The sequence below is a fragment of the Streptomyces sp. NPDC002698 genome (genome assembly GCF_042888945.1).
Classification (GTDB): Bacteria; Actinomycetota; Actinomycetes; order Streptomycetales; family Streptomycetaceae; genus Streptomyces.
On sequence record NZ_JBIAQM010000014.1, the window covers coordinates 171,043 to 222,205 of the forward strand.

40 protein-coding genes (1 of these 40 cut by a window edge) are annotated in these 51,163 nt (G+C 72.3%); 14 read left to right on the forward strand and 26 right to left on the reverse strand.

The window, feature by feature from the left end; all coding sequences use genetic code 11:
- From ACFYW9_RS21500 to ACFYW9_RS21555, 12 genes are all read right to left on the reverse strand, one after another.
- Positions 1-230: the start of a glycosyltransferase gene (locus ACFYW9_RS21500; RefSeq protein ID WP_389152557.1), read on the reverse strand. 1,009 nt of this gene lie to the left of the window's left edge; the window shows 230 of its 1,239 coding nt (coding positions 1-230); the start codon lies at positions 228-230; its stop codon lies beyond the left edge, outside the window.
- 2 nt (positions 231-232) lie between these two features.
- A complete protein-coding gene (locus tag ACFYW9_RS21505; protein WP_389152659.1) occupies positions 233-1,465 on the reverse strand; it encodes an O-antigen ligase domain-containing protein in 1,233 nt (410 codons plus the stop codon).
- Between the two features lie 19 nt (positions 1,466-1,484).
- A complete protein-coding gene (locus tag ACFYW9_RS21510) occupies positions 1,485-3,005 on the reverse strand; it encodes a right-handed parallel beta-helix repeat-containing protein (protein ID WP_389152561.1) in 1,521 nt (506 codons plus the stop codon).
- A 14-nt stretch (positions 3,006-3,019) separates the two neighbouring features.
- Complete coding sequence (locus ACFYW9_RS21515; RefSeq protein ID WP_389152564.1) at positions 3,020-4,987, reverse strand: alginate lyase family protein; 1,968 nt, start codon at positions 4,985-4,987, stop codon at positions 3,020-3,022.
- Positions 4,984-7,191 carry a bi-domain-containing oxidoreductase gene (locus ACFYW9_RS21520; protein WP_389152567.1) on the reverse strand — a complete coding sequence of 736 codons (2,208 nt, stop codon included), beginning with the start codon at positions 7,189-7,191 and terminating at the stop codon, positions 4,984-4,986. Before ACFYW9_RS21520 ends, ACFYW9_RS21515 begins: the two co-directional genes overlap by 4 nt.
- 29 nt (positions 7,192-7,220) lie before the next feature.
- The gene (gene asnB, locus ACFYW9_RS21525; RefSeq protein ID WP_389152570.1) at positions 7,221-9,155 is read right to left on the reverse strand and encodes an asparagine synthase (glutamine-hydrolyzing); all 1,935 of its coding nucleotides are present in this window, start codon (positions 9,153-9,155) and stop codon (positions 7,221-7,223) included.
- A gap of 3 nt (positions 9,156-9,158) precedes the next feature.
- Positions 9,159-10,676, reverse strand: a complete 1,518-nt coding sequence (locus tag ACFYW9_RS21530; RefSeq protein ID WP_389152573.1) for a Wzz/FepE/Etk N-terminal domain-containing protein — start codon at positions 10,674-10,676, stop codon at positions 9,159-9,161.
- Positions 10,673-12,040, reverse strand: coding sequence for a Wzz/FepE/Etk N-terminal domain-containing protein (locus ACFYW9_RS21535; RefSeq protein WP_389152576.1), 1,368 nt, complete (start codon positions 12,038-12,040; stop codon positions 10,673-10,675). The genes ACFYW9_RS21530 and ACFYW9_RS21535 overlap by 4 nt, the downstream gene beginning before the upstream one ends.
- On the reverse strand, positions 12,030-13,304 hold the full coding sequence (locus ACFYW9_RS21540) for a glycosyltransferase family 4 protein (RefSeq protein WP_389152579.1): 1,275 nt from the start codon (positions 13,302-13,304) through the stop codon (positions 12,030-12,032). Before ACFYW9_RS21540 ends, ACFYW9_RS21535 begins: the two co-directional genes overlap by 11 nt.
- On the reverse strand, positions 13,294-14,610 hold the full coding sequence (locus ACFYW9_RS21545) for a nucleotide sugar dehydrogenase (RefSeq protein WP_351861135.1): 1,317 nt from the start codon (positions 14,608-14,610) through the stop codon (positions 13,294-13,296). Before ACFYW9_RS21545 ends, ACFYW9_RS21540 begins: the two co-directional genes overlap by 11 nt.
- A gap of 73 nt (positions 14,611-14,683) precedes the next feature.
- Positions 14,684-16,162, reverse strand: coding sequence for a sugar transferase (locus ACFYW9_RS21550; protein ID WP_351861133.1), 1,479 nt, complete (start codon positions 16,160-16,162; stop codon positions 14,684-14,686).
- A gap of 611 nt (positions 16,163-16,773) precedes the next feature.
- On the reverse strand, positions 16,774-16,944 hold the full coding sequence (locus ACFYW9_RS21555; RefSeq protein WP_389152584.1) for a hypothetical protein: 171 nt from the start codon (positions 16,942-16,944) through the stop codon (positions 16,774-16,776).
- A 127-nt stretch (positions 16,945-17,071) separates the two neighbouring features.
- Between ACFYW9_RS21555 and ACFYW9_RS21560 the strand changes: the two genes are divergently transcribed.
- Positions 17,072-20,575, forward strand: a complete 3,504-nt coding sequence (locus tag ACFYW9_RS21560) for an NB-ARC domain-containing protein (protein WP_389152587.1) — start codon at positions 17,072-17,074, stop codon at positions 20,573-20,575.
- Positions 20,576-20,705: 130 nt separating this feature from the next.
- On the opposite strand, the gene ACFYW9_RS21565 is transcribed toward ACFYW9_RS21560, so the two are convergent.
- The gene (locus tag ACFYW9_RS21565; RefSeq protein WP_389152590.1) at positions 20,706-21,956 is read right to left on the reverse strand and encodes a magnesium and cobalt transport protein CorA; all 1,251 of its coding nucleotides are present in this window, start codon (positions 21,954-21,956) and stop codon (positions 20,706-20,708) included.
- 192 nt (positions 21,957-22,148) lie between these two features.
- On the opposite strand from ACFYW9_RS21565, the gene ACFYW9_RS21570 reads away from it, so the two are divergent.
- Positions 22,149-23,255, forward strand: coding sequence for a winged helix DNA-binding domain-containing protein (locus ACFYW9_RS21570; protein ID WP_389152593.1), 1,107 nt, complete (start codon positions 22,149-22,151; stop codon positions 23,253-23,255).
- Between the two features lie 160 nt (positions 23,256-23,415).
- Here the strand turns inward: ACFYW9_RS21570 and ACFYW9_RS21575 are convergent, their stop codons facing one another.
- From ACFYW9_RS21575 to ACFYW9_RS21585, 3 genes are all read right to left on the reverse strand, one after another.
- Entirely contained in the window at positions 23,416-24,207 is a 792-nt protein-coding gene (locus ACFYW9_RS21575) for a S1 family peptidase (RefSeq protein WP_389152596.1), read from the reverse strand.
- A gap of 422 nt (positions 24,208-24,629) precedes the next feature.
- Positions 24,630-27,479, reverse strand: a complete 2,850-nt coding sequence (locus ACFYW9_RS21580; RefSeq protein WP_389152599.1) for an ATP-binding protein — start codon at positions 27,477-27,479, stop codon at positions 24,630-24,632.
- A 152-nt stretch (positions 27,480-27,631) separates the two neighbouring features.
- Positions 27,632-28,483, reverse strand: a complete 852-nt coding sequence (locus tag ACFYW9_RS21585) for a response regulator transcription factor (protein ID WP_389152603.1) — start codon at positions 28,481-28,483, stop codon at positions 27,632-27,634.
- 101 nt (positions 28,484-28,584) lie between these two features.
- Between ACFYW9_RS21585 and ACFYW9_RS21590 the strand changes: the two genes are divergently transcribed.
- Entirely contained in the window at positions 28,585-30,264 is a 1,680-nt protein-coding gene (locus ACFYW9_RS21590; protein ID WP_389152606.1) for an AMP-binding protein, read from the forward strand.
- Positions 30,261-31,868: an AMP-binding protein gene (locus ACFYW9_RS21595; protein ID WP_351861099.1), complete on the forward strand. Its 1,608-nt coding sequence runs from the start codon at positions 30,261-30,263 to the stop codon at positions 31,866-31,868. The genes ACFYW9_RS21590 and ACFYW9_RS21595 overlap by 4 nt, the downstream gene beginning before the upstream one ends.
- Before the next feature lie 23 nt (positions 31,869-31,891).
- On the opposite strand, the gene ACFYW9_RS21600 is transcribed toward ACFYW9_RS21595, so the two are convergent.
- On the reverse strand, positions 31,892-32,926 hold the full coding sequence (locus ACFYW9_RS21600; RefSeq protein WP_389152609.1) for a hypothetical protein: 1,035 nt from the start codon (positions 32,924-32,926) through the stop codon (positions 31,892-31,894).
- 244 nt (positions 32,927-33,170) lie between these two features.
- On the opposite strand from ACFYW9_RS21600, the gene gcl reads away from it, so the two are divergent.
- Complete coding sequence (gene gcl / locus ACFYW9_RS21605) at positions 33,171-34,955, forward strand: glyoxylate carboligase (RefSeq protein ID WP_389152612.1); 1,785 nt, start codon at positions 33,171-33,173, stop codon at positions 34,953-34,955.
- 250 nt (positions 34,956-35,205) lie between these two features.
- Positions 35,206-36,114: an alpha/beta fold hydrolase gene (locus ACFYW9_RS21610; RefSeq protein WP_389152615.1), complete on the forward strand. Its 909-nt coding sequence runs from the start codon at positions 35,206-35,208 to the stop codon at positions 36,112-36,114.
- Between the two features lie 368 nt (positions 36,115-36,482).
- Here the strand turns inward: ACFYW9_RS21610 and ACFYW9_RS21615 are convergent, their stop codons facing one another.
- The 3 genes from ACFYW9_RS21615 to ACFYW9_RS21625 form a co-directional block, all read right to left on the reverse strand.
- A complete protein-coding gene (locus tag ACFYW9_RS21615; RefSeq protein WP_351861092.1) occupies positions 36,483-36,740 on the reverse strand; it encodes a hypothetical protein in 258 nt (85 codons plus the stop codon).
- Between the two features lie 495 nt (positions 36,741-37,235).
- A complete protein-coding gene (locus tag ACFYW9_RS21620) occupies positions 37,236-38,129 on the reverse strand; it encodes a 2-hydroxy-3-oxopropionate reductase (protein ID WP_389152618.1) in 894 nt (297 codons plus the stop codon).
- Between the two features lie 44 nt (positions 38,130-38,173).
- Positions 38,174-39,013 (reverse strand): TIM barrel protein, encoded by an 840-nt coding sequence (locus ACFYW9_RS21625; RefSeq protein WP_389152621.1) that lies wholly within the window; start codon positions 39,011-39,013, stop codon positions 38,174-38,176.
- Between the two features lie 245 nt (positions 39,014-39,258).
- On the opposite strand from ACFYW9_RS21625, the gene ACFYW9_RS21630 reads away from it, so the two are divergent.
- From ACFYW9_RS21630 to ACFYW9_RS21655, 6 genes are all read left to right on the forward strand, one after another.
- The gene (locus ACFYW9_RS21630) at positions 39,259-39,519 is read left to right on the forward strand and encodes a hypothetical protein (protein ID WP_326784753.1); all 261 of its coding nucleotides are present in this window, start codon (positions 39,259-39,261) and stop codon (positions 39,517-39,519) included.
- Positions 39,516-39,884, forward strand: coding sequence for a helix-turn-helix domain-containing protein (locus ACFYW9_RS21635; protein WP_326784752.1), 369 nt, complete (start codon positions 39,516-39,518; stop codon positions 39,882-39,884). Before ACFYW9_RS21630 ends, ACFYW9_RS21635 begins: the two co-directional genes overlap by 4 nt.
- 182 nt (positions 39,885-40,066) lie before the next feature.
- Positions 40,067-40,648, forward strand: a complete 582-nt coding sequence (gene uraD, locus ACFYW9_RS21640; RefSeq protein WP_389152626.1) for a 2-oxo-4-hydroxy-4-carboxy-5-ureidoimidazoline decarboxylase — start codon at positions 40,067-40,069, stop codon at positions 40,646-40,648.
- A complete protein-coding gene (gene uraH, locus ACFYW9_RS21645; protein ID WP_388776881.1) occupies positions 40,645-41,052 on the forward strand; it encodes a hydroxyisourate hydrolase in 408 nt (135 codons plus the stop codon). Before uraD ends, uraH begins: the two co-directional genes overlap by 4 nt.
- A gap of 5 nt (positions 41,053-41,057) precedes the next feature.
- Entirely contained in the window at positions 41,058-42,005 is a 948-nt protein-coding gene (gene pucL, locus ACFYW9_RS21650; RefSeq protein WP_389152631.1) for a factor-independent urate hydroxylase, read from the forward strand.
- A gap of 78 nt (positions 42,006-42,083) precedes the next feature.
- On the forward strand, positions 42,084-43,460 hold the full coding sequence (locus ACFYW9_RS21655) for an 8-oxoguanine deaminase (RefSeq protein WP_389152634.1): 1,377 nt from the start codon (positions 42,084-42,086) through the stop codon (positions 43,458-43,460).
- A 212-nt stretch (positions 43,461-43,672) separates the two neighbouring features.
- On the opposite strand, the gene ACFYW9_RS21660 is transcribed toward ACFYW9_RS21655, so the two are convergent.
- Positions 43,673-44,440 (reverse strand): chitosanase, encoded by a 768-nt coding sequence (locus tag ACFYW9_RS21660; RefSeq protein ID WP_389152662.1) that lies wholly within the window; start codon positions 44,438-44,440, stop codon positions 43,673-43,675.
- A gap of 404 nt (positions 44,441-44,844) precedes the next feature.
- Positions 44,845-46,344, reverse strand: a complete 1,500-nt coding sequence (locus ACFYW9_RS21665; RefSeq protein ID WP_389152665.1) for an MFS transporter — start codon at positions 46,342-46,344, stop codon at positions 44,845-44,847.
- A gap of 211 nt (positions 46,345-46,555) precedes the next feature.
- Here ACFYW9_RS21665 and ACFYW9_RS21670 point away from each other — a divergent pair, with 211 nt between their 5' ends.
- The gene (locus ACFYW9_RS21670) at positions 46,556-46,957 is read left to right on the forward strand and encodes a helix-turn-helix domain-containing protein (RefSeq protein WP_326784745.1); all 402 of its coding nucleotides are present in this window, start codon (positions 46,556-46,558) and stop codon (positions 46,955-46,957) included.
- A gap of 119 nt (positions 46,958-47,076) precedes the next feature.
- Here the strand turns inward: ACFYW9_RS21670 and ACFYW9_RS21675 are convergent, their stop codons facing one another.
- The 4 genes from ACFYW9_RS21675 to ACFYW9_RS21690 form a co-directional block, all read right to left on the reverse strand.
- Complete coding sequence (locus tag ACFYW9_RS21675) at positions 47,077-47,499, reverse strand: acyl-CoA thioesterase (protein WP_351861073.1); 423 nt, start codon at positions 47,497-47,499, stop codon at positions 47,077-47,079.
- A gap of 86 nt (positions 47,500-47,585) precedes the next feature.
- A complete protein-coding gene (locus ACFYW9_RS21680; RefSeq protein WP_389152638.1) occupies positions 47,586-48,221 on the reverse strand; it encodes a hypothetical protein in 636 nt (211 codons plus the stop codon).
- Positions 48,222-48,275: 54 nt separating this feature from the next.
- Positions 48,276-48,926 carry a histidine phosphatase family protein gene (locus tag ACFYW9_RS21685; protein ID WP_389152641.1) on the reverse strand — a complete coding sequence of 217 codons (651 nt, stop codon included), beginning with the start codon at positions 48,924-48,926 and terminating at the stop codon, positions 48,276-48,278.
- A 103-nt stretch (positions 48,927-49,029) separates the two neighbouring features.
- Positions 49,030-50,247 carry a pyridoxal phosphate-dependent aminotransferase gene (locus ACFYW9_RS21690; RefSeq protein WP_351861067.1) on the reverse strand — a complete coding sequence of 406 codons (1,218 nt, stop codon included), beginning with the start codon at positions 50,245-50,247 and terminating at the stop codon, positions 49,030-49,032.
- Positions 50,248-50,331: 84 nt separating this feature from the next.
- On the opposite strand from ACFYW9_RS21690, the gene ACFYW9_RS21695 reads away from it, so the two are divergent.
- The gene (locus ACFYW9_RS21695; protein ID WP_389152645.1) at positions 50,332-50,970 is read left to right on the forward strand and encodes a winged helix-turn-helix transcriptional regulator; all 639 of its coding nucleotides are present in this window, start codon (positions 50,332-50,334) and stop codon (positions 50,968-50,970) included.
- Positions 50,971-51,163: the final 193 nt, after the last annotated feature.

Sequence of the window (51,163 nt, forward strand, 5' to 3'; positions counted from 1 at the left end):
GCGCGCAGCCTGGCGGCGAGCTCCGAGCGGACCGCCGGGTTCCACGGCACCAGCAGCGGTACCGCCACCTTGCCCGGCAGCGACCGGGCGGCGATGTCGTCGCTGCGCCGCTCGAACAGCTCGACCTGGTGGCCGGCCTCGCGCAGCAGCGCCACCTCCTGGTCGACGACCTTGTTCTCCCCGCTCGGCTGCGCCGAGGCGTAGCGGTTGTGCACCACGAGGACGTGCATGCTCAGATCACCTCCGATCTCTGGGCCCATCGAGGGACGTGTCGCCGGGGGACCCGGGGCGTGGGGAGGGGAGTGGCCGGGGCGGGCGTCGCCAGCAGCGAGGCGGCCACGGCCAGGTGCAGCAGATACGGGGAGGCGTCGCCCAGCCCGGCCTCGGTGTACGACGCGATCGCGCAGTAGCTGATCAGGAAGATCGCGCAGGCCCGCTGGAGCGACGGCGGCCGCAGCAACGCCACACCGCCCAGCACGATGACGACCGCCGCCACCAGGACGACGCCGATCACGCCCTGCTCGTTGAAGACGGCCAGCCAGCTGTTGTCGATCGGCAGCCCGCCGAACGACTTGTCGCCCAGGCCCGCGCCGAACACGTACTCCGTGGTCGTCCGGGGGGCCGCCAGCAGCGCGTGCCAGACCTTGGCGCGACCGGTGAGGCTGGAGAAGTTCTCCTGGCTCTGCCCGCGCAGGAACCAGGTCTGGAGCGCGGAGGCGAATCCCACCGCGGCCACCGTGGCACTCAGCACCGCCCAGGCGAAGAACCGCCGGGCGGCGCCGCTGTTCAGGACGAGCGAGCCGATCGCCAGCGACAGTCCGATGAGCAGGCCGAGCGTGGCCGTGCGGGTGTGGGTCAGGGCGAGCAGGACGAGCGAGGGCACGATGACCACCACGGCGCTGGTCCGGTCGGTCCGGCGGCCCAGGACGAGCAGCACGGTGAGCCCGATGATCACCGCGGCGTACTGTCCGATCTGCGGCGGGGTGAGCGGCCACAACGCGCCGACCAGCCGCCCGCCGTAGAGGTCGGGCAGGGCCGCGCCCGGTGAGAGGACCGCGCCGGCGGCCACCGTCCCGAGCACCGCCAGGTACATCCGGATGTGATGCCGGACGAACGTCAGACCGCCGTCCCACCAGCGGCTGACCAGCCACAGCGTGCCGACGAAGAGGGCCAGCCGGGCGCAGCGGAACAGCGCGCCGAACCCGGACTCCAGATGCACGCTGGAGAACACGCTCGACACCAGCAGCAGGGTGAGCAGGAAGACGAAGGCGCTGGGCCGCACGCGCAGCCGGACATTGACCGCGAGCGCCAGGGCGAACGCGGCGACCAGGGCGCCCATGGTGACCATCTGGATGAGGGAGCGGGGCAGCGGGACGATGGTCTTCGCCCCGGCGGACCCGAGCGTGTTGAGGACCAGCAGCCCCCAGACGGTCCCGATGATCTTCGGTGTGTGGTCCCCGCTCATCGTGCGGTCCCCGCTCATCTCAACCACCGTCCTGGGTGCGGAAGCTGCTGCCCGCGTCCTGCCGGTACGGCGTGCCCTGCCACTGCGCGGAGTCGAGGACCCGGCTCGGGTCGTGGGCGACGAACTTCCACGGTCCGACGTAGGTGTTGTCGTACCAGCGGTTGTGCTGCTTGCCGGTGATCGCCTCCGCCACCCGGTCGCCCTGGTACGGCGACCAGTCCGGATAGGTGCCGTAGTTGGCCAGCACCGCCATGCGGTCGCACTTCACCGTGCAGCCGACGACGGACGTGTCCAGCACGAAGCGGTTGTTGTGGATGTCCACCCGCTGGGTCTTCCACCGGCAGTCGGCGTAGAGCGGTTCGGTGGCGATCGCCGGCTGGGCGCAGCGGTCGATGTCCTTCACCAGCAGCGTGCAGTCACCGGAGGAGGTGTTGGCCGGGCTGTTGCAGAACCGGTCGGCGTTCTCCCACAGGGTGATCCCGGACCAGTTGTCCTCCAGCAGGTTCCGGTAGACCTCGATTTTGTCCGTGCGGGCCCGGACCCGCGGTTCGCCGCCGGACTCGGACAAGTAGAGGGTCGCGAAGGGGAAGTTGTCCCCGCGGTCCGCGTACTTGCGGCCCTCGACCCAGTTGTTCCGCCGGATCGTGTTCTTCCGGATGACCGCGTTGTAGCTGGTCTCGTAGATCAGCGCGGCCCCGTCGTTGGCCTCGAGCACGTTGTCCTCGATGAGGAAGTCGTTGTTGTTGGTGTCCGCCCACAACCCGGTCCCGCGGTTGTCGTGCACCCAGTTGCCGCGTATGTCGGCGCCGTCGACGGCCCAGAACTTGACGCCTCCGGTGCAACCGCAGCCCGACCGCTTGCGCTCCCAGTCGTCCGTGTTGTTGCCCACGATCTCGTTGCCCTCGAGCACCAGGCCGATGATCCGGCCGTTGCCCTTGTACGCGTTCACGCCGTACTGGCCGTTGTCGCGCAGGCAGCTGGCGCGGACCTGCTGCCGTGCCCCGGCCATCAGCCCGGCGCCCGAGTTGCGCTGGATCGTGGCGTGCTCGATCACCCACCCGTCGGCCGAGTCGTGATTGACCACGCCCTCGTCGCGCGGGGCGACGAAACCCTGCACGGTCAGATAGCGGATGGAGACGTCGCGGGCGGTGCCACCGAACGCGTACTGGTTGGTCTTCCGGCCGTCGAGCACCGCGCCCGGCGCGCCGAGGTAGACGTCCCCCTTCTTGGGGATGACCTGGGCGAACCGGTTCGCCTCGAGCCTGTGCTTGCCCGGCTTGAGCCAGAACGTGGTGTTCGGGGGGCTGCTTTTGGTCTTCGCGGCCAGGTCACCGGCCTTCGAGGGGTCGACCGTCACCGCGCCCGCCGGCGCCTTCGCCGGTCCGGACGCGGGCTTGGCGCACACCCGGGCCACGGACGTGGACGGCCCGGCGGTCGGCTTCAGCCGCGCGTCGTGCGAGCTGTCGCAGCCGGTCGCCGCCGGCACGGCCAGCGCCAGCAGCGCAGCCGGAAGCGCCCAGTGCCGCCAGTTGATCCCCAAGCGTCCTTTCCTCCCTAGCCGTGGAACCTGAGTACGGTGGTGAACTCCTGCGTGCCCTCGGCGACGCCGGTGCCGACCAGCGTGGTGGCGGGTTCCTTGCGCCCGAAGCCGGCGGAGTACCAGCCCAGCGGCGGTTCGCTCTCGCCGCGGTGGGCCCGCCAGGTCAGCCGCCCGGGCAGGTCGAGCTCCGCGGAGCGGTCCTCGCCGTCCCGGGTCCAGCTGAGCAGCGCCCGGGTCCCCACCAGCTCCGCCGTGATCGCCGGGCCGAGGTGGAAGGCCAGACGCACCTCCCGGCGCGGGCCGCGCACCTCGTCGACCACCGTCAACTCCCCGCTCGCGGCCGTCAGTTCCACCCGGCGGCGGTGCGTGGAGCCCTCGTAGCCGTCGTGCTCGGCGCACCAGCGGGCCACCCCGCCGTCGGAGGCTCCGGACGGGTCCGTGACCAGGACACGGGTCCGGGCGTGCCGGGTCCACAGGAACGGGCCGCCGGAGACGGACTGGTCACCGCCGTCCAGCTCCAGAGTGTTGTGGCCGAGCGTCGACCGGAAGTACCGCCGCCACTCGGGCTGCCCGTGGTAGCAGTACGTCCCCGGGTCCGCGAGCACGTCGACCCCGTCGTGCCGGACCTCCACGGACAGCGCGTCCGCGTGAGCGTGCGCGGCGATCGACAGGAACCCGTGCGGACCGCCGTCGCAGCGGCACCAGATCTCTCCCGGACCGCGCAGGATGGTCATGCCCGCGTCGGCGAAATGGGCCGGCCGCTCCGCCGGGCGGGACACGGCCGGCGCGTTCTCGATCAGCGAGTACGGCTGGACGAGCGCGGCCAGCAGCGGGGTCCGCACATCGGTGCCGGTCACCGCCGGCCACCAGGCGAGCCGGCCGAACACGGCGTCTCCGGTGGCCAGCAGCGAGCCCCAGCGGTCGGTGCCGGCGCCGTCCACGACCAGACCGTGCCCGTCGTCCGCGTCCCCCTGGCGCGGCGGCCGCAGCCGGTTGTCCACGACGGCGGCGAGCGCGTCGGTCATCCGCAGCAGCACCAGCCGGACCGTCACGGGGACGGGTACGCCCGCCGCGTCCGCCTCGGCCACCGCGGCCAGGCCGAGCTCCAGCACCAGCCCGTGGTACTCGGTGGCCAGCTCGCGGTTGAGGCCGGAGTGGAAGGTGTTGCTCCGTAACTGCCGCTCCAGCGACCGCAGCGCGTCGGCCCGCCAGCGCGCCGAGGAGGGGAACCACCCGAACGCGCAGGCCGCGGCGAACTGCCCGGCGGTCTCGGCGATGACGTGGTTGTTCGCCGAGGACCCGCGGCTGGGGAAGGCGGCCAGCCAGCGCTGGTGGTGCCAGATCTGGTTCAGCGCCACCGGGTTGTCCTCGAACAGAGCGGCCGCGCCCGGCCAGCCGTCGAGCAGCCGGCGGACCCACACCCAGGACAGCAGCCGGATGCCCAGCTCGATCCCGCTGGTCCAGTGCACCCCGCGCAGCGGCGGGTTGGCCGCCCACCACGACCGCAGGTGCCCGGCCACCCGCTCGGCGTACCGCTCGTCCCCGGTGAGGGCGTAGGCGGCGGCGAGCACGGTCAGGTACTGGTGCCGGGACGGCTCCCAGATCTGCTTGATGTCCCCGACCCGGTCCTCGTCGCGGTACGGCACGTCGAAGGCGTAGCCCTCCGGCGCCCGGCGTCCCGTCTTCGGGTCGTACCACCAGTCCGGGTCGGCCAGGTCGTCGCGCTCGACGCCGAAGAACTCGGCGTGCCCGGCCATCAGCCGGTCCGCCTCGGCGACGAGACGCTTGGCGGCGTCGGGCGCCACCGCGTCGACCGCGCCCGCGGGCAGTGACGCGGTGAACCGGGCGCCGGTCACGTCCGGGCAGTCCGGCGGCGCCGACCGCCACCGCCGTCTGCGCACCGTGTCGCCCACCCGGCCGCCGATCTCCCGCGGCCCCATCCGGGACAGCCGCCGCAGGTACCAGCCCGCGCTCATGGTCATCGAGCGCCCGCCAGCGTCACCGGCGCGCCGCCGGCCAGGCCGGTCCGCACGGCGAGGGTGGCCGCCGTGGTGGCGACGAGCGACTCCAGCGGCACCGGCATCGGACCGCCGGTCCGCACGGCCTTGACGAACGCGGCCAGTTCGGCGGACTGGCCCTTGTCCCGGGCCTTGGGAAGCCGCGAACTGACCCACCGCTTGCGGCCGCCCCTGCCGTCCGAATACAGCGAGGCCCGCACGAAGTCGTCGAGCCGCAGCACCTTGCCGTCCGCGACCAGGTCCAGCGTCTCCTTGGGGAAGCCGGGCGCGCCGGTGGTGACGTAGCTGATGGCGGCGGTGGACCCGTCCGGGTAGCGCAGGACGACCTGAAGATCCTCGTTGCCGGAGGAGGCGACCGCGTACACCGAGACCGGGTCGGCGTCGAGCAGCCAGCTCGCCGTGTCGATGAAGTGTCCGCCCTCGCCCGCGAACCGTGAGCCCTCGGTGCCCTGCTGGAGGTACCAGCTCCCGTGGGTCAGCCGGCCCGCGTTGACCAGATAGCGCAGGCTCGCCGGACCGGTCCGGGCGCCGAACCGGTTCCTGGCCTCCTGGAGCAGCGGCGCGAACCGGCGGTTGAAGCCCACCTGGATCCGGTCGTTGCCGGACTCCTCCACCGCCGCGAGCACACCGGCCAGCTCGTCCTCGGTGAGTGCCAGGGGCTTCTCGACGAACACGGTCTTGCCGGCGAGCAGGGCCTTGCGGGTCAGTTCGGCGTGCGAGCTGTGCCGGGTGACCACGAACACCGCGTCGATGGACTTGTCGCCGAGCACGGCGTCGAGGTCGGTGGTCGCCTCGGCGAAGCCGAACTTCCGCTGCGCGTTGGCCGCGGACAGCGCCGTCGTCGTGACGACCGTCGACAGCTCGACCCCGTCGCGCTGCGTCAGGTGCGGCAGCAGCATCGACGTCGCGTAGTTGCCCGCGCCGACGAACGCCAGCCGCACCGGCGCCGTGGCCGGCCGGGCCGGTCCGGAGACTCCGGCGCCGCGCCGCACCGCGGGCACGGCCACCACCGAGGCCTCGGCCTCGGAACTGGTCCCGGCCGTCTGCCCGGGGTACCGGAACAGCACGGCCACGGCCTTGAGTTCACCGTCCTTCAGACTCCGGTACGTCTCGACGGCGTCGTCGAAGTCGGCGATGTGGGAGACCAGGGGCTCCACGTCGACGCGGCCGCGGGCGACGAGATCGAGGAAGCACGCCAGGTTGCGGCGCTCGGTCCAGCGCACATAGCCGATCGGGTAGTCCCGGCCGTCGAGTTCGTACTCCGGGTCGTAGCGCCCGGGGCCGTAGCTGCGGGAGAAGCGGACGTCGAGTTCCTTCTCGTAGTACGCGTTCCAGGGCAGGTCCAGACGGCACTTGCCGATGTCGACGACCCGGCCGCGGTCCCGGCAGAGCCGCGCGGCCAGCTCGACGGGCTGGTTGCTGCCGCCGCCGGCGGCCAGGTACACCTGGTCCACGCCGTGGCCGCCGGTGAGTTCGGCGACGGCGGCTTCCACGGCCGCGGAGGCGGGATCGCCGCAGGCCGCGGCACCCAGGCGCTCGGCCAGCTCGCAGCGCGTCGGGTCAGGGTCCGCCCCGACGACGCGGACCCCCGCGGCGACGAGGAGCTGCACCACCAGCTGCCCGATCAGCCCGAGGCCGATGACCAGTGCCACCTCGCCGAGCTGCGGCTCGCCCTGGCGTACGCCCTGCATCGCGATCGACCCGACGGTGCCGAAGGCCGCGTGCCGCGGCGCGAGGCCGTCCGGTACCGGGGCGTAGAGGTTCTTCGGCACCCAGTTCAGCTCGGCGTGCAGCGCGTGCTCGTTGCCGGCGCAGGCCACGAGGTCGCCGACCTTCACGTCGTCGATCCCCGCGCCGACCTGCTCGACCACCCCGCACAGCGAGTAGCCCAGCGGCGTGTAGGAGTCCAGCTTGCCCATCACCTTGCGGTAGGTGGCGGGCACCCCGTTGGTGGCCACGCTCTGCATGACCTTGGCCACCTGGTCCGGCCGGGAACGGGCCTTGCCCAGCATCGACATGCCGGCCTCGGACACCTTCATCAGCTCGGTCCCGGTGGAGATCAGCGAGTAGGCGCTGCGGACCAGCACACCGCCCCGCTTGCACTCCGGAACCGGCACGTCGAGCACCGCCAGCTCGCCGCTCTTGTAGTTCTGAACAACCTGCTTCACCCGAAGTCCCCTTGTTTCTAAGCCGTGTTCTAGGCCGCCGAGCGAGTGTCCTGGCCGGACCCGGAGACCGCGCCGCGATACCAGTACTCGAGGGTCAGCACATGCCACAGATGCTTGGAGAAGTCCCGCTGCCCGGCGGCGTCCTCGGCGACCATGCGCGCCAGCGCGTCACGGCGCAGGAGCCCCGAACGGACGAGCTCGCCGTCGTTCACCACCTCGCGCACCAGCGGTGCCAGATCCCTGCTCATCCAGGCGCGCAGCGGGGCGCTGAACAGGCCCTTGGGCCGGTACACGATCTCCCGGGGCAGGACCGAGGCGGCCGCCTCCTTGAGGACCGCCTTCCCCTGCCGTCCGGCGATCTTGCGGTCACCGGGTACGGCGAACGCCGCCCTGACCACCTCGACGTCCACGTACGGCACCCGTACCTCCGTCGACGCGGCCATGCTCGACCGGTCCGTGTAGGCGAGGTTCAGGCCCGGCAGGAACATCCGGGCGTCGCCCAGGCACATGCGGTTGACGAAGTCGTCGAGGTCGTTGTCCTCGTAGACGTCCGCGTGCTCGGTCAGCACGTCCTCGACCGTCCCGGCCAGGTCCGGATCGATCAGGGCGAGCAGCTCGTCCCGGTCGTACATGGTGTAGCTGCGCCGGAACGCGGTCTCCTCCGGCAGATCGGCGAAGGACAGGAACCGCTTGGCGAAGCGCACCGAGCGGTAGCCGCGGCGGGCCGAGGCGACCGGCAGCCGGTCCACGGCCGCGGACAGACCGCGCCGCAGGGGCCGCGGGACGCGCTGGTAGCGCAGCGCGATCACATTGGCCAGGTGCTTGCGGTAGCCGGCGAACAGCTCGTCGGCACCCATCCCCGAGAGCATCACCTTGACCCCGGCCTCCCGGGCGGCCGAGCAGATCAGGAACGTGTTGATCGCGGCGGGGTCGCCGATCGGCTCGTCCAGGGCGTGCGTCATCCGCGGCAGCAGGTCGAGCACGTCCGGGGCGATCTCGATCTCGTGCAGGTCGACGCCGAATTGCTCGGCGACCTGCCGGGCGTAGCGCAGGTCGTCCGGCATCGCCTCGAACTTGGCGTCCTCGGCCCGGAATCCGATCGTGTAGGCGGAGATCCCGGGCCGGTCGCGAGCCGCCAGCGCGGTCAGATAGCTGGAGTCGAGACCGCCGGAGAGGAAGGTCGCCACGGGGACGTCGGAGAGCAGGTGGCGCCGGGTCGACTCCTCGACGACGGCGGCGATGTCCGGCAGGTCGCCGCTGAGAGCACGCTCCCGGCCCTCGGACGCGACCTCTCGCAGGTTCCAGTACCGGCCGCGCTGCACCCCGCCGTCGGCCCGGAACCGGATCCAGCTCCCCGGCGGCAGTTTCTCCGCCTCGCGGAACGCGCAGCGCGAGTCCGGCACCCAGTAGTACAGCAGCGAGGCCACCAGCGCGGCGTGGTCCACCTCCAGCGACCCGCCGCTCACGGCGGCCAGCGCCTTGAGCTCGGAGGCGAACACCAGGCCCCCGCCGCGCCGGAGCAGGAACAACGGCTTGATGCCGAGCTGGTCCCGGGCGAGCACCAGCTCACCGGTTCGCTCGTCGAAGATCCCGAACGCGAACATGCCGCGCAGCCGGGGCAGGCAGTCCGTGCCCCAGCGCCGCCAGGCCTCCAGGAGCACCTCGGTGTCGGAGGTGCCGCGAAAGCGCACCCCGGAGGCCTCCAGCTCGGCACGCAGTTCGGGCGCGTTGTACAGCTCGCCGTTGTACGTCAGGACGAGGCCGCCCGAGACCATCGGCTGGGCGCCGGTCTCGGACAGGTCGATGATGGCCAGCCGGCGGTGCCCGAGGTGCACCTCGCCGTCACCGACGGGGTGGCTGTAGCGGCCGGCCCCGTCCGGACCCCGGTGGGCGAGGGTCTCGGTGAGCCGGTCGGCCACGGCCTTCCCGTCGGGCCATCGGTAAGTACCCGCGATGCCACACATGTCCTACCGTGCCTCCTGGTCGCTGTCCGGGACGCGGGCCGCCCACATCGGCTGCCGCTCCGCCCGCCGGGCCGTCCCGCTCTGCCGGGCCGACCGCTCGTCCTGGCCGCGCAGCGCGGTGTCCAGCCCGTCCCACAGGGTGCCGTCGGTCCGGTCACGCGGATCGGGGTCGATCAGCACCACACCGAGCACCGCGATCCGCTGGTCCGCGAGCTGCCGTGCCACGGTGTGCAGCCATGCCGCGCTGCCGTGCCCGGCACGGACGACCAGCACGGTCCGCGTGCCGAGGTACCGCAGGTCGGTCCACGCCGTACCGGGTGCCACCGAGCCGACGCCGACCCGGCGTTCCTGATGCGGCACGGACGCGGCGCCTTCGCCGCTGACCACGGCCGGATCTCCCGGCTTGGGGCGGCGCTTGGCGAGTTGCAGACCGGGCAGACCATCGACGACGACCACCGGCCCGTCCGCCGCCAGCGCCCTGGCGAGGTCCAGGGCGAGCACGCTCGTGCTGCGCGCGGTGCCCAGTTCGAGCAGTGACACCGGTTCCGCGGAGGCGCGCGCGGTGCGCGCCAGGGATGTGGTGAGCCGTTCGCGTGCCAGCCGGATCCGCCGGCGCCGCCACAGCCGGCCCGACCGGCGGGGCAGCTCCGCGACGACCGAGGCGCCGAGGTTCGACGCGATCTCCCGGCGCAGCACGGGGCGGTCGGCCACCACCGAACCGACCGCGGCCACCGCGAGGCCGAGGACGAGACCGAGGACGAGGCCGACCGCGGCGTTGGTGGCGGCGGTCTTGGGCAGGGAGTTCCGCACCGCGCTCGGGGCGTCCACGATCTGTGTCCCGGCGATGAGCTTCGGCGTGCCGATGCGCGCCTCGGCGGCGCGCTGGCCGAAGTCGGAGATCCGTGAGGTGAGTTCGGCCCGGCGGGCGAAGAGCGACTCCAGGTCCGCCGACGCCGTCGGCCCGCTCTGCGTCGATCCGTCCCCGATCGCCTTGTTGACCTGGGCGAGTTCGCCCTGCAGGCGGTCGCGCTGGTCGAGCAGGGCCTTGGCCTCGGCGTCCGCGGCCGCCCGGATCCGCTTCACATGGTCCGCGACGAACGCGTCGGCCAGCGCCTTGGCGCGGGCCTCCGCGTCCGCGTCGCTGTCACCGGTCACCGTGATCTGCAGCAGGTTGTTGGTCAGGCCGATCCCCGTGTAGTCCTTCATGAAGTCCTCCGGCTTCTCCGGAGAGTGGAGGGACTTCAGGGCCCTGTCGGCGATCCGCGTGGTCTGGAGCAGCGCGACGTCGGTGCGGATCAGCGTCCCGGGGTCGTTCGGCTGGTCCTCCTGGTGCGCGACCAGCACCTTGGTCTCAGCGGTCGGCGGCGCCGGCAGCAGGACCGCCACCGCCGCGCCCACGAGCAGCCCCAGCAGCCCCACGGCACACCAGAAGCGGCGCCGTCTGCGCACCGCCACCACCAGCGCCTGCAGATCCAGCAGCGGAGCGGCGGCCGACGACTCCGCAGTCGTACTCGTCGTCACCCTGAACTTCCCTTCGCGTCGTGGCCGACCGCGAGCACCGGCGTGGAGGTGTTCCGGGGACGGCCGGCGGAGCGCGCCGGCAGGGCCCGGACCATGCCGGCGAGGACGATGCCGACGATCTCGTGCTTGGCGTCCGCACAGGCCTCGGCGATGCCTGCGAGTTCCCCCGCGGTCCAGCTGCCCGGGCTGAGCACGACCAGGGCACCGGACTCGTTGCCGCGGTCCGGCACCAGCGGATGGGACACGGAGACCCCCACCATCCGCAGCACCGGATCGCCCTCCGCCTCCGCGACGAGCTGACCCGCGGCCCGGCGGGCGATCTCGTCGCCTTCCGGGACGACGACCAGCAGCCCCCGCGGAGCGGGCAGCAGGTCCCGGAGACGGGTACACACCCGCCGGTAGCGGATCTGCCTGCTGACCTCGTCGCCGGAGGCCTGCGGGGCGGGTATGTCCCAGCGGACGTCGACGCCCAGCAGCCGGCGGACCGCGGCCCGCGGGCCACGGCTCTCCGGCCGGTGCGCGGACCGTTCACCGGGAACGTCGACGGTCCCCAGCAGCGCCGCGCCCAGCGCCGCGGCGATCTCCGGCTGGGTGCGCAGCCGGCGGCTCATCCGGGCCGCGGTGAGATGGCCGACGACCCCGAGCAGGAAGAACAGCAGCGCCCCGGCGACGACGAGCTGGATCCTGGTCGGCGGTGCCTCGCCGGTCGGCCGGGCGGCCGACCCCATCACGACCATGTTGGCCCTGCCGGCGGAGGGGTCGGCCTGGTCCAGCTTGCTGATGGCCTCCTGGAGCGTGGTACGCAGCTTCTCGAGCTCGGTGCGGGCCTGCACGCTCTCCACGGTCTGCCCCGGATCGGCGGCGTCGGCCAGCGCGGTGATGCGACGGCTGGTCTGCACCACCGTCTGCTGCAGTGCCTCGCGCTGCGCCGCCGCCTCGGGGTCGGTGTTGTCGTCCACGATCCGCGCGGCGAACGTGACGAACTGCTTGGCCACCTGGTCGGAGAGCTGCTGCGCGCGCTCCGGGGTCTCGGCCGTGCCCGAGATCTTGATGATGTTCCCGTCGGAGGTCTTGGCGCTCACCCGGTCCCGGAGCTCGCTGTTGCTGACCCCGGACCAGTGCAGCGCGGCGGCCGCCTGGTCGACCACGACCGAACTGGTCGCGATCTCCTCCTGGGTCACCAGCTCGCGTTCCTCCCAGGCGCCCGGCAGCAGTACCGATGCCGACGTCGTGTAGCGCGGCGGGAAGAGCAAGGACGTGCCGTACCCGGCGAGCGCGCCCAGCAGGGCGAGGACGGTGAGGAGCCGCCAGCGCCGACGGATGATCCGCCCGATCGTGACCAGGCGTATCGTGTCATCGTTCAACGGTGCGGCCTCCGCCCTGTGCCCGGTCCGGATCGTCCGCCGACGCCGGGGCGTGGTCGCGGCAGGCGGCGGCGTAGGCGGCGAGCAGGGACGCCTGGGAGTTGCGCCAGGAGAGCGGGCCGCTGATCCGCTCCTGTCCGATCTTGCCCATCAGGGCCCGCTTCTCGGGATCGTCCAGCAGCTGCGCGATGAGCCGCGCGAACTCGCCCTCGTCGTTGGCGGGCGCGTAGACGGCGGCGTCACCGGCGGAGACGCGCGCCTCCCGGAGGTCGAAGGAGACGAGCGGCCTGCCCATCACCATGTACTCCAGGACCTTGTTCATGGTCGAGACGTCGTTGAGCGGGTTGTGCGGGTCGGGGGAGAGGCACACGTCCGCGGTGGACAGGTAGCGCACCAGGTCCGCGTCCGGGATACGCCCCGTGAACTGCACCTGCTCCGAGAGCCCGAGCTGCCGGGACAGCTCCACCATCGCCTCGAAGGTGTCGCCGCCGCCGACGAACACCGCGTGCCAGTCGGTCCGCCCGACCTCGTCGCGGAGTTTCGCCAGAGCCCGCAAGGCGTAGTCGACGCCGTCCTGCGGGCCCATGACCCCGAGATAGCACAGCAGATGGGGCTTGCCGCGCTTCAGCTCCGGCTCGGGCTCCACGGGGTGGAAGCGGTCGATGTCGGGCGCGCTGCGCACGACGAAGACGTCCTCCGGCCGCTTGCCGCCACGGCTCACCGCGACGTCCCGGTAGCTCTCGTTCGTGGCGAGCACGACGTCCGCGGCCCGGTACGTCATCCGTTCCAGCGCGCACACGCCGCGGTAGAGCAGGTCCTCGCCCCGGTCGAACCGGGAGAGGTACAGCTCGGGCACCAGGTCGTGCTGGTCGAAGACGAACCGCGCCCCGCGCCGCTTCAGCCACCGCGCCGGCAGGAACAGCAGGTCGGGCGGATTGCAGGCGTGCACCACGTCGACCGGGCCGATCTTCCGGGCCAGCCGCATGGTGTGCCACAACGCCGATCCGTACTCCCGCAGATAGCCGGCCGGTCCGCCGGTGGCAGCGCGCAACGGGTAGCGGTGGATCCGCACCCCGTCGATCTCCGCCTCCGGCTCCGTGTCCCGCTTGCTGCCTCGGGGACAGATGACGTGCACCGTCCAGCCGGCGTCGCGCAGCGTCGTGCACTCCTGCCACACCCGTCGGTCGAAGGGCACCGACAGGTTCTCCACCAGGATCAGCGCGCGCCGGTCGTGCCGGTCGCCGCTGGTCGTGTCACCAAGCAAGGCCCATGTATCCCGGTTCGGTCCGGCGCGCGTCGGCGTCGGGAAGGTGGATGAGATCGACGATCATCGGGCCGTCGCCGTGGGGCAGCGCCGACAGCACGGCCGGGTCCCTGGTTCCGACCAGGCACACCTCCGCGTGTTCCAGCACCTCGTCGACGGAGTCCGCGAGCAGCTGCGCCAGGTGCGGCAGCCGGGTCTCGATGTATTCGCGGTTCGCGCCGAGCAGCCGGGAGAGGCTCACGTTGGCGTCGTGGATCCGCAGGTCGTACCCCTTGCCGAAGAGCCTCTCCGCCAGTTCGACGAGCGGGCTCTCGCGGAGGTCGTCGGTGCCGGGCTTGAAGGACAGCCCGAACAGGCCCACCTTGCGCTTGCCGGTGCGCTCGACCATCTCCACCGCGCGCTGCAGATGGTCGGAGTTGGAGGGCAGCACGTGGGAGAGGATGGGCACCGAGACGTCCGCCCGCTGCGCCGCGTGGACCAGGCTGCGCAGGTCCTTGGGCAGGCACGAGCCGCCGAAGGCGAAACCGGGCCGCAGGTAGGCGGGGCTGATGTTCAGCTTGCGGTCGGCCAGGAACACGTCGATCACCTGGTGCGAGTCCACCCCGAGTGCCTGGCACACCGCGCCCAGCTCGTTCGCGAAACCGATCTTGAGGCCGTGGAACGCGTTGTCCGCGTACTTGATCGCCTCGGCCACCGGGATCGGCACCCGGAACACCTCGCCGGGCAGTCCCTCGTACAGGGCCGCCACCACATCGCCGCTCGCCGCGTCGAGTTCGCCGATGACGGTCTTCGGCGGGTCGAAGAAGTCCCGCACGCTCGTGCCCTCGCGCAGGAACTCCGGGTTGACCGCGACCCCGACGTCCACGCCGGCCGTTCCGCCGACGTACTTCTCCAGGATCGGCACCAGCAGGTTCAGGCAGGTGCCCGGGAGCATGGTGCTGCGGAACACCACGGTGTGCCGCCCGCCCCGCTCGGCCAGCGCGGCACCGATCTCCTCGGTGACCCGCTCCAAGTACGTGGTGCACAGGCTGCCGTTGGGCTCCGAGGGCGTGCCCACGCAGATCAGCGACACCTCGCTGTCCGCGATCGCCTCACGGACGTCGGTGGTGGCGCGTAAGGCCCCGCTTCCCACGACGTCGGCGACGAGCTCGCCGATCCCCTCCTCGACCACCGGGGCCTTGCCGTCGTTGACCAGGTCGACCTTCACCTGGTTGACGTCCACGCCGATGACCTCGTGGCCCTGGCCGGCCAGGCACGCGGCCGACACGCAGCCCACGTAACCGAGCCCGAAAACGCTGACCTTCATGACCCGTTCCTCCCCCCGGGCAGGCCCTTGCGGCCTGCCGTAAACGCGCCTGCCCGACGACGTCCTGCGCGCATCAGTAGGCCCCCTGCCCGTAGAGCACCGCACGCAGCGTCTTCCACAAGATCACTGTGTCCAGGGCGAGCGACCAGTCCTCCACGTACCGCAGGTCCAGCCGCACCGCCTCCTCCCACGACAGGTCGCTGCGTCCGCTGATCTGCCACAGGCCGGTGAGTCCCGGCTTGACCAGCAGCCGCCGCCGGATGTCCGGGCCGTACGCGGCGGACTCCTCCGGTAACGGAGGCCGCGGACCGACGAGTGACATCGATCCGGTCAGCACGTTGAAAAGCTGCGGGAGCTCGTCGATCGAGTACCGGCGCAGCACCGCCCCCACCCGGGTCACCCGCGGGTCCCGGCGGACCTTGAACAACAGGCCGGCGCCCTCGTCGAGGCCGGCCAGCTCCGCACGTGCCTTGTGGGCCCCGGAGACCATGGTGCGGAACTTGAGAATCGTGAACTCGCGGCCGTTCTTGCCGACCCGGCGCTGGCGGTAGAACGCCCCGCCCCGGCTGTCGAGGAGCACGAGCAGCCCGACGAACACCATCAGCGGCGCGAACAGCACCAGCAGGACGGCGGCGCCCAGCCGGTCGACGACCACCTTGACCGCGCGGCGGCCGCCGGTGAAGGCCGGCATGCTGACCCGCAGCAGCGGGATCCCGAGCACCGCGTCGACGTGCAGCCGCGGACCGGCCACCTCCATCAGCACGGGGGCCACGACCATCTCGGCGTCGCTGCCCTCCAGGTTCCAGGCCAGCCGTTGCAGCCGGTCCGGCGACCAGTGCGGGTCCGGGGTGACCGCGACGACGCGGTAGCCGTCGCGGTGCACGTGGTTCGCGACGTCCGTCAGCCGCCCGACGACCGGCACGCCGTCCAACTCGTCACCGTCGAGCCCGTGTCCGTCGGTCGTGCACACCGCCTCCACCCGCCAGCCGAGGTGCGGGAACTTGCGGGTCCGGGTGACCAGGTCGCGCAGGGTCGCCGGGCTCCCGGCGGCGAGCACCGGTCGCAGACACCGTCCTTCCTTGCGCTGCTTGTGCAGCCACAGGCGCAGCAGATAGCGCACGGTCATGGTGACGAGCGCGATCGCGGGGATCGCGACGAAGATCCAGAGTTTGATGTTGCGCGAGGTGAGCGCGATCCCGCCGAGCGCCAGGACGACGGTCGCCGCGAACAGCGAGCGCCCGAGCCGGCGGAACTCCTCGGCGCCCTGGCCGAGCACGGCCGGAGCCCACGCCCGGCCCACCGCCAGTGCCCCCAGCACCAGCAGTTCGGTGCCGAACGCGAGGATGCCCCACTTCTCGTGCCAGTTGGCCGCGTCCCGGGCCCCGAAGAAGTTGCCGATCGCCGCCACCACGAAGGCGGTGGCGACCATGTCGCTGGTGATCACGGTACGGCGGTACCGCTGCTCCCAGTCGGTCGCAGGCTGATCGATCGCCCCGTTCGTCAGACGCTCGCGCGCAGACGGAAACGGGCGTACTAGTCCCCCTTGCCGCACAGAACCCCCCAGGTTCCAGTGGTTCGACGTGTTCGCCTAACACTGTTCCTCGCTCCGGGAGGCACCCCCGCCTCCCGCGCCGCGCCGCGCTGTTCCTCCCCCCGGGAGGCCCCCGCCTCCCGCGCCGCGCTGTTCGTCCCCCCGGGAGGCACCGCCTCCCGTCCTGCGAACTCCCGCTGTTTCAGGGCTGTTTGAGCAACTCGCCCTGAAGACAGCGGACTTGCACTCCTGTCGGACTTCCGAGGTGTCCCGGAACCCGTCGGGACCCCGGGTGTCCCCGCACCCGAACCCCTTCAGGACCCCAAGAACCGACCACCCCCAAGTCCCGCGTCGAGGAGGCCAATGCTGGCATTCCTGGCGCCGGACCTATAGATCATTATTGGTCGCGTCGTGTCCGAACAGCTGAAGCACGGTCAATCTAGACCATCAGGGCCGTTATGAAGAGGGGGATGTGTGGAATTTGTGCCCAAGATTTGGGGCCGGATCCGCCGACGGATGTCCGGCTACGGGCGCTTTGGTGTCATCGCGCCGCTCTGGGCGGCTCGTCCGGCACGCGGGTTCGGCATGTGCGGGACACCGACCTGTGAGTCTCAACAGGCCTTCTGTAGCGCTTAGTTAGACGAAACCGATGGCCAACGGGCTTTCGTTCCGGCCGCGTTCGCCCGGAGCCGGTCGCGCCGCTTGAGGATGACGTACGGGCTCGTGCGGACGACCGCCGTCAGGACGATCGCGAAGGGGTACCCGAACACCCGGTGCGGCTCGGGCAGGTGACTGAAACTCATGCCGTAGATCGTCCCGGCGGTGCGCATTCGATTCTCCCCACGCGCTCCCGGCATCGTGGTGCGCGCTTTCCGGCGGAGTGGTGAAGGACTGGCACCGGTCCGGTGCCGGAGGGAATCATCAGGTCCCATGGGATCACGGGGACGCTGGGGGACACGCGCCGTCATCGCCGTATGCGTGGCGGCCGCGGTGTGGCTGCTGGTGACGGCGGTACGTGACGGCTGGGGTGTCGCCGACCCGGTGGCGAGTGTCCTCGGCTCGGCGGCGGGACTGGTCGCCCTGGTGGTCTCCTTGCGGGCGGTCCCCGGCGCGCCGTCGGCCGCGGCCGGTCGTCCGGCGCCTCCCGAGGTGCCGGAGTGGTGGGTGAACAGAGACGAGGCGGCCGTCGTCATCAAGGCCGTCCGTAGGCGCACCGGACGCCGGGGGAGCGACGCTCCGGTGGCGATCGCGGCCGGGTTGCACGGCGCCGGCGGGTTCGGCAAGACCAGTCTGGCGAGATACGTGGCCGCCCAGCGTTCGGTGCAGCGCCGGTTCCCGGGCGGCGTCCACCTGATCACCATGGGCCGGGAGGTGCGCGGCCGTGCGGCCATCGCCGCGAAGGTCGCGGAGGAAACCCGCCTGATCACCGGCGACACCACCGAGAGCGGTTCGGACCCCGAGCGCGCCGGAGCCCGTCTCGGCACGCTCCTCGCCGGGCGGCCGCGCACCCTGCTGATCATCGACGACGTCTGGGAGCGAGAGCAGCTCACCCCTTTCCTGCGGGGTGCCGAGAGGTCCTGTGTCCGGTTGGTGACCACGCGCAGGGCCGATGTGCTCCCGGCCGCCGCGGTGCGGATCGAGGTCGACCGCATGACGGTGGAGCAGGCCCGGCTCCTGCTCACCCACCGTCTCCCCGCCCCGCCGCGGCGCGAGGTGGTGGAGGAACTGGTCGAGGCGACGGGACGATGGGCGCTGCTGCTGGGCATCGCGAACAAGTTCCTCGTCGACCAGACGGCCACGGGAGCCGATCCCACCGCCGCGGCCAGGACGCTCCTGCGGCGGCTGCGCGCCGACGGTCCCGCCGTCCAGGACCCCGACGGCACCCTCGACCTCAACGATCCCGACCAGCGCAACACCGCCGTACGGGCCAGCATCCGCGCCGCCTCGACGCTCCTTCCGCACGAGCGGGCCGAGCAGCGCTTCAACGAACTCGGGGTGTTCGCCGAGGACGAGAGCGTGCCCGTCGACCTGGTGGCGACGCTGTGGCACGCCACCGGCAACCTCGACGAGACCGCCACCCGCGCCCTGTGCAAGCAGATGGCCGACCTGTCGCTGCTCGGCATCGGGACCACCGTGGCCGGCGGAGCCGTCACCGTCCACGACGTCGTCCGCGACTACCTGCGCGGGGAACTGGGGCCCGCGGGGCTGAACACCGCGAACGCCGCTCTGCTCGACGCCGTCGAGGCTTCCCTGCCCGCGGTCGAGGACGGGGCGGCGCCGTGGTGGCGGGTCACGGACGGCTACCTGCTGGACCATCTCGTCGAGCACTTCCTCGACGCCGGCCGTTCCGCACAGGCACTCACCCTCGCGGGGGATTTCCGGTGGGTCCGCGCGCGCCTGCATCAGCGTGGCCCCACCGCCCCCTGGCGTGATCTCGACCGTCTGGGAGCTCCGGCCCAGCCCCTCGCCCGCCAACTGGCCCAAGCCGCACACCTGCTCACCCCCACCACCCCGCCCCACGCCCTCGACACGGTCCTGCGCAGCCGCGTCACCGGCGCCCCGCGATGGCCCGCCCGCCCCCTCCCCGCCGGCACTCCCGCCCTCATCGACCGCTGGCCTCCTCCGGACCTGCCCGACCCCGCCCTGATGCGTACCCTGACCGGCCACCGCGGGCCGGTGCACGCGGTGGCGTACAGCCCGGACGGTGCCCGCGTCGCCACGAGCAGCCGCGACACGACGGTACGGATATGGAGTTCCGCCACGGGGGAGGCCCTTCACACTCTGACCGGCCACGACGGGCCGGTACGCGCCGTGGCCTTCAGTCCCGACGGCCGCTCGCTGGCCACCGGCGGCCGTGACGCGACCGTACGGATCTGGGACGCGGCCACCGGCCGGGCGGTGCGTACCGTGAGGGGACACGAAGGGCCGGTCCTCGTCGTGACGTTCAGCCCGGACGGCTCGCTCCTGGCCACCGGCGGCAGCGACATGACGGTGCGGATCTGGGATCCGGCGACCGGTGAGTCGCTGCACACGGCGACCGGTCACGGGGGCCTGGTGTCCGCGATGGCGTTCAGCCCGGACGGCTCGCTCCTGGCCAGCGGCGGTGCGGACGCGACCGCACGGATCTGGGACGTCGCGCCCCTGGGCCCTGACCGCGGGCCGGGAGCCGGGCCTGTCACCGGTGTCCGGGCGCCGCGCGTGCTGACCGGACACCGCGGGCCGGTGCGCGCACTGGCGTTCACCCCCGACGGTTCCCGTGTGCTGACCTGCAGCAACGACCGCACGCTGCGGATCTGGGAGCCCGGTGGAGAGGAGGCCGTCCACGATCTGTCCGGTGTGGTGCGGGCGGCGGGCTTCAGCCCGGACGGCTCCCGCCTCGCCACCGGCAGCAATATCGCCGTGGTGCGGATCTGGGACACCGGCACCGGCCGGGCGGTGCACACCCTGACCGGGCATCGCGGGGCCGTGCTCGGTGTGGCGTTCGGCCCGGACGGCGCTCGCCTCGTCAGCGGCGGAAACGATCGCATCGCCCTGGCGTGGGACCCGACGCCCAGTGGCACACCGGTACCGCTGACCGGCCGCACCGACCGGTTGCACGTGGTCGCCGCCGGTCCGGACGGTTCCTGCGTCGCCACCAGCAACCGCGACACCGCCGTGCCGATCTGGGACCCCGTCACCGGCGAGATCACCCGCACCCTGCGCGGACACCACGGCGCGGTGCTGGCGGTGGCGTTCAGTCCGGACGGCACCCGTCTGGCGACCAGCAGCAGCGACAAGACACTGCGGGTGTGGGACATGGCCACCGGTGAGACGGTACGTACCCTGCGGGGACGCACCGACCAGCTCCACGCGATGGCCTTCAGCCCGGACGGCTCGCTTCTGGCCACCGGCAGCAGCGATACGACGGTACGGATCTGGGACCCGTCCACCGGCGCCATGGTGCGCCTGCTGAACCGTCACCGCGGACCGGTGCGCGCGGTGGCCTTCAGCCCCGACGGCACGCTCCTGGCCACCGCCAGCCACGACACGACGGTGCGGATCTGGGACCCGTCCACCGGCGACGTGGTCCGCACCCTGACCGGCCACACCGACCAGCTCCACGCGGTGGCCTTCAGCCCGGACGGCTCGCTTCTGGCCACCGGCAGCAGCGATACGACGGTGCGGATCTGGGATCCGTCCACCGGCGCCGTGGTGCGCCTGCTGAACCGTCACCGCGGACCGGTGCGCGCGGTGGCCTTCAGCCCCGACGGCTCCTGCCTCGCCACCGCCGGCGCGGATGAGACCGTACGGATCCACGCCCCCTCGAACGGCGAGGTCCTGACCATGATGCGCACCGACAGCGGCGTGTGGTCGTGCTCCTGGTCCCCGGACGGCCGGGCGTTGTTCGCGGGGACGACGGCGGGGTTGTTCGCCTTCGAGTACGTGGCTCCCTGACGCGGTGAGAGCCCGGTGATCTGTTCGCGCGGCCATGACGAGGCCCGCGCCCTGGAAGGCATCCTGTCCGCGGTCGGGAGGCTCATCGACGGTCAGGAACGCTCCGCCTGATCGCGCGCCGCGGAAGGACTCAGAGCCAGTCCTTCCGTTTGAAGATGACGTACAGACTGGTACAGACGACCGCCATCAGGATGATCGCGAAGGGGTACCCGAACACCCAGTGCAGCTCCGGCATATGGTCGAAGTTCATGCCGTAGATCGTCCCGACCAGCGTCGGGGCGAACAGGATCGCCGCCCAGGACGAGATCTTCTTGATCTCCTCGTTCTGTTCGAAGCCCGCCTCCGCCAACGCCCGCATCTCGGCGTTCTGTTGCTGGGTGACGAGGGTCGCGTTGACGGTGAGGATGTCGGTGAGGGCCTGGCGGAATCCGTCGACCCGCTCGCTGGTGTGCGTGACGTGGTCGGCGACGTCGCGCAGGTAGCGCTGGAGCTCCTCGTCCGTGCGGTACTTGGCGAAGCCGGCCATCAGGCTGTGCAGCATGCCGACGAGCGGGCGGGTGGCACGCTGGAACTCGACCATCTCGCGGGAGAGTTCGTAGATGCGGCGGGACACCGCGGGGTCGCCGCGGAAGACCTCGGTCTCGATCTCGTCGATGTCGTTCTGGACGCCGAAGACCACCGGGACGTAACCGTCGACGACGGAGTCGAGGATCGCGTAGAGGACGGCCTCGGGGCCGAGCCTCAGCAGTTCCGGGCTGCCCTCCATGCGCCTGCGCACCGCCGAGAGGTCCGGTGCCGCGCCGTGCCGGACGGTGATCACGAAGTCCGGCCCCACGAACACGTGCAGCTCGCCGAAGTCGACCTCCTCGGCCGCGTCCAGATAGCGGGCGGCGCTCAGGACGACGAAGAGCGTCTCCCCGTACCGTTCCAGCTTCGGACGCTGGTGCGCCTCCATCGCGTCCTCGACGGCCAGCGGATGCAGGTCGAACTCGGCCGCCAGCGAGTGGAGTTCGGCCGCCGTCGGACGGGCCAGGCCGATCCACGCCATGCCGTCCGACTGCTCGCGCAGTTCACGGAAGGTCTCCGCCAGCGACCCGGGCGTCGACACCCGTACCCCGTCGCGGTACAACGCGGACTGGACGACGCTGACGACCTCGGCGGGCTCCGGCGCGGGGGGTGCTTCGTGCGGTGCCGCGGGCCGCGGTGGCGGAGCGGAAGGCGGAGTCAGGGCCCGCCGCCAGAGGGGCTTCCGTGCGGCCTTCGCGCCCTTTTGTCCCCCGGGGCCCTCGGAGTCCCCGGGCCCCTTCGCCTCCGTGGAGCCGTCCGTGTCCCCGGTGCCCCGCCGGTTCTCCGAGGCCGGGCGGGCGCGTCGCTCGGACATCGCGGCTGCCTCCAGGGTCGAACGTACGTCTACGCGATCTCCGAGCAGGATATACGGGGCAAACGGTCCGCGGGCCGTCGTCCGGACGGGACCGGGTGAGTCCTGCCGGACGCACCGGGTGCGAGGTGCCGGGCGGGACCGGGCGGGAGTCGCGGACAGAAGGTGTCCGCGAGTGGCGTTAGCGTGCCGGTCATGACGAAGACGACCGCGACGGCCCCCGTGCTCGGCACCCGCGCCCTCAACCGCGCGACCCTCGACCGTCAGCTCCTGCTGCGCCGCACCCCGATGTCCGCGACGGCCGCCGTCGGGCACCTCCTCGGCCTTCAGGCGCAGAACACGAAGCCCCCGTACTACGCCCTCGCGGCCCGCCTGGACGGCTTTCGGCCCGGGGACCTGTCGGCGGCCATGGACGCACGCGAGGTCGTCCGGATCGTCACCATGCGCTCCACCATCCACACGCACACCGCCGACGCCGCCCTCACCCTGCGCCCGCTGGTGCAGGCCGCCCGCGACCGGGAGCTGGTCCACTTCCGCGAGGGGCTGGCCGGCGTCGACCTGGACCGGCTCGCAGCGATCAGCCGTGAGCTGGTGGAGGCCGAACCGCGCACCATGAAGCAGCTCCGGGAGGCGCTGCTCGCCCAGTGGCCGGACGCCGACCCGTTCGCCCTCTCCATCGCGGCCCGCTGCACCCTGCCCCTCGTCCAGGTCACCCCGCGCGGTCTGTGGGGCCGCAGCGGCCAGGTCGCCCTCACCACCGCCGAGCACTGGCTGGGCCGTCCCGCCGAACCCGCACCCGCGCCCGACGCGACCGTGCTGCGCTATCTCGCCGCCTTCGGCCCCGCCTCGGTCAAGGACATGCAGACCTGGGCCGGCCTGACCCGGCTCCGTGAGGTCTTCGAGCGGCTCCGGCCCGGTCTGACGGTGTTCCGCGACGAGAACGGAGCGGAACTCTTCGACCTGCCCGACGCGCCCCGGCCCGGCCCGGACACCCCCGCGCCGCCCCGCTTCCTGCCCGAGTTCGACAATCTGCTGCTGTCCCACGCCGACCGCTCCCGCGTCGTCCCCGCGGACCTCAAGGGGCGTACCTGGCGGGGCAATCAGGCGTACCGCACCCTGCTCGTCGACGGTTTCGTGTCCGGCCTGTGGAAGCTGGAGGAGGGAGCGCTGGTCGTCGAACCCTTCGGCCGGCTCACCGGGGCGCAGCGGGACGAGGTCACCGCGGAGGGGGAGCGGATGCTCACCGTGATGCACGGCGGCGAGGGGTACGACATCCGGTTCGGCACGGTCGCGCTGCCGTGAGATGCCGGCGGACGGGGCGCGTCGCGGGGAAGCCGTCCGCCGGCAGGCAGAGGGACGTGCGGAGCACGTGCTCTTGGATGAGGGGCGTTGCGGACCGCTCGTGGAGGCTCGCAACGCCCCTCGGCTTTTACCTGAGGGGTACTCAGGAGATCATCGTCTCCTACGAGTTGACCTGTTCGGTCACCAGGCTGGAGAACGTCGTCAGGCGGGTGTAGACCCCCGGGAAGCCGGGCTCGGCGCAGCCCTCGCCCCAGGAGGTGATGCCGGCCAGCACCCCGCCGATGAGCAGCGGCCCGCCGCTGTCGCCCTGGCAGGTGTCCACGCCGCCGGCGGCGTAGCCGGCGCAGACCATGTCGGAGGCCACGAAGGTGGAGCCGTACGAGGCGGCGCAACTGGAGTCGGACACGGTCGGGACGGTGGCGGTGCGGAGCTGGTTGGAGGAGGCGCCGTTCTCCGACGTGGTGCCCCAGCCGACGATGCGGGCCGTGGTACCGGCCGCGTACAGGCCGGTGTCCGAGCCGGAGACGTACCGTGCCGGGGTGTACGGCATCGACGTGGACAGGGTCAGCACGGCCACGTCGTCGCCGTCGGTGGCGTCCGTGTAGTCGGGGTTGATCCAGATGTCGCTGACCCTGCTGACGGTGCCGTCCGTGCCGTTGAGGAACGTCCTCCCGCCCACCACCCGGACGCTGTCGGTGGTCTCGCCCGCCATGCAGTGGGCGGCGGTCACGACCTTGTCGGCGGCGACGAGGGTGCCGCCGCAGAACTGGTTCTGCCGGGCGTCGGTGATCTGCATCATGAACGGGTACGCGGTCGTCGTGGTCGTCGTGCCGCCGACGATGGGCTGGGGAACGGCTGCGGCGGACGGGGCGCCGAGCAGCGTGGTCGCGGCGGCTGCGGCGGTCGCCGCACACAGGGCGGCGCTCTTCTTGACGCGGTTGAGCCCGAACATCGGTCTCCTTGAAAGTTGCCGGTGGGGGGACGCGCGGGTGTGTGTGGGGGAGTCACGACGCCTCTGGATGGGGTGTCGTAGGGCCCGAGCGAGCGGCACTCCCACACGCTAGGGGGTGTGACCGCTCTCTCCCAATGAGGGAACCCCCTAGTGGAGACGGGGGAGGGAAAACCCTTGCACGGCACGGGCCGTGTTTGACGGGGGCGCCGTCCGGTTGGTCCCGACCCGGGGGCCTCGCCCGTCCGGCGCACGTTCACCCGAAGGAGTCACCCAGCAGCCATACCGTCCTGGCCCGGAGCTCTACCGGTGTCGGCCGGAGCGTCACCGTTCCGGCCCGCAGTCTCACCGGTCCGGCGGCTCCCCGCGCGGTCCCCGTCACCGTTTCGGCCCGCACCGCTCCAGGGCCGTCGGCCGGGGGAGCGTCAGTCGGGCCTGCGTTCCGCCGCCAGCCGCACGATGTCGACCCGCGACCGTATCCCCAGCTTCCGGTACACCCGGGTGAGCGTGGCCTCCACGGTCTTGACGCTGATGAACAGGCGCCCGGCGATCTCGCGGTTGGTGGCGCCCTCCATGACCAGGGCGGCGACCTGGCGCTCGGTGGCCGCGAGGGTGTCGAGGGCGGCGGGGGCGAGGGGCGGCGCGGCCGGGGGATGCGCGGTCGCCGTCTCGACCTGCCGGAGCCAGGGCAGCGCACGGCACCGGCGGAACAGCCGGGCCGCCTCGTCGTAGGAGGTGGGTCCCGGCCCGGGCGTCCCCCCTGCCCGAGCGGATCCGGCAGCGTGGGGGAAGGTACGCAGCCCGGCGAGGGCGTAGGCGGCGCGGGCCTCCTCCAGGCCGTAGCCCAGCTTGCCGAGGCGGTCCTGGGCGGAGGCCAACTGGCGTTCCGCGGGCCCCTGTTCGCCGCGTGCGGCCCGTACCAGCGCCTCGGCGCGGTCGAGCACGGCGAGCACGCTCTCGCGTTCCAGCCGCAGCGCGCGCCTGCGGGTCACGTCGATGACGTCCTGCGCCTCCGCCGTCTCGCCGATCCTGACCAGGGCCTCGGCCAGGTCCCCGTGCCAGCGGCCCCGGGCGGGGTCGATGACACCGAGACTCTCCTCCAGCTCGCGGACCCGGCGCAGGGAGTGGACCGCGGCCGACGCGTCCCCGGCGACGAGCTGGGCGTGCCCGAGGGCGCCCAGGGCGCGCGAGAGGTAGACCAGGTCGCCGTCCTCCTCGGCGCGGTCCACGGCCTCGTGGGCGAGCGAGAGCGCCCGGTCCACGTCACCGCCGGCCGCCTCGGCGAGCGAGGTGAACATGGCCGTGGCGGCCTCGCCGATGCCGGTGTCGCGGGCCAGCCGAAGGCTCTCCCGGGCCAGGTCGAGAGCGCGGCCGCAGTGACCGGAGCGCAGTTCGGTCTCGGCGAGGCCGCGCAGGAAGTGCAGTTCGCTCTCGACCATGCCGCGCCGCTGCACCTCGCGCAGCAGCGCGGTGATGGCCGTACGGGCCTCGGCGAGCCGGTCGCCCATGATGAGCCAGCGGAAGCGGGCGGCTCCGGCCCCGTTGTGGTCGCAGGCGACCCGCGGGTCCTGCGGCTCGCGCATCGCCCGCTGGATGGTCGAGGGCGCCTCCGGGTGCCCCATCAGGGTCTCCATCTGCGCCTGGAAGCCGAGCGCGAGGAGTTCGGTGCGCCGGTCCCCGGCGCGCGCCGCGAGCCGCGCGGCCCGGGCGGCCTCCTCACGGGCCTTGGTCATCTCGCCGTCCATCAACAGGGCCCGCCAGGCGAGCTGGTAGCGGACGAGGGCGACCAGGCCGGGGTCGTCGCCCGCGTCGGCGAGCGCCTGGGGGAAGACGGCGTCGATCTCGGCCATGGCCTGTCCGGCGGAGTCGACGACGACCATCCAGGCCCGGACCCGTTCGGCGGGGGCGGTGGCTCGTGACAGCACCTGGCGGGCGATGTCCCGGGCGAGGTCCGTCTCCCCGGCGGTCAGCGCGTCCTCGGCCGCCTGGAGGCGCCGTTCGTCCGGGCCCGGCCGGGCGTCGGCCGGTGTGTGCCGGGCGGCGAGCAGTCCGAGCCCGACGGCGACGGAGGGGGCGCCGCGGTCACGGGCGGCGGCCGCGGCCTCGCCGAGCCGGGCGGCGACCGCGGGGTCCGTGCCGGTGGTGGCCAGCGCGAGGTGGCGGGCCCGCTCGATGGGATCGGAGGCCGCGCGGGACAGGGCGGAGTGTGCCGCGCGCCGCTCCTGCGCGTCGGCCTCCGCGTACAGGGCGGCGGAGACCAGGGGGTGCGCGAAACGGATGCCCGGTGTCTCGCGTTCGGTGGCGAGAAGCCCCAGGGCGGCTGCCGAGGCCGTCTCCGCCTCCGCGTTCTCCCGGCCCGCGGCATGCAGCAGGGCCAGCGTCGGACGGGCTCCCGCGCTCACCACCAGCAGGGTGCGGCGGGCCTCGGCGGACAGCATGTCCAGGCGGCTGAGGACGAGCGCGCGCAGTGACGTCGGTACGGGGAGCGGCTCGCCGGGACTCGGCCGGGTCGGGGACTCGGCGAGGGCGCGGCCCAGCTCCAGCGCGAAGAGGGGGTTGCCGCCGCTGGTGCGGTGGATGTCGCGCACGGTGGAGCGGGGCAGACCGGTGTAGCCGCGCTGTCCGAGGAGTTCGGCCACCTGGGCGCGGGCCAGCGGGGCGACCCGCAGGGCCAGGGTCTCCGGGACAGACGCGCGTAGAAAGCGGTCGTGGTCCTGCGCCTGCGGCTCGGTCTCCGTACGGACGGCGCACAGCATGCGGACCGGTGTGCCGCCCAGCCGGCGGGCGGCGAAGCCGAGGAGTTCGGCGCTGGCCGGGTCGAGCCACTGGAGGTCGTCGGCGACGATCAGCACCGGCCCCCGCGCGGCCAGGGCGCGGAACGCCGACAGCACCGCGAGCCGCAGTGCCAGGCCGTCGCGCTGGAGGGTGGACTCACCACGGCCGGTGAGCGCCGACTCCAGGGCGGTGCGCTGCGGGGCGGGCAGCCGGTCGGCTATCTCGTCGACGACCAGACCGAGGAGGTCGGCCAGCGCGAGGAAGGGGAGATGGGATTCGGACTCGGTGGCCGAGCAACGCAAGACGGTCCGTGCCGATTCGGCGTATTCGGCGGCCAGTGCCCGCAGGACGGTCGATTTTCCTATTCCCGCCGGCCCGTGCACGAGGACACTGCCACCGCCGGAGAGCTGCTCCCGTGCCACCGCGAGGAGTTCGTCCCGGCCGATGACCAGGTCGGGGCGCGGTCTGGCAGGTTCCCTGAAGTCCCCTCGCACGGTCACCGCTCCCCTCGTGTGTCGTGTCTTGGCCAATATTAGGCAACGTCTCTTTGAATTTCGGACGGTCCGGGTGGTGAGGGAAATAACAAGATGGCTCGCATACGTCATTTCACGGACCGGGCGATTGAATGGAGGGTGCCGAAGCGGGCGGCGCGCTAAGGCAGCACCCCGGCCCGGCGCGCGGCGACGACCGCCTCCAGACGAGTGTGTGCGCCGAGCCTGCGCATCGCCGAACGCAGGTACCCCTTCACGGTCTCCGGACGGAGCCCGAGCCGTTCGGCGGTGGCCGCGTTGGTCGCCCCCGCCGCGACACAGGCGAGGACGTCCACCTCGCGCGGAGACAGTCCGACATCGCGCGGTACCCCCGCGGACGGAGCCGCCGCGTCGGCCAGCCGGCCGCACACGGAGAGCAGCTCGGCCCGCAGCCGCGGGTCGGCGATCCGCGGCGCCAGCGCCCGCAGCGTCCCGTGCGCCTCGCGCACCTCCTCCCAGGCCGCGTCCTTCGTCGCTTCCGTCGCCGGGCCGGGCTCGCGGACGACGTCCAGCAGATCGCGTGCCGCGTCCCGGACGACCAGGGCCTGCTCCACGTCCCGGGCCGCGGCGACAGCCGCTTCCAGCGTCCGGTCACCCAGAGGCTGGGCCGTCCTCAGAGCGCCGTACAGCACACCGCGCACCCGGCGCCGTACGACCACGGGAACCGCGAGGACGGAACACAGCCCCTCCGTCGCCACCGCCCTGTCGTACTCGTGGCTGATCTGCCGCGAGGCCGGATAGTCGCTCACCGCGCAGGGCCGGGCGAGGGCCACCGCCTTGCCGCCCAGGCCGTTGCCCGAGGAGACCGCGAGCGCGCTCAGCGCGGGCGTCGCCGTACCGCTCAGTTCGCTGATGCGCACCAGCCGCCCGCCGGAGTCGGCCAGGCCGCCGAAGGCCACCGGCAGCCCGGTGGCACGGCGCAGCCGCACCAGCGCGGCGCGCACTTCCACCGACTCGGCCGTGTCTGCTGCCACCTGCTCTCCCCTTCGTCGCGGCCTACCCCCGTTCGGGGGTGGTGAGACCTGCATCACGGAATACACGATGGTAGGCGGCGGTCCGGCAACGAGGAGGACACATGACGGCGACGACAGGCGGGGCGGACGAGTTCCGCGCCGCGCGGGACTTCCTGCTGGAACACCGAGCGGACTACACCACGGCCTACGAGGGCTTCCGCTGGCCCCGCCCGGAGCTCTTCAACTGGGCCCTCGACTGGTTCGACGCCATCGCGCGCGACAACGACCGCACCGCCCTGCACATCGTGGAGGAGGACGGGGAACGTGTCGAGGTCTCCTTCGCCACGATGTCCGAACGCTCGAACCGGGTGGCCAACTGGCTGCGTGAGCGGGGCGTGGGGGCCGAGGACCGCGTCCTCGTCATGCTCGGCAACCAGGTCGAGCTGTGGGAGACGGCGCTGGCCGCGATGAAACTGCGTGCCGTCGTCATCCCGGCCACCCCGCTGCTCGGCCCCGCCGACCTGGCCGACCGGGTCGGACGCGGCCGGGTACGCCACGTCGTCGCGCGGGCCGAGGACACCGCGAAGTTCGACGCGGTGCCGGGCGACTACACCCGTATCGCGGTCGGCGGCACACGCCCCGGCTGGCAGGCGTACGAGGAGACGGCCGCCGCCGGCGCCGCCTTCGAGCCCGACGGCCCCACCCACGCGGACGACCCCCTGATGCTCTACTTCACCTCGGGCACCACGGCGCGGCCCAAGCTGGTGGAGCACACCCACGTCTCGTACCCCATCGGCCACCTGGCCACCATGTACTGGATCGGGCTGAGGCCCGGGGACGTCCATCTGAACATCTCCTCACCCGGCTGGGCCAAGCACGCCTGGTCGAACCTCTTCGCACCGTGGAACGCGGAGGCGACCGTCTTCCTGTACAACTACACGCGCTTCGACGCGGGCCGGCTGATGGCCGAGATGGACCGGGCCGGCGTCACCACCTTCTGCGCCCCGCCGACCGTGTGGCGCATGCTCATCCAGGCCGACCTCGGGCTGCTGCGGACCCCACCGCGCGAGGCCGTCGCCGCGGGCGAGCCGCTGAACCCCGAGGTCGTCGATCAGGTCAGGCGCGTCTGGGGCGTCACCGTCCGGGACGGCTTCGGGCAGACGGAGACCGCCGTCCAGGTGTCCAACAGCCCGGGCCAGCCGCTCAGGGTCGGCTCCATGGGCCGTCCCAGCCCCGGGTTCCGCGTCGAACTGCTCGATCCGGTCTCGGGCGCGCCCGGTGCCGCGGAGGGCGAGATCTGCCTCGACCTGTCCGAGCACCCCGTGGGCCTGATGACCGGCTACCACGGCGACCCCGACCGTACGGCGGAGGCGATGGCGGGCGGCTACTACCGCACCGGTGACATCGGCTCGCGCGACGCCGACGGCTACATCACCTACGTCGGCCGCGCGGACGACGTGTTCAAGGCCTCCGACTACAAGATCTCGCCCTTCGAGCTGGAGAGCGCGCTCCTGGAGCACGAGGCGGTCGCCGAGGCCGCCGTGGTCCCGGCCCCCGACGAACTGCGCCTGGCCGTCCCGAAGGCGTACGTCGTCCTCGCCGCCGGGTACGGGCCGGGACCCGACACCGCCAAGCTCCTCTTCGAGCACGCGCGCATGGTGCTCGCCCCGTACAAGCGCATCCGCCGCCTGGAGTTCGGCGAGCTGCCCAAGACCGTCTCCGGCAAGATCCGCCGGATCGAGCTGCGCGAGGCCACGGCCGCGGGCTCGGACGCCGAGTACCGCGAGGAGGACTTCCGGTGAGTGAACTGTCGTACGCGCACGGGACGGGCGGCACGGCGCTGCTCGGCGACACCATCGGGGCGAACCTCGACCGGGCCGTCGCCGCCTGGCCGGAGAGGGAGGCACTGGTCGACGTGCCCTCGGGGCGGCGCTGGACCTACGCGCAATTCGGCGCCGCCGTGGACGAGTTGGCGTACGCGCTGCTCGCTTCCGGAGTCGCCAAGGGCGACCGGGTGGGCATCTGGGCGGTCAACTGCCCGGAGTGGGTGCTCGTCCAGTACGCCACCGCCCGCGTCGGCGCGATCATGGTGAACATCAATCCGGCGTACCGCACCCACGAGGTGGAGTACGTCCTGAACCAGGCCGGGATCTCGCTCCTCTTCGCCTCCCTCAGCCACAAGAGCAGCGACTACCGGGCGATGGTCGAGGAAGTACGCCGCAGGTGCCCGCGGTTGAGGGAGACCGTGTACATCGGCGATCCGGGCTGGGACGCGCTGCTGCGGCGCGGGACCCCCGACCTGTACGAGGACTTTCACGCCCGCGGGAGCGAGCTGTCCTGCGACGACCCCATCAACATCCAGTACACCTCGGGCACGACGGGCTTCCCCAAGGGAGCCACGCTCTCCCACCACAACATTCTCAACAACGGTTATTTCGTGGGTGAGTCGATCGCCTACTCCGAGCAGGACCGGGTCTGCATCCCCGTGCCGTTCTACCACTGCTTCGGCATGGTGATGGGAAACCTGGCCGCCACCTCGCACGGCGCGTGCATGGTCATCCCGGCGCCGTCGTTCGACCCCGCGGCCACGCTGAGGGCCGTGCAGCAGGAGCGGTGCACCTCGCTGTACGGCGTACCCACCATGTTCATCGCGGAGTTGAACCTCCCCGACTTCGCGTCGTACGACCTCTCCACCCTGCGCACCGGCATCATGGCGGGCTCGCCCTGCCCGGTCGAGGTGATGAAACGGGTGGTCGCCGAGATGCACATGGAAGAGGTGTCCATCTGCTACGGCATGACGGAGACCTCGCCCGTCTCGCTCCAGACCCGCCGGGACGACGACCTGGAACACCGCACGGGCACGGTCGGCCGGGTCCTGCCGCACCTGGAGGTGAAGGTCGTCGACCCCGTGGACGGGGTGACCCGGCCGCGCGGCAAGGCCGGGGAGCTGTGCACCCGCGGCTACAGCGTGATGCTCGGCTACTGGAACGAGCCGGAGAAGACCGCCGAGGCCGTCGACGCGGGGCGCTGGATGCACACGGGCGACCTCGCCGTGATGCGCGAGGACGGATACGTCGAGATCGTCGGCCGCATCAAGGACATGATCATCCGGGGCGGCGAGAACATCTATCCGCGCGAGATCGAGGAGTTCCTGTACGCCCACCCGAAGATCGCCGACGTCCAGGTGGTCGGCGTTCCCCATGAGCGCTACGGCGAGGAAGTGCTCGCCTGCGTCATCCCGCGCGATCCGGCCGAGCCCCTCACCCTGGACGAGCTGCGCGCCTTCTGCGAGGGCCGGCTGGCGCACTACAAGATCCCGAGCCGGCTGCGCATCCTGGAGACCTTCCCGATGACGGTCTCGGGGAAGGTACGGAAGATCGAACTGCGGGAGACGTACGCCGAGTAGGCGCCCGTGCCCGTGGCCGGTGGTCAGTCCGTGACGGCGATGAGTTCGTCGGCCGGGCTGTTCACCGGCTGGGGTGTGCCCGTGAGGTCCAGGACGAAGAGGGGGACGCCGAGGGTGTCGGCGCGGGCACGGGCGTCCTCGGCGTATCCGGCCAGGGAGAAGAAGACGCAGTCCGCCGACTCCGTCATGGCGGTCAGCCACAGGCATTCCACGTCGCGCAGCGAGGCCGGCCGCACGGTGGGGTCCACCTGGGCGAGGATGCCGCGCGCGGCGAGCCCGATCCCGGACGGGGGCCGCTGGTCCGCGCGCCGGATGTCGCGGTAGCCGAGCCAGCCCAGATACAGCGCGGCGGCGGTGACGGCGTCGCGCGCGGTGCGAATGGTGACCGGCCGGAACGCCGGCCGGCCCGCCCGCGCTCCCTCTCCGGAGCCCCGCCCGCCGTCCGCCCGGCCGTCCGTCCCGCGGTCCGGCCCGGCGCCCTGGTCCGCGCCCCCGGCGGTGTTCCGTGACGCGTCGGCCGCGGTGCGGCCCCCGCCGCGGTCGCCGCCCCGGGACGGGCCGGCCCCGGTGTCCCGGCCGGGCTTCCGGGGCCGGACGGTGGCCCGGGGCGCACCGATCCCCGTTCTCCCTTCCCGTTCCTCGGCGGCGACCGGATCCTCGCCCTCGCCGCGGGGTTCGGGGCGAGCAGGGGTGGGGTCCGTGTCGCGGGGTTCCGGATGGGGCGGGGTGGGGTCCATGTCGTGGGGTTTTGGGTGGGCGGGGGTGGGGTTCGGCGGGTGGGCGGGGCGCGTCGCGCTGGCCGCCCGCAGCGGGATCCGCAGCGTCGTTCCGCAGGAGCAGCCCACCTCGGGATGCGGCCACTGGGTCTCGCGGCCGCAGGCGTCGCACCGGACCGTGGTCCATTCGTCGTCCCACGCGCGGTGGGTGACGGGGGCCGGCTCCGCGCGGCGGTCGAGCGGGGCCGTCACGGGCGATCCGCACACGCAGGGGTAGGACGGGGCCGCGTACAGGTGCTCGCGGCGGCAGGCCGGACACCGCACCGGCACGCTCTCGGCCATGGACCGCTCCAGAAGCTCACATCGGGTTTCGGCGCGTCCATCGTCCTCCTGCCGGGTGGCGTCCGGCAGCGAAACGCCGCGATGCGCGCCGGCCCGGTACGGCGTACCGCACACCGTTGACACTCCCTGCCCCGACGCCTACATTGCTTCCAGATAGCAGAAGTTAGTTTCCGCAATATGGAATATCGAGCTCTCCGCGGGCGCGACGGGAGCGCGAATCCGACAGCCGAAGCAGGAGTACTCCATGGCTCGTATGACCGCTGCCCGCGCGGCAGTCGAGATCCTCAGGCGCGAGGGCGTGACCGACGCGTTCGGCGTTCCGGGCGCGGCGATCAACCCCTTCTACGCGGCGCTCAAGGCGTCCGGCGGGATCAGTCACACCCTGGCCCGTCATGTCGAGGGCGCCTCGCACATGGCCGAGGGCTACACCCGGACGCACCCGGGCAACATCGGTGTCTGCGTCGGTACTTCGGGCCCCGCGGGAACCGACATGGTCACCGGTCTCTACTCCGCGAGCGGCGACTCGGTCCCGATCCTGTGCGTCACCGGCCAGGCGCCGACCGCGGTGATCCACAAGGAGGACTTCCAGGCCGTCGACATCGCCTCGATCGCGGGGCCCGTCACGAAGATGGCGGTCACCGTGCTGGAGGCCGCGCAGGTTCCCGGCGTCTTCCAGCAGGCCTTCCACCTCATGCGCTCCGGGCGCCCCGGGCCCGTTCTGATCGACCTGCCCGTCGACGTCCAGCTCGCCGAGATCGAGTTCGACCCCGAGACGTACGAACCGCTCCGGGCGTACAAGCCCGCCGCGACCCGCGCCCAGATCGAGAAGGCGATCGGGCTGCTGAACGCCTCCGAGCGCCCGCTGATCGTGGCCGGCGGCGGGGTGATCAACGCCGACGCCGCCGAACTGCTCGTCGAATTCGCCGAGTTGACGGGCATCCCGGTCGTCCCGACGCTCATGGGCTGGGGTGTGCTGCCCGACGACCACGAACTCAACGCGGGCATGGTGGGCCTCCAGACCTCCCACCGCTACGGCAACGCGACCTTCCTGGAGTCCGACTTCGTCCTCGGCATCGGCAACCGCTGGGCCAACCGCCACACCGGCGACCTGGACGTCTACACGGCCGGGCGGAAGTTCGTGCACGTCGACATCGAGCCCACCCAGCTCGGACGGATCTTCGCCCCGGACTTCGGCATCGCCTCCGACGCCAGGGCCGCCCTGGAGCTCTTCGTCGAGGTGGCACGGGAGTCGAAGGCGGCCGGCCGGCTGCCCGACCGTTCCGCGTGGGCCGCCGCCGCGCAGGAGAAGCGGGCCGCCCTCCAGCGCCGGACGCACTTCGACGACATCCCGATCAAACCGCAGCGCGTCTACGAGGAGATGAACAAGGCCTTCGGCCCGGAGACGCGGTACGTCACCACCATCGGCCTCTCGCAGATCGCCGGCGCCCAGATGCTGCACGTCTACCGGCCGCGGCACTGGATCAACTGCGGTCAGGCGGGCCCGCTCGGCTGGACGATCCCGGCCGCGCTCGGCGTCGCCAAGGCCGACCCCGGCGCGCAGGTCGTCGCGCTCTCCGGCGACTACGACTTCCAGTTCATGATCGAGGAACTGGCCGTCGGGGCCCAGCACAGGATCCCGTACGTCCATGTCCTGGTGAACAACGCCTACTTGGGCCTCATCCGGCAGGCGCAGCTCGGTCTGGACATCGACTTCCAGGTCAACCTGGAGTTCGAGAACATCAACTCCCCGGAGCTCGGCGTCTACGGCGTCGACCACGTCAAGGTCGTCGAGGGCCTCGGCTGCAAGGCGATCCGGGTCACCGACCCGGGCGAACTCGGCGCCGCCTTCGAACGGGCCAAGAAGCTCGCCGCCGAGTTCCAGGTCCCCGTCGTCGTCGAGGTGATCCTGGAACGCGTCACCAACATCGCCATGAGCAGGACGAACGACATCGGCAACGTGGTCGAGTTCGAGGAGATCGCGACCGAGCCGGGCCACGCGCCCACCGCGATCAGGACACTGAAGGTCTGACGCGGACACCCTTCCCGGGCCGGACACCCGTCCCCGGCCGGACGCCCCGCCCGGGGGAGCGGTGCGGTCCGTCCCGGTCGGACAACCCGTCCCGGTCGGACAACCCGTCCCGGTCGGACAACCCGTCCCGGGCCGGACACCCCGTCCGGGGGAGCGGTGCGGTCCGTCCCGACAGCGGCGGCCCGTCCCAAGTGGCGGGCCGCCCAGGCGCGTTGTTCCCAGGAGCGGGCGGGTCCGGCATGCTCGCCCCATGCGGATGACCGTCCCCACCCACCTCGGCGACATCGCCGTACGCCGGCTCGACCCCCTCCCCGGTGCCCGGCCGGAGGGAGCCCCGGCCCCGTCCGACGCCCCCGCGCTGCTGCTCCTGCACGCCAACCCCGGGGACGGCCGCGACTTCGACGCCGTGCTGCCCGCCCTCGCCGACCGGTACCGCACGTTCGTCGTGGACTGGCCCGGGTACGGCGGCTCGACCGCCCCGGAACCCGGGCGGGTCACCCCCGAAGGCCTGGTGGAGGTCGCGGAGCGGGTGATCGACGCGCTCCGCGAGGAGCAGGGCGTGCGAGAGGTCGCCGTGCTCGGCAACAGCGTCGGCGGCTATGTCGCCTGCCGTCTGGCCGAGGGCCCCCGTGCCGCGTCGGTCGCCGCGCTGATCCTGGTCGACCCGGCGGGCTTCACCCGGCACAGCGCGCTCACCCGCTGGTTCTGCCGCGAGGTGATGGGCCGACCCGCCCGTGCCCGCCGGCTCGTCGTCCCGCTGGCCCGCGCCTATCTGGGCCGGCTGGGCACCCCGAGCGCGCGGGAGACGTACGCCCGTGTGCGCCGGCTGCCGCACGACGAGCGGCGACTGGCGGTGCACTGCGCGCTCTGGCGCGGCCTCGCCGACCCGGACTTCGGCCTCGCGGACCCCGCCGCCCTCGACCTGCCGATCCTGCTCCTGTGGGGGAGCCGCGATCCCGTCGTCCCCGCGTTCCTCGACGGTCGCCACGCCCAACGCGTGCTTCCCGCACGGACGTTGAGCGTCCTGCTGCCCACGGCCCACGAGCCGTACAACGAGCGCCCGGGGCTCTTCCTGCGGCATGTGCTGCCGTTCCTGGAGAATCCGCGGGCGGTCACCGCGCGCCGCCTCAAGCCTCCCAGCCGCCCCCGCAGCCGCTGAAGCCGGAACCGTTCCGGCGGAGCCCGGGGCAGCCCGCGCTCCTGCCGCCCGCCGCGGCTCCCCGGACACGCGGCAGCGCGACGGTCCGAGGCCTTGGCCCGACCGCCGCGCTCCCGTTCATGGTGCTACCCCCGTACCCCCGTACCCCCGTTCGGGACCCGCCGCCCCCGTGCCGGCGGGCCCCGTGTGCCGAGGATGTGCCTTATCCGGCGGCAGGTGAAGCCCCTGGGGCAGTGTTCAGAGGTTGATTTGAGGGTTCCGTAGGCGTCCTACGCCCGCTTGCGTACGGAGGGAGCCCGTCCGGCGCCCGATCCACCGCGCCGGTCAGGGTCCGCGACGTGTGGTTCGGCGCCCACGACATGCGGCCCTCACCCGTCCGCGCGCCCCGTGTGTCCTGTGTGTTCCGTGTGCTCCGAGAGTCCTGGCCAGTCGTCCGGGCCGCCGCCCTGCCACTCGATGATGTCGCTCTCCTCGACCTCGATCGCGTCGAGGTCGACGTCCGCCTGGCGCAGGATCTCGACCACGTCGTCGAGGTGGTACGCGATGCCGAGCACCCGGTCGCCCTCGGTGACCCGCCGCGACCCGTCCAGCGCCGGTGTGTGCACCACGATCCTGGGGAATTCCATGCCGTCAGCCTCCATGGTCCAAGGCTGCTGGCCGCGGCCGCGATCCGCACCCGGAGCCGGTGCCTGGTCCCCGGTGCGCCGCGGGCTGGTGCCGTCCGACGGCGCGAGGCTGGGCGCGACAGTACGTTCGCGCCGCCGGACGGGGTCTGTGGGGCTCGGCTTAAGCCACGCTGTGGCCGGAGCCGAGGTGTGGCTGGGACCGAGCTGTGGCCGGAGCCGAGGTGTGGCTGGGACCGCGGCGGCCGCGACGGACCGGCGTCACCCTTCCCTCAGGTCGAGAAGGGGAACCGGATCCTTCACCACCGCACTGGCTCGCACGCCGCCGCGGTCCTCACCCCGCCCGCACCGTGTCCGAAGCGGCCACCCCTCATCCGGGCCGTTCGTGACGCGGTCCGGGAGCTCATCTCTCCGAACGCGGATCCGGGTCGCGGCGGCGCCTGGGCGCGACAGGACAGATGTCGGCGCCGCCGCGGCCCGGAAGTTCGAGGTGTCCGCTCAGACCCGGGCGCCGGAGAGGCGTTCGACCGCGCGCAGCAGCGCGGAGTGGTCCAGGCCGCCGTCACCCTGCGCGCGCAGGCCGGCGACGAGCTGGGCGACCACGGCTCCCACGGGCAGCACGGCGCCCACGGTACGGGCGGCGTCGGTGACGATGCCCATGTCCTTGTGGTGCAGGTCGACGCGGAAGCCGGGCTTGAAGTCGCGGTTCAGGAAGTTGTCCTTCTTGCGGGCCAGCACGGTGGAGCCCGCGAGGCCGCCGCCGAGGACGTCGAGCGCCGCCCTCAGGTCCACGCCGGAACGCTCCAGGAAGACCACGGCCTCGGCGCACGCCTGGATGTTCACGGCGACGATCAGCTGGTTGGCCGCCTTCACGGTCTGGCCCGAGCCGTGCGGACCACACAGCACGATGGTCCGTCCGAGCGCCTCGAAGAGGGGCTCCGCCTCGTCGAAGGCACCCTGTTCGCCGCCGACCATGATCGACAGCACGGCCTCGACCGCCCCGGCCTCGCCGCCGGACACCGGGGCGTCCAGGACCCGGACACCCTTCTCGGCGCCGGCCTTGGCCAGGTCCACCGAGGTCTGCGGGGTGATCGAGGACATGTCGATCAGCAGCGTGCCGGGCCGCACGTTCTCCAGGATGCCGTCGGGGCCGTACGCGATGGCCTCGACCTGCGGGGAGGCGGGCACCATCGTGATCACCACGTCGGCGTCCCGCACGGCCTCGGCGATCGAACCGGCGGCGGTGCCGCCCGCGGCGGCCAGGCGCTCCAGCTTGTCCCGCTCCAGCGTGTAACCGGTGACGTCGTACCCGGCCTTGATCAGGTTCTCCGACATGGGCGAGCCCATGATGCCGAGCCCGATCCATGCCACCTTGGGGAGGTTGTCGCTCATGAGGGTGCCTCTCTGGGGGATCTGCTGCTTCATCGGGGTGCCGCTCAGCGGGCGGCCCGGGCCGCGGCGGGCAGCCAGTCGAAGGCCTGCGCGCTCGGCCGGTCGCCCGGCTTGTACTCCAGGCCGACCCAGCCGGCGTATCCGGCCTCGGCGAGCTGGTCGAGGAGCTCTTCGAGGGGGAGCGCGCCGGTCCCCGGCGCGCCGCGTCCGGGGCTGTCGGCGATCTGCACATGCCCGGTCCGGTCGGCGTAGGCGGCGATCACCCCCGGCAGGTCCTCGCCGTTCATGGCGAGGTGGTAGAGGTCCATGAGGAACCTGGTGTTGCCGAGACCGGTCGCCGCGTTGACCTTGTCGACGACGGCGATGCCCGCCGGGGCGCTCACCAGCGGATAGTCCGGAGACTCCCGCTCGTTGAGGGTCTCGACGAGCAGGACCGCGCCGATCCGGTCGGCGGCCCGGGCCGCGAGGGCCAGGTTCTCCAGTGCGAGCGCGTCCTGCTCGTCCGGGTCCACGCCGTCGACGCGGTTGCCGTACAGGGCGTTGAGCGCCGTGCAGCCCAGCGACCCGGCGAAGTCGGCGGCCACGTCGATGTTGGCCCGGAATCTCGCGGACTCCTCCCCGGGGAGGGAGAGGGCACCCCGGTCCGGACCGGGCAGCCGTCCGGCGTAGAAGTTCAGCCCTGTCAGCCGGACACCGGCGGCCTCGATCGCCGCTTTCAGGGCGTCGAGCTCGGACCGCCCGGGGGTGGGGGAATCGGCCCAGGGCCACCACAGCTCGACCGCGGTGAAACCGGCCGCCGCGGCGGCCGCGGGGCGCTCCAGGAGCGGGAGTTCCGTGAAGAGGATCGACAGATTGACGTTGAAGCGCTGGTCCGCGAATCCCATGGGGTCGGCGCTCCCTTCCGTATCGGCGGCCGTGCTGTCGGTCCGGCCGGATGTCGAGGGTTCTTCCGCAGTGGTTCCGCATCGCGAGTGATTCCGTATTGCGGAAACTTGTTTCTGCTCAATGGAAGATTGCCGTCGGGTCGAGAGGGTTGTCAAGGGGGGTCCCGGCGGAAAGCCGTGGTCGTGACCCGCTCCCGTCGCAAGGGGCTTGCCGGGGTGTCCGCGGCGCGCAGTAGGTTGAGCCCGTGCGATTGAGAGTGGAGTTCACGACCGAGCCCTTCGACCTCGACGAGGCGCCCCGGCACGCCCTGGTCGCCCGTGAGGTCATCGAGGCCGCCGAGCTGGACGCCGTGGACGTCGGGCCGTTCGGCAACACGGCGGAGGGCGGGGCGGACGCCGTGCTCACCGCCGTCGAGGCGCTGCTGCGCCAGGTCCTGGACGCGGGCGCCACCCGGGTCTCGCTCCAGGTGAACGTCGTCGGGGCGGCGGGGGAGGGCGATAAGTGACCGGAATCGCGGACGACCCCTTCGTCGCGGCGGTCAAACCGCTGGTCGACGCCATGGGCGGCGAGATGCTGGCGCCCGAGCTGGCCGGCGTCGACGACGTCGTGCTGTCCTGGGAGGGCGCGGACGTCGTCGCCGTGCGCCTGCCCCAGCTCGCCGACTCGCTCGACCACATCCTGGCCGCGCTGGAGCGCAAGCGGGGCAAGCCGCTCGCGGAGCTCGACCGCAAGGCCAAGCAGGAGATCGTGCGCATACTGGAAGCCCGCGGGGCCTTCTCCGTGCGGCACGGTGTGGAGACCGTGGCGAGCGCGCTCGGCGTGAGCCGGTTCACCGTCTACAACTACCTGAATCGCGAGAAGGGCGCCTGACCGGCGCGAACACGCTTCGGGCGGCAGATGTCACCGGCCGCCACCCCGCCGCCGTCCGGACGACCGGGCGGCGGCTTTCGTCACCTCCCGTAACCCGAAGTTTTCAACAAAGTGTTGACGTCGCATCGCCGAGGGCGTTAGCTGTCCGCAGCCCGTCCAGCACACGGCCACGGAGGCTTCCCATGGAGTCGAGTACGGCATCCGGCGGCCTCGACCGCCTCAACACCCTTGAGGAGTCCGCGGCCTTCGCCGTCCTCCACGAGGTGTGCGCCTCCCGGACGTGGGCCGAGCGGCTGCTCGCCGCCCGTCCCTACGCCACCGCCGAGGACCTGTACGCCGAGAGCGACGCCGCCACCGCGGGCCTCGCCACCGCCGACCTGACGGAGGCGATGGCGGGGCACCCGCCCATCGGACGGCCGAAGCCCGGCGACCCGGCCTCCTCGCGCGAACAGCGCGGGATGGCCGGCGCCTCCGCGGAGCTCAAGGAGGAGATGCTCGGACTGAACCTGGCCTACCAGGAGAAGTTCGGCCACGTCTTCCTCATCTGCGCCACCGGCCGGACCGGGGAGCAGATGCGCGACGCGGTCAAGGAGCGGATCGGCAATCCGGCCGGGCGGGAGCGCGAGATCGTCCGCGTCGAACTGGGAAAGATCAACCGCATCCGGCTCGGCCGTCTCGTCGGCGACCCCGTACCGGAAGAACGCGCAGCGGACCCCGTACCGGAAGAACGCGCAGCGGACCCCGTACAGGAGGAAGAGGCATGAGCACCGACACCACGGCCTCCGTGTCCACCCACATCCTGGACACCAGCGTGGGCCGCCCCGCGCGGGGCGTCGCGGTCCGGCTCGCCGCCCGCGCGGGGCGCGAGGGCGACTGGCGGGCGCTCGGCGGTTCCGCGACCGACGCGGACGGCCGGTGCAGGGACCTTCCGGCGCTGCCGGAGGGCACGACCCACGTACGGCTCGACTTCGAGGTCGAGCGGTACTTCGAGCAGGATCCGGCGACAACGACACAGCGAGCCGATGCGCAGCAGGACGCCCCCGCGAATCGGGACAGCGAGACGTTCTTCCCCGAGGTGACCATCACCTTCGCCGTCAGGCCGGGCGAGCACTACCACGTACCGCTGCTGCTCAACCCGTTCGGCTACTCCGTTTACCGAGGGAGCTAGCAGACATGACCGAACCTTCCCGCCAGGGCCGCCCGGTGCTCCTGGGGCAGAACCAGTACGGCAAGGCCGAGAACCGCGTCGTCAGGATCACCCGCGACGGCGCCACGCACCACATCAAGGACCTGAACGTGTCCGTCGCGCTGAGCGGCGACATGGACGAGGTCCACCTCTCCGGCTCCAACGCGAACGTCCTGCCGACGGACACCACCAAGAACACGGTGTACGCCTTCGCCAAGGAGCACGGCATCGAGTCCGCGGAGCGGTTCGGCATCCATCTCGCCCGGCACTTCGTGACCAGCCAGGAACCGATCCGGCGGGCGCGCGTCCGTATCGAGGAGTACGCCTGGGAGCGCATCGAGGCCCCGGACGCCGCGTCCCGGGCCGCCGGCGCGGACGAGGCCCGGCACTCCTTCGTCCGCAAGGGCCAGGAGACACGCGTCACCCAGATCACCTTCGACGGTGAGGCGTGGGAGGTCGTCTCGGGCCTGAAGGACCTCGTCGTGATGAACTCGACGAACTCCGAGTTCTGGGGCTACGTCAAGGACAGGTACACGACGCTCCAGGAGGCCCACGACCGCATCCTGGCCACCCAGGTCTCCAGCCGCTGGCGCTTCGGCTGGAGCGGCGACGAGCAGCGGATGCCCGACTGGGACAAGTCCTACGACGAGGTCAGGAAGCACATGCTCCAGGCCTTCGCGGACACCTACTCCCTCTCGCTCCAGCAGACCCTCTACGAGATGGGCGCGCGGATCATCGACCACCGGGACGAGATCGACGAGGTCCGCTTCTCGCTCCCGAACAAGCACCACTTCCTGGTCGACCTGACGCCGTTCGGCCTCGAGAACGACAACGAGGTCTACCTCGCGGCCGACCGTCCGTACGGGCTCATCGAGGCCACCGTCCTGCGCGACGGCCGCGACCCGCGCATCCCGGTGGACCTCACCAACCTCTAGAACCGCCACCACGGACCCGGTCGTCACCCCGCTCGGCCGCCGGGTCCGTCCGCCGATCCGGAAGAACGAGGAACCGCAGTGCCAGTCCAGCGCATCGTCATCGAGAACTGCGCCATCGCGACCGTGGACGCGGGCGACACCGAGTACACCTCGGGGCACATCGTCGTCGCCGGCAACACGATCGAGTCGGTGGGCTCCGGAAAGGCCCCCGAGAACCTGGAGAACGTGGTCCGCCGTGTCGACGGCACCGGCCACCTGGCCACCCCCGGCCTGGTCAACACCCATCACCACTTCTATCAGTGGATCACCCGCGGCCTCGCCACGGACCACAACCTCTTCGACTGGCTCGTCGCGCTCTACCCGACCTGGGCCCGCATCGACGAGCCCATGGTCCACGCGGCCGCCCAGGGCTCCCTCGCCATGATGGCCCGCGGCGGCGTCACCACCGCCATGGACCACCACTACGTCTTCCCCGAGGGCGCCGGCGACCTGTCCGGCGCCGTCATCCGGGCCGCCCGCGAGACCGGCGTCCGCTTCACCCTCGCCCGCGGTTCCATGGACCGCAGCGAGAAGGACGGCGGACTGCCGCCGGACTTCGCCGTCGAGACCCTCGAAGGGGCGCTCGCGGCCACCGAGGCGACCGTCGACGAGCACCACGACGCCTCCTTCGACAGCATGACCCAGATCGCCGTCGCGCCCTGCTCGCCCTTCTCCGTCTCCACCGAACTCATGAGGCAGGGAGCCGAGTTGGCCCGCCGCAAGGGGGTACGGCTGCACACGCACGGTTCGGAGACCGTGGAGGAGGAGCAGTTCTGCAAGGAACTGTTCGGCATGGGCCCGACCGACTACTTCGAGTCGACCGGCTGGCTCGGCGAGGACGTGTGGATGGCGCACTGCGTCCACATGAACGACTCCGACATCGCCGCCTTCGCCCGTACGAGGACGGGGGTGGCCCACTGCCCCTCCTCCAACGCCCGCCTGGCCGCGGGCATCGCCCGGGTCCCCGACATGCTGGCGGCCGGCGTCCCGGTCGGCCTCGGTGTCGACGGCACCGCGTCGAACGAGTCCGGCGAACTCCACACCGAGCTGCGCAACGCCCTGCTCATCAACCGGCTCGGCGCCCACCGCGAGGCAGCCCTGAACGCCCGTCAGGCGCTGCGCCTCGGCACCTACGGAGGGGCTCAAGTCCTGGGCCGGGCAAGCCAGATCGGCTCCCTGGAGGTCGGCAAGCTCGCCGACCTCGTGCTGTGGAGACTCGACACCCTGGCGCACGCCTCGATCGCCGACCCGGTGACGGCGCTCGTCCTCGGCGCCGCCGCCCCGGTCACCCTCTCGCTCGTGAACGGCCGCCCGGTCGTCCAGGACGGTCACCTGCTGCACGTCGACGAGGACGCCGTCGCCCGTTCCACGCGGGACGAGGCCCGGCGCCTCGCGCGGATCGCCGGACAGGCCTGACCGGCGCGGAACTCCGGCCGAGGGGGACGGCCCTCGGCCGGTGGCCGCGGACCCGAGCGGGGTCCACGGCGGCCGCCTCCGGGGCGCGCGCGGACGTGCGCGCCCCGGAACGGTCTCCGCCGCGCGGACACCGACGCATAGTGAAGTGAGGGGACTTGAAGGAGGGCGCGGCACCTGTCGGGTGCCGCGCCCCTTCGCCCGTGCCGCGTCCGTCAGCCGAGGTGGTAGCTGTCGCCGTAGACCTTCCAGTCCAGCGGTGTGTTCAGGTTCAGGTTCCGGTTGCGCAGGAACACTCGTTGCGCGGTGTCGACCCGACTGGTGTCGGAGTGCGCCTCCTCCTGCTTCATGGCCCACACCCGCGCGTCGAGGAAGGCGTTCAGGTACGTCACCTCGTCGCCGCCCTGGGCCGGCGGTTTGGCCCTCGCGAGCGCGCGCCGCCGGATGCTGCCGAAACTGGTGCTGTCGTCGCCGTCGCCGTGCATCACGATGGCGTCGTAGTACGTGAACTGGCCGAGGACGCCGATCCCGTCGGTCTTGCCCTGCCCGACGGCCGGGTTGAAGTAGACGCGGTCGCGCTCGTCGTTCTGGGCCTGCTGGAACGCCGAGTCCTGGGCGGCCCGCCGCCAGTCCGCCGGGAACCCGGGGTCGAGGCCCTCGTGGGAGTCGCTGCCGTCGACCTCGCGCAGTGCGGGCAGGTACTTGGCCAGCACGTTGCCGGGCTTGCGCCGGGTGTAGAGCTCGACGAGGTCGAGCATGTCGTGGGTGCCGGAGCAGAAGCCGATGATCCCGGCGGTGTAGCCGCGCCCGTCGCCGATGTCCTCGATGTACTTGTACTGGGCCTTCCAGTCCAGCGAGGAGTTCTCCGCGCTGGAGACCAGCTTCATGGCGATCTCCTTCTTCGCCGGGTCGTCGAGACCGGCCGCGGCGGCCGTCGCGGACTGTCCGGTGAGGAGCGGGGCCGCCACCAATGAGGCGCCCATCAGGGTGAGCAGGGTGCGACGCGAAGTGCCTGTGTGGGGGGTGTGCACGGTACCTCCGTTGGGGGAGTGATGTTGCCGCGTACTGTTAGGAAAGTTTCCTACCAGAGTTCGGAGGCGGCGTACACCCGTCGGGGGAAAGGGAGTTGGCCCTTCGCTGGTTCGACAGCGGGGCCGGGACGGGGTGGCGGCGGGGGTGCGGCGGGTCGGCGTCGGCGCCGGGCCGGGGTGGCGCCGGGGTCGGATCGGTTGGCGCCGGCGCGGGCCGGGCGGCACCGGTGTCGGGCTGAACCGTGCACCGGCTAGGACCTGTCCGGCCGATCACGGTGGAGGATGCCGACGCTCCCTGGTGAGCGCAGATGTGCGTGCCACACCCCGCGTCTGCGCCGTGATCGACCGGACAGGTCCTAGCGCGTGGCGGGCGCGGCCCCCCGCCCCGTGGACGGCTCGTCCGTGGTGGCCTGAGTTCCTGTCTCCGGGGTCTCCGCCGGGACTTCCTCCGTGACGGCCCCGGTCCGCGGCTCCGGGCTCCGCACCGGTTCGGCTTCCGCAGCCCGCGGGAAGGCCGAGGGGTCTCGCCGGGGCCGCAGCAGAGCGGCGGCGAGGACCAGGGCCGTGGCCGCGACAGCCGCGGCCACGGTGAACGCCAGCCGGTAGCCGTCCGCCGTCGCCGCCACGGCGTCCTCGCCCGCGCCGGTCAGGCGCTCGGTGCGGCTCGCCGCCAGTGTCGTCAGCACGGCGAGACCCAGTGAACCCCCGACCACCTGTGTGGTGTTGAAGAGTCCGGAGGCCAGGCCCGCGTCCTCGGAGCGGGCCCCCGACATCGCGAGTCCCGTCACCGCGGGCATCGCGGCCGCGAACCCCGCGGAGAGCAGGAGGAGCGCGGGCAGCACGTCGGTGAGGTACACCCCCTCGGTCGGGACGCGGCCCAGCAGGGCCAGACCGGCCGTGACGAGGGCGAGTCCGGCGAGCAGGACGCGGTACGGGCCGAAGCGGGCGACCGTGCGCGCCGACAGACTCAGCATCAGCGCGCCGATGACCACCGGTGCGGGCAGGAACGCCGTTCCGGTGAGCAACTCGCCGTAGCCGAGAACCCGTTGGAGGTAGAGGGCGCCGATGTACTGGAAGCCGTACATCCCGGCGATCATCAGGATCTGCACGCCGTTCGCGCTCGCCAGGGTCCGGGAGCGCAGCAGGCGCAGCCGCAGCAGGGGGCGGGCCGCCCGCGCCTGACGGACGGTGAACCCGGCGAAGAGGGCGAGGGCGAGCGCGCCGAGGGCGAGGGTGCCGCCGAGGCCCCGCTCGTCGGCGCCGACGATCGTGTACACGGTCAGCATCAGAGCGCCGGTGACCAGCGCGGCGCCGGGGAAGTCGGCGCCCCGTCCGAGGCCGGACCCCTTGTCGGGGGCGAGGATCCGGAGCGCGGCGACCCAGGCCGACACGCCGATCGGCAGGTTGATCAGAAAGATCCAGTGCCAGCCGAGGGTCTGCGTCAGCGCACCGCCGAGGAAGGTGCCGAGCGCCCCGCCCGCGGCACCGACCGCGCTGAACACCGCGATGGCGCGGCCCTGTTCGCGGGGCTCGGGGAAGAGTGCCACCAACATGCCGAGGACGACGGCCGAGGTCATCGCCCCGCCGACGCCCTGGAGGGCGCGGGCGGCGATCAGCGTGCCCTGCCCGTCGGCGATCCCGCACAGCACGGACGCCGCCGTGAACACCGCGAGGCCGGCCGTGAACATCCGCCTGCGGCCCACCAGGTCGCCGAGCCTTCCCGCGAGCAGCAGCAGTCCGCCGAACGGGATCAGATAGGCGTTCACGACCCAGGCGAGCCCGGGAGCGGAGAAGCCGAGGTCCCCCTGGATCGCGGGCATGGCCACGGTGACGATGTTCCCGTCCAGGATCGTCATCAGCGTGCCCGCGCACAGGACGGCGAGCGCGGCCCACCTGGAGTGTGTTCGGGGTGCCGACGGGTTCGCCGGTCCGGTCCGGGGCAGCATGACGGTGACCTCCGTGTTCTCCATGGACGGTGTCGGATCCATGGACGTTCTCCCTTGGTGCACGACTTGTAACGGGGTACATCGTCAGTGACCATGGAGACCGGCGTAAGGAGGCACTTCGATGTCCCAGGGGAACACCGGTGTTACCTCGCAGGCAGTGCTCGCGCAGGCGTGCCCGGTCCGCGAGGTTCTTGACAGGGTCGCGGGAAAATGGAGCGTGCTGATCATCGTGGCCGCCGCGCACGGTCCGATCCGCTTCACGGAACTGGAGCGCAGCATCGAGGGGATCAGCCGCCGGATGCTGACGCTGACCCTGCGCAATCTCGAACGCGACGGCCTCGTCACCCGCACCGTGCATCCCACGGTGCCGCCGAAGGTGGAGTACGAACTGACCCCGGTGGCACGGGAGTTGCACGCCACTCTGCTTTCCCTGACCGACTGGGCCGAGCGGAACCGCGTCACCATCGCCGAGTCCCGCGCGGCCTACGACGCAGAGCACCGGCCGGAGTTGCTCGACGCCTGACGACCTCGTGCACGGTCGGCCGTGCACGAGGCCGTCAGGGCCTGCCGGTCGGTTCAGGCCGGTCGGGTCACCGGAGAGCCGCCGCGCTCGCGGGTCGGGCCCGGAGAGAGGCGCGGGGCTCAGCTCTCGTAGAAGGCCGGGTCGGTGGCCATCGACGCGAAGTGCTTCCGGGCGTCGGGCAGCAGTCTGCGTTCCGTGAGGTCCATCAGGCCGCCGACCGCCGTGATCTCGGCGGCCACCGTGCCGTCCGCCTTGATGATGGTCTGCTCCACGCGGAAGCTCTTGCCCGTACCCCAGAGGAAGGCGCACGTGACCTCGACGTCGTCGCCCGCGAGCAGTTCACGCCGGTAGCGGATGGTCGTCTCCAGCACGACAGGGCCCACCCCGCGGGCCGCCAGATCGGCCTGACTGATCCCGGACGCGTGCAACAGCGACCAGCGGGCGTGCTCGGCGTACTGGAGATACACGCTCTGGTTGAGATGCCCCTGCACATCGGTCTCGTACCCGCGAACGGTCACGGGGACGGAAAACGGTTCTGCCACGACTGTCCTCTCGATCACTGCGACGACTGCGACGACTGTGACGACTCTGACGGCGTCAACGGCTTGAACGGTGCCCCCGGCGGGTCTCACGCCCGCCGGGGTGAGGCCAGGACGTACCGGGCGCCCGTGCGCGGCTCCGTGTGCTCACCGGCCTGCCAGCCCGCCTTCTCCAGGGCCGCCGCGCAGGCCCGCAGCGCCCCGGGGTCCGGCTCGTGCACGGCGACGGCCTCCGGCTGCGGTGTCGGCCGTACCCGGTAGCCCCCGCCCTCCGCTCCGGCGGGCCGGTGCCCGGCCGCCTCCAGCGCGAGCGCCGCGGCCTGCACCAGATGCGTACGCTCCCAGGCGCACGGAAGGTCGGTCGCGCCGTCCGGACGGGTCATCCGGCGCAGCTCCAGGAGCCCCTGCCAGGCGCCGCGCACCTCTCTCAGCCGCGCGGGGCCCGCCTCGGGCCCCTCCTCGCCGCCGATCCGCGCCGCGAACACCCCCGACGCCGCCGGAGTGGACGGATCCGGAGCGCCGGCATCGTCCGGAGCGCCGGGCGTCTCGCGCAGCCGGTGCCCGGCGGGGGTCAGGAAGTGGTCGCGCGGGGGACGGGGATGGCGGAAGGCGAGCCCGCGCTTCACCAGGGCGGCGAGCTGGGCCTCCGTGCCCCTCAGGCGCCCGGTCACGGGGTCGGCCGCCTCGATGACGCGCCGCTGCGCGGCGGTCGGCGGTCGTGTCACGGCGCGCTCCCTCCACCACCCGGTGGTGCCACGGCGCTCCGGCCCGGCCGCGGCTCAGTGTTCCTCCGCTCCCTCTCCCGCCGAGGAGAGGAAGTCATGGGAACAGTACGCGTCGGGTCTGACATTCCAGCCGGCCACGACATGCCGGCGGTGCTCCGTGCTGAGCCGGCTCATCGTCCCGGTGGCGAGCTGGAAGAGGGCACCGGACTCGGCGCTCAGACCGAGCCGCCGCGCGGTCAGCACCCGCAGGAAGTGGCCGTGCGAGACGACGACCACGCTGCCCTCCGACTCGGAGAGCGCCGCGTCGATCCGGGCCAGCACCCGCTCGGCGCGCGCCCCGACCTCGTCCGGGCTCTCCCCCGGGTGTTCGGGCGGCCCGGGGGAGACGCCGTCGGTGAACAGGAACCAGTCGGGCCGCTCCCGGTGGATCTCGACGGTCGTGACCCCCTCGTACCCGCCGTAGTCCCACTCGCGCAGGTCCGCGTCGACGCGCGCGCGGCCGATCCCGGCCAGCTCGGCCGTCTCCCGCGCCCGGCGCATCGGGCTGACGAACGCGGCCGCGATGTGGTGCCGGGCGATCAGCGGACGGAGCCGCCGGGCCTGTTCGCGGCCGTTGTCGGTCAACGGGACGTCGGTCGAGCCCGTGTGCCGCCCGGACATCGACCACTCGGTCTCACCGTGCCGTACGAGGAGCAGGTCACCCATCGCCGCGCCCTTTCCGTCCCCGTGTCCGCCGCCGTCCCTCGTACGGTGCCACCGGGCGGGCGCGGCCGCAGCCCCGGATCCTCCGGTCGGCCCACCCGGTTCCTCAGCCCTTCTCCTGCCGGTAGCCGCTCAGGAACCGCCCGATCCGGCTGATCGCCGCGTCCAGGACGTCGGCGTGCGGGAGGGTCAGGATGCGGAAGTGGTCGGGCCGCGACCAGTTGAACCCGGTGCCCTGCACGACCTGGATCTTCTCGCGCAGCAGCAGGTCGAGGACGAACTTCTCGTCGTCGTGGATCGGATACACGGCGGGGTCGATGCGCGGGAACGCGTACAGCGCGCCCTTGGGCTTGACGCACGAGATGCCGGGGATCTCGTTGAGCTTCTGCCAGGCGAGGTCGCGCTGTTCGCGGAGGCGGCCGCCCGGCGCGGTCAGCTCGTGGATCGACTGGCGGCCGCCGAGCGCGGCCTGGATGGCGTACTGCGCGGGGGCGTTGGCGCACAGCCGCATGGAGGCCAGCATCGTCAGCCCCTCCAGATAGCTGCGCGCGTGCTGCTTGGGGCCCGTGACGACCAGCCAGCCGGAACGGAAGCCGGCGACGCGGTAGGTCTTCGAGAGGCCGCAGAAGGTGAGGACCACCAGGTCGGGGGCGAGGGCCGCGGCCGACTGGTGCACGGCGTCGTCGTACAGGATCTGGTCGTAGACCTCGTCGGCGAGGACCATCAGGCCGTGCCGGCGCGCGAGATCGAGGATGCCCTCGACGATCTCCTTCGGATAGACCGCGCCCGTGGGGTTGTTGGGGTTGATGATGACGACCGCGCGGGTCCGGTCGGTGATCTTCGCCGCCATGTCGTCCAGGTCCGGGTACCAGTCGGCCTGTTCGTCGCAGAGGTAGTGGACCGCCTTGCCGCCGGCGAGGGTCGTGACGGCGGTCCACAGCGGGTAGTCCGGGGCGGGGACGAGGACTTCGTCGCCGTCCTCGATCAGGGCCTGCACGGCCATGGAGATCAGTTCCGAGACGCCGTTGCCGAGGAAGACGTCGTCCACGCCGACGTCCAGGCCCCGGTCCTGGTAGCGCTGGGCGACGGCACGGCGGGCGGACAGGATGCCGCGCGAGTCGGTGTAGCCGTGCGCCCGGGGCAGCATCCGGATCATGTCCTGGAGGATCTCCTCCGGCGCCTCGAAACCGAACAGGGCGGGGTTGCCGGTGTTCAGGCGCAGCACACTGTGGCCCGCCGCCTCCAGTGCGTCGGCGTGCTCGATCACCGGGCCGCGGATCTCGTAACAGACCTCGCTGAGCTTGCTCGACTGCCGGAACTCCATGCGCTGCGCCCTCCGGTTGTGGTGTTGCTTGGTTTTACCAAGTATGAGCTTGGAAAGTCCAACAAGATAGCTAGACTGCCTCGCATGCCAGTGCGCCGAAGCTACGACCAGTACTGTTCCGCCGCCCGTGCCCTCGACGCGGTCGGGGACCGGTGGACCCTCCTGATCGTCCGCGAACTGCTCGGCGGACCGCGCCGGTACACCGATCTGCACGCCGATCTGCCGGGCGTCAGCACCGACGTCCTCGCCTCCCGGCTCAAGGACATGGAGCGCGACGGGCTGGCCGGCCGTCGGCGTCTGCCGCCTCCCGGCGCCGCCTACGTCTACGAACTCACCGCCCGCGGAAGGGATCTGCTGCCCGTCCTCCAGGCGCTCGGGGAGTGGGGCGCGCCCGCGCTGGGCGAGCCGCGGCCCACCGACGCCGTACGGGCCCACTGGTTCGCGCTGCCGCTGCTGCGCCAGCTGGACGCCGCCGGGGCGGGGGAAGGGCTGGTCGAAGTCCGCCTGGACGAAGGCCTGTTCCATGTGTGGCTCGGTGCCGGGGAGGGTCCGCTCTACGGCGACGGGCCGGCCCCGCGGGAGCCGGACGCCCGTCTGGCGCCGGACGCGCGCGCGTGCGAGGCCATGAACCGGGGAGCCCTGACGCTGCTCGACGCGCTGCGCGAGCGGAGCGTCGGCGTGACGGGCGACGGACCCCTGGCCGAAGCGCTCCGCCGGGTGTGACGCGGCCGGGGCGGGCGCCTGCCCCGCGTCCCGCCGTTGCGCGGCTCCGCCCTGTCCCGCACCGCGGAAGAGAGGCCCGCGGGGCGGGCCGCCCGGGGGGGGGGGGGGGCGCGGGGCGCGGCCGGGGGGGCCGGCGGCCGGCGGCCGCCGGGGGGGGGGCCCGCGGCCCCGCGGCCGCGGGTACCCCCCGCTG

Bases quoted from the DNA above. Each gene is read 5' to 3' on its own strand.
- ACFYW9_RS21505 (WP_389152659.1), bottom strand. From the start codon at position 1,465: ATGAGCGGGGACCACACACCGAAGATCATCGGGACCGTCTGGGGGCTG.
- asnB (WP_389152570.1), bottom strand. From the start codon at position 9,155: ATGTGTGGCATCGCGGGTACTTACCGATGGCCCGACGGGAAGGCCGTG.
- ACFYW9_RS21610 (WP_389152615.1), top strand. From the start codon at position 35,206: ATGCGGATGACCGTCCCCACCCACCTCGGCGACATCGCCGTACGCCGG.
- uraH (WP_388776881.1), top strand. From the start codon at position 40,645: ATGAGCACCGACACCACGGCCTCCGTGTCCACCCACATCCTGGACACC.
- pucL (WP_389152631.1), top strand. From the start codon at position 41,058: ATGACCGAACCTTCCCGCCAGGGCCGCCCGGTGCTCCTGGGGCAGAAC.
- ACFYW9_RS21575 (WP_389152596.1), bottom strand. From the start codon at position 24,207: ATGTTCGGGCTCAACCGCGTCAAGAAGAGCGCCGCCCTGTGTGCGGCG.
- ACFYW9_RS21600 (WP_389152609.1), bottom strand. From the start codon at position 32,926: ATGGCCGAGAGCGTGCCGGTGCGGTGTCCGGCCTGCCGCCGCGAGCAC.
- gcl (WP_389152612.1), top strand. From the start codon at position 33,171: ATGGCTCGTATGACCGCTGCCCGCGCGGCAGTCGAGATCCTCAGGCGC.
- ACFYW9_RS21560 (WP_389152587.1), top strand. From the start codon at position 17,072: ATGGGATCACGGGGACGCTGGGGGACACGCGCCGTCATCGCCGTATGC.
- ACFYW9_RS21545 (WP_351861135.1), bottom strand. From the start codon at position 14,610: ATGAAGGTCAGCGTTTTCGGGCTCGGTTACGTGGGCTGCGTGTCGGCC.
- ACFYW9_RS21565 (WP_389152590.1), bottom strand. From the start codon at position 21,956: ATGTCCGAGCGACGCGCCCGCCCGGCCTCGGAGAACCGGCGGGGCACC.
- ACFYW9_RS21515 (WP_389152564.1), bottom strand. From the start codon at position 4,987: ATGACCATGAGCGCGGGCTGGTACCTGCGGCGGCTGTCCCGGATGGGG.
- ACFYW9_RS21670 (WP_326784745.1), top strand. From the start codon at position 46,556: ATGTCCCAGGGGAACACCGGTGTTACCTCGCAGGCAGTGCTCGCGCAG.
- ACFYW9_RS21695 (WP_389152645.1), top strand. From the start codon at position 50,332: ATGCCAGTGCGCCGAAGCTACGACCAGTACTGTTCCGCCGCCCGTGCC.
- ACFYW9_RS21665 (WP_389152665.1), bottom strand. From the start codon at position 46,344: ATGACGATCCTGGACGGGAACATCGTCACCGTGGCCATGCCCGCGATC.
- ACFYW9_RS21590 (WP_389152606.1), top strand. From the start codon at position 28,585: ATGACGGCGACGACAGGCGGGGCGGACGAGTTCCGCGCCGCGCGGGAC.
- uraD (WP_389152626.1), top strand. From the start codon at position 40,067: ATGGAGTCGAGTACGGCATCCGGCGGCCTCGACCGCCTCAACACCCTT.
- ACFYW9_RS21625 (WP_389152621.1), bottom strand. From the start codon at position 39,013: ATGGGATTCGCGGACCAGCGCTTCAACGTCAATCTGTCGATCCTCTTC.
- ACFYW9_RS21615 (WP_351861092.1), bottom strand. From the start codon at position 36,740: ATGGAATTCCCCAGGATCGTGGTGCACACACCGGCGCTGGACGGGTCG.
- ACFYW9_RS21570 (WP_389152593.1), top strand. From the start codon at position 22,149: ATGACGAAGACGACCGCGACGGCCCCCGTGCTCGGCACCCGCGCCCTC.
- ACFYW9_RS21660 (WP_389152662.1), bottom strand. From the start codon at position 44,440: ATGGGCGCCTCATTGGTGGCGGCCCCGCTCCTCACCGGACAGTCCGCG.
- ACFYW9_RS21690 (WP_351861067.1), bottom strand. From the start codon at position 50,247: ATGGAGTTCCGGCAGTCGAGCAAGCTCAGCGAGGTCTGTTACGAGATC.
- ACFYW9_RS21685 (WP_389152641.1), bottom strand. From the start codon at position 48,926: ATGGGTGACCTGCTCCTCGTACGGCACGGTGAGACCGAGTGGTCGATG.
- ACFYW9_RS21620 (WP_389152618.1), bottom strand. From the start codon at position 38,129: ATGAGCGACAACCTCCCCAAGGTGGCATGGATCGGGCTCGGCATCATG.
- ACFYW9_RS21555 (WP_389152584.1), bottom strand. From the start codon at position 16,944: ATGAGTTTCAGTCACCTGCCCGAGCCGCACCGGGTGTTCGGGTACCCC.